This window comes from Clostridium guangxiense, assembly GCF_021043395.1.
In the GTDB taxonomy this organism is placed as follows: Bacteria; Bacillota; Clostridia; order Clostridiales; family Clostridiaceae; genus Clostridium_S; species Clostridium_S guangxiense.
In genome coordinates this window covers 1-45,091 of record NZ_JAJNKE010000036.1, presented here as the reverse complement: position 1 = coordinate 45,091, position 45,091 = coordinate 1, and the positions used below count along the sequence as shown (strand labels likewise).

The following is a 45,091-nucleotide window of genomic DNA, read 5'->3' as shown; positions in this document are numbered from 1 at the left end:
CAATGTGAGGAGCTATCAAGAAAAATTGCATAAAAAGTTCGACTTTTTGTGTCTAAAATATTGACATCGATCCAAGTACATGTAGTAAATTTAATTGGTTACAAAGATTATGCCTAAAATTCCGTAGGTACGGAGGAATTTTTTCCTTGTATTACCGTGAGAGCGAAGTAACAATGCTGAAGGAACAGTTTAAAAAAATCCTAATAAATCTTGGTGAAAAAATTATAAAATACTTAGATATTTCAATCTGTTTGAGCATTTTTTTAGCGAGTTATTGAAATATCTTAGGATTTTACGATTTTTTTACCTTAGATTTATAGGATTTTTTTAATGCAATGAAGCATTGTTACTTCGTAATTTTCTTCTAGTTCCGTCTGGTTCAACAACTACTGTATTATCTAATGTAGCTTTAAGATTTGCTCTAAAGCTTGCAATATATTCTTTCCTTAATTTATCTCTTTCTGCTAATTCCTCCTCTGTAAGGGGACCTTCTTTAGCTTTTTTTGCTAATTCGTTGATACGTTCAAGTTTGCTTTTCTCCATAATATTATTCATCCTCTCTAAGGTTCATTGTACACTAATTTATTATATATGAAGTTCAGATTAAATCAATACTTTAGACATTATGGATTGCAGAAAATAGTGTGATTTAGCAGATGAAATATTATATAATTATTATATTCTTCAATTAATAATTAACAGTAAACTTTTGTAAGATAAAAATAAATTATGCAAGGAGAGTTTCTATGAAAACATTACTTTTTTTAGCAAAAGGCTTTGAAACAATGGAATTTAGCGTTTTTGTGGATGTTATGGGTTGGGCGAGAAATGATTATGGATACGATGTTGACGTTATTACTTGCGGTTTTCAAAAGGAAGTTATGAGTACCTTCAATATTCCTGTGTTAGTTGAAAAAACAATTGATGAAATTGATGTAAATGATTATGACGCATTAGCAATTCCAGGTGGATTTGAAGAATATGGTTTTTATGAAGAAGCCTATGATGAAAAATTCCTAAAGCTTATTCGAGAATTTGATAAACAGGGAAAAATAATTGCAACCATATGTGTAGCTGCACTTCCTGTTGGAAAGAGTGGAGTATTAAATGGAAGGAAAGCTACAACATATCATTTAAAAGATGCGTATCGTCAAAAACAACTTAAAGAATTTGGTGTGAATGTAGTAAATGAACCTATTGTTGTAGACGAAAATATTATTACCTCTTACTGCCCAGAGACTGCACCGGGAGTGGCATTTAAGCTTTTAGAAAAATTGACTTCTACTGAGAAAATGGAAATTGTTAAAAGAGATATGGGATTTTAGATAAGATTATAGAGGAAACGGTTGGAAGATAAAAATTGCAAATGCCAAACTTATACTGGTAAATTTGAATTTGTGAAGTAACAATGCTTCGTCGCGTTAAAAAGATCCTATAAATCTAAGTGAAGTGATGTTGACTTGGGATGGTTTAAATAAAGCTTTATAAATCTTAGATGATAAATCGTAAAAGTCTTAGAGAATTTAATCTGTTTGAGCGTATGCGAGTTATTAAATTCTCTTAGATTTTTAGGATTTATCGTCTTAGATTTATTAGCTTTATTTAATATCCCAAATCAATATCACCTCGCTAAATTCTAATTTATAAGGATAAAGTTAATATTGGCCACTTCACCCATTTAGACTGCATATTTTATAGTATGAAAGCGAGATGATAATTTTGATCAAAAATCTATATGAACAATTTCCGCATATTGCAGCTGAGGAAATAACCTTGAGAAAAATTGTAGATTCTGACCTTGACAGCCTTTTTGAAATATATAGCAATGAAAAACTTTTTAAGTATACCCCTATAGCGCTTAAAAAGAATAAAAGTACTGTTGCCAATATGATAGGACATTTTCAAAGAGATTTTGGTAAAAGAAAATGTATATTTCTTGGAATATGCTTAAATAGTGATCCTAACAATATTATTGGTATAGCAGAAATGTTTGATTACGATAGAAATGTAAACATGATAACTATAGGTTATAGACTTAATGATAGCTTTTGGGGCAAAGGAATTGCTGTAAAAACTGTTAAGGCAATGACAGATTATCTCTTTAATAATATTGGTATTAACCGTATACAAGCCTTTGTTATGCCAGAAAATATTAAATCACAAAGGGTATTAGAAAAGAATGGTTTCAAAAAAGAGGGGATAATCCGTCAGGGGTATGTTTGGAAGGGACAAGGCGTTATTGATTTGATAGAATATTCTTTATTGAAGTCTGACAGCTTATAAAAAAGTTTAAAATATTTACTATTACATATATCAATGTTGTTATTAATCATATTTAAAGTAAATACATAGGTATCCCCTAAGAATAAATTATTTTCATTTTGATAAAAGGAATGTAATATAGAAGGTGTTATAACAAGGATATCACCTTTTTCAATAATTTCTAGTGCAACAGGAGTTATTACATCACAATATTTAGGAGCTAAATTAAAAGAAAAAATAAATGTAATTTATACAGTCTCTGTAGCATTTAACTTAGTTTTAAGCGCAATTATTAGCCTTATAATATTCTTTGGAAGTGAAGCATTATTACATTTTATGAAGATACCTAATATAATGTTTGCTGATGCAAATAGATTTATGAAAATAGTAGGCGGCTTTATATTTATGGATGCCATTTTTAATACTTTTACACAAATTTTCAGAAGCAATGGTAAAACTATTATTGGCATGGTTATTTCCTTGGGTATGAATATATTAGATGATTTTTTGGTGTTATATGGACAATTAAAATATTTAAAATTAGGAGTACCTACTGCCGGTCAAAACATATCTTATAATATTTCTCAAGTTGTAGTAACTATGTTTGTAAATATGTTAGGCGCTGTAGCAATTACCACAAAAATGTATAGTACTTTATTAAGTAATTTTGCCTATATGTATTCAGTATCAGTTGCAATTGCAACTTTCAATTATTTAATTAGTGGATTTTCAGTAAGTGTAGGATACATATTAAAAATAAATTTTCATTTAGGACTAGTTGACATATGGATAGATATGTCACTAGGTGAAATAGTTGGAGGAATAATAGTATTAATTAGATGAAAAAAAGGTGGATGGAGAAACAAATCTGTTGTTTCGTAAAAAATGAAAGAGTACTATTAGTCATTGATTTTTTAAGCGTATAGTGGTACAATGTAAAAAAATGAAATTTGAGGTGAAAAAATGATTAAATTTTCTTGCTAATTTTTAAAGTACATTTTATAGGTAAATAAACGGATTTGTTCTGTTTGTTTTATTGTGCTTATGCAAGAAAGTTATTCTTTTTTTCTCTTAATATATACTTTTATGTTATGCTATAATGATTAGCTTAACTACGTATATCTATGAGCTGTAAGAATAATAAATTCTTTCGGCTCTTATTTTTTTATAAATAATGAGAATTAGGAGGATGAATAATATTATGAATAATAAAGATACTATGCTAACACATGATAATCTCCATATAGAGCCGGATACTGCAGGTGACATTCATATGGAGTAATAACAAAGTCGCCTATTGTTCCGACTTTGTTATTGAACTATTAATTACAGAGGAGGACAAAAATATGTCTTTAATAAATGTTGTAAATTTAACCTTTGCTTATGAAGGTAGTTATGATAATATCTTTGAAAATATAAGTTTTCAAATTGATACCGATTGGAAATTAGGTTTTACCGGAAGAAATGGAAGAGGAAAAACTACTTTTCTAAATCTTTTACTTGGAAAATACAAATATAATGGAAATATTTCGGCTGATGTAACTTTTGAATATTTTCCTTATGAGGTGCAGGAACAAGGCAATTTCACCATAGATGTCATAAGAGAAATTAGCCCAAATTCAATGGATTGGGAGATAATGAAAGAATTATCGCTGCTAGATATGGACTATGATGCTTTATATAGAGAGTTTTATACACTATCTAAAGGAGAACAGACTAAAGCACTGCTGGCTGCTATGTTTTTGAAAGAGAACTCCTTCTTACTTATTGATGAGCCTACAAATCATTTGGATGCTGAAGCTAGAAAAAAACTAAGCAATTACTTGAAAAAAAAGAAAGGATTTATTCTGATTTCACATGATAGATTTTTTTTAGACAATTGTGTTGATCATATTTTGGCCATTAATAAAACTAATATTGAAATACAGAAAGGAAACTTTTCTTCCTGGTGGAGTAACAAGGAATTACAGGATGGTTTTGAATTGGCAGAAAATGAAAAATTGAAAAAGGATATTGTAAGGCTTTCCAGTTCGTCAAAACGCACATCTGCATGGTCAGATAGTGTGGAAAGCAGCAAACATGGAACTACTAGTTCTGGAAGTAAATTAGATAAAGGGTATGTTGGACACAAAGCGGCTAAAATGATGAAGCGTGCTAAAAACATAGAAGCTAGACAACAAAACATGATTGAAGAAAAATCAAAGCTTCTTAAAAATATTGAATCTAATGAAAGATTAAAAATAACACCACTTACTTTTTATGATAATAAACTTGTGGAACTTACAGATGTTTCAATTTATTATGATGATAAAATTGTTTGTGAAGGATTAAATTTTACCATAGAGCAAGGTGAAAGAATTGCTATTCAGGGAAAGAATGGTACTGGAAAATCAAGTATATTAAAATTGATTTGCGGAGAAGATATTCCCCATAGTGGAATTGTGAAGAAAAATAATCAGTTAAGCATTTCGTATGTTTCGCAGGATACATCAGATTTATATGGCAGTTTATCTGAGTATGCATATAAACAACGTATAGATGAAAGTTTATTTAAATCGATTCTTAGAAAGCTTGATTTTTCAAGAGAGCAGTTTGAAAAGAATATGAAGGATTTTAGCGGAGGACAGAAGAAAAAAGTATTGATTGCAAAAAGTTTGTGTGAGCAGGCACATTTGTATATTTGGGATGAACCATTGAATTTTATTGATGTCATTTCTCGTATGCAGATTGAGAAATTATTAATTGAGTACAAACCAACAATTTTGTTTGTTGAGCATGATCGTACATTTTGTGAGAAAGTGGCGACAAAAACGATAAAATTGTAAATATAAGAACGGATGAGGCTAATGTTCATTTTCCTCCATTTCACTATATAGTGAAATGGAGGGAAAATTACTTTACATATTAATCATGCATGGATTCTGTGGAAGAAAGGGCATTTTTATTTCTTGTGGCTGGTTCTACATTTGTACTTTCATTAGGGCGAACTCGGCGAGCCATAACAACGAAACGCGCATCATTGAAACTGTAATAACAGGTTGAGAGTGTCAAAAGAGTATCGCCCGGTACAACATCCACTGATGGAACATTGATTAAAGAACGTGCTCTTACTTCTTTAATAAAATTGTTAAAAGCCCTATTAGAAGGAAAATTTGTAACAAGATAATTGAAGATATAACCATTTTTTGGATCTGCATTAGCAACAAATGCAGCAAATACTTTCCATGAATAATGACCATATATTGTGTTGAAGGTTATAAGGGATGAGGCTTTATAGAAATCAGTTTGCTGATAGTTGACTATAGAAGTAAGCATCTGGCCGTCCTTCATATTGTGCCCATATATTATTAGATTTTGAGATTGTGCATTAACATTATCTCTATAATCAAGAAAAATACAGCCATAGTAATCGTCAGCCTTATTGAAATTATTGTGAAGATAATAGTCATTATTCGTGGATTGTACAACAGGATAGTTGATCACTGTTTGAGGAATTGAAATCCAGCCTTTAATATCAGAATTAGTATCATATAATTTATAAAATTCAGGTAACATTCCCAAAGGATAGTGGTTTGTTTTATTAGAGGAAGAATGGTGCTTATATTTTTGCACAAGCTTTTTATTTAAATTCATATTATGCAATTTGCTAATATAATGTACTGAAATACCAATGATCGAAATAACAAAAAGCATTGAGGCTGCAATGCTAATGTAGATAACTTTATTATTAAGTTTACTTGATTTTGTAATTATAAAGTTCCATAACTTCTTAAACATAATAAAACCATTCCTTTATAGCTTATCCTTGTAAAATAAGGGTAAAAAATTTGCCGAAATGAAGGACACAAGTGGCACTGTAAAAATTACAGCAAAACTTCCTGAAATAGCCTGTACAATCTCAATAGCAATAGTGTTTGAATTAAAAATTTGGTAATAGTTCATATTATAAGCGTAAATAAGAATAAGCATATTGAGTGAAGTACCTGTAAATGCAAGAATAAGAGTATTTGCCATTGTTCCCATCATATCGCGTCCAACATTAATTCCAGATTTGAAAAGCAGCTTTGAATTGAACTTGTGGTTGACCATATAGATTTCCTGTACGGATGATGCAATAGAAATTGCAATGTCCATTACAGCACCTAGTGATGAAATAATAATAGCAGAAAACAGGAGCTCATCAACACGTAAACCAGTATGACTAGAGAGAGCCATAAGTGAGTCATATTCAGGCATATTGTAACCAGACAGTGAGGTTAAACGTTGAAAAATAAGTAGAATAAGTGCAGAAAATACAACCCCTAGTACAGTTCCGAGAATAGCTGAAAGGGTCTTTACTTCCCATCCAGCTGTTAGCAAAAGCGTAACACATGCGGTAAATATCGCCATAAGCAAAGATGCTGTCACTGGAGAAAAACCATTATATATTAGTGGAATAAAAATAAAGATAACACTTGTAATTGTAAAAACTATACCAATAACCGACTTAAAACCATGTCGTCCGCCAATTAAACATAACGCTATAACAAATAGACCAACAAGAACGTAAAGCCAGACTTCACGGTAGGGACCATATAGAAAAATATTGACGGTCTTGTTTTTGGAATTTCCTGCAGTATTTATTGACACGATGATGTTGTTCCCAGGTTTAAGTAGATAATTTGTATCATAGTTCAGTCCATTTGCAATTTTCATTTCCTTGCCTTTGTATTCGCCAGTTAATATACAAATGGTAATCTGCTGCGAACCTAATAGTAGATTCTTATAATGCTTATCAGGCTCAATATTTTGTGCATCAACAGATATAACACGTGCTTTCTCATAGGAAATGTGATCACCGTTTCCTAGACCATACATGTTATAATAAGAGTTATGCTTGCTAAAAGCATAGGCACATATAACGTATACGAACAGTGCAAATAGCAAAACTATTGTTCTAATTATACTGTTTATTTTATTTTTATCCATAAAATACTCCTACAAATTTATTTTTTATAAGGCCATGTTTTATAAAGTAAAAACAAGATAACTTTATATGCTTTAAAGCACATGAAGCTACTTGTTTTATGTGTCTATAAATAAACCGAAGTTAAGTTTTAATTTAATCTTTTCTTTCTGTAAATAATTGTACCTATGGCTGCAAGAACAATAATTCCTGAAAATCCAGCTAAAGAAATCAAAGCAAAATTACTTGAACTATTATCACCAGTCTTTGGATTCTGTACTTGATTTGTAGTGCTATTTGTAGTGGTATTTCCTGCTGCAGGTGTAGTTGTTTGTCCTGAAGAAGTAGAGGCTTTAGTAATTGTGTAATTATCAATTGATGCTCCTGTGTCAGTACGTACAGTATTTATAGTAAATTTGGAATCGTCCATTGTAACATATGAATAAGTAGGTACGTATTGTTGCCAGAATACGCTGCTGAAAGTATGATCTGATGTGCTCTTAAAATCATAGTATTTACTTCCACTACCAGAATCAAGAGTAAAGTATACTGTACCTTTTGGATTTGTTACAGCATTTGTTTTTGTAGTATTAACAGGAACGCCACCATACATCTGGAAGGTTCTAGTATATTCATGATCATGTCCCTGAAGAACAATGTCAATGCCATATTTGTCCATTAGTTTAGGCCAAGTCTTACGTACTGTCATAATTGGGTCATCAGCAGATGAACTATCAGAGTGATTTGCTTCACTATAAGCAGATTGATGCCATGCTGCAACTTTCCATTTTACATTAGGGTTAGCTGCAATTGCCTGCTGCATAAATTGATCATGAGCTGCTGTATCAAGAGCGTCATTAGCATTTAGTACCATAAAGAGCACATTGCCATAAGTGAACCAGTAATCACCGTCATTATTGTCAACGCTGCTGTTTGATGTTTGCCCTAATGAGGAAAGATTCGGATGATTATAGTGAAAATTGTAGTAAGTTCCCATTTGATGATCGTGATTGCCTTCAAATGCAACAAGCGGATAGTTCTGAAAAAAGTTTTGAGTTGAATCAGGATTGAAAAACGCTTTATATTCATCTTGCTGTTTTGAGAGATCGTCATAATTATTTACTTGATCACCAAGTGAAAATAGAAAATTAATAGAAGGGTGATTTGAAGTAACTTCTTTAAGTGTATTACTCCAACCGGTTTTATCATCTGCTAAGCTAGCATGAGGAAGTGATGAGTGCTTATTGCTGTCAAACGCACCAATTTGAGGATCTCCAAAAACTGCAAAACTAAAGCCGCTATTTGGATTACCAGTAGTGAAAGAGTAATTGGCACTCCAAGTTGTTCCATCTCCAACACGATAAATGTATTTTGTTGAAGGAGCTAAACCAGTAGCAGTAGCTCTATTGGCATATTCATTTTTACCAGTTACACTGTCTACTGCTGGCTGATTTGGGTTTCCAGGCTTATCCTCAACACTTGCGGTAGCTGTTACGGGAGTACTTGTTCCAGCGATTATAGAATTTGAAGGAAATTGACCATTTTGTACATCGTTTGCTTTTGCAATTTGCAATTTAGATCCATTGTTATAGACGCTAAACCAATTGAAACGCATTTGAGATGCATTAGTTCCAATTTGAAAATTAATATTATAAGGTGTGTTAGCTATGTCAGCGGCTTTCACAAGGTTTTTTGGACATGCCAACAGTAGAGCAGGTATAATTCCAAGTAAGACTAGGCTTTTTCGTTTATTAGTTCTTTTCATTAATGTTCCCCCTCAATTCTTAAAATTGTAAGTTTGTTACAAAGAATATAGTATAGGAAATACATTAAAAGAAAATTATGCAAATGTTAAATATAGGTTAAGAAGCCAAACCTTGTTTAAAGCGTACTCAATAAGTGAATCACCAAACTTTAATATAATTTTTACCTTTTTTCAAAAGTGAAATTGGTCCTAATGAATTTTTGAAAGCTTTCTGCACGTCTAGAAAATCATTATCTAGGATTACAGCACTACCATCTGGATTTTCAAATTCAGCATCAACGATACGTACCCGAGTTAATGTTGCTGTGGATTGAACTTCGCCGAGAATATTCTCGAAGCTTTCTGGAAATTCACAGAAAAGATATACTTCTTCTCCTTTATCAATAATACGGAAGTTTGGGTTAAAACTTTTATCAACAAGATTATAATTTTCTCTTTCAAATGACTCTGCTCCATTGAAATATGCGTTGTTATTAATGTAAACAGGTTGTTCTACTAATACAAATTCTTCAAGATCTCCAGGCTTTTTATTGACTTTTTCCATGTATTCTTTTAATGACGTTGTATAATTTTTATAATGAGATGTTCCAATACCCTCTAGACCATCTTTTCCAATGAAGATATTATTGTAGAAACGATCATCTCCACCGTAAACAAATGAAAAACCTGCGATTTTAGTACTATGTGGAAGGTGATATTGTGTGGAACGATCTAACCCTTTCCATTGAGCCATCTTACCGCAGATTAGATTGTTGATATATGCTCCGCCTTGTGATGCATTATCTATGCTGTGTTCAGAAGCCAAGATATTATGATCTACAATATATGGTCCGTGGCTTATTTCCACAAATAAATCACGATTATTGTTATAGAATAGGTTCTTGCTGATCCTTGTTCCTTGTGTCTGCCAATCTGACCACAAGCCTAAAGAGCAGTCATGAATGCGGTTATGATGAATCTGGACATCTATGGCTGCATGAAGCTTGATTCCTGCAATTTCATAACCGTAGAATTCACGTTTTAGAGCAATATTGTAAATATGGTTGTGATGGATTTCACTAAAGATACATCCTAAGTGACCTACAATCCCATTTTGACCGCAATCATAGATGGTATTGTTACGTATAATATGGGAACCAATTTTTTCCTTGCTCCAACCATTTCGTTCAGCAGAAAAGACAGCTTCTAACTGGTATTGATATCCAGGCTTATCTTTACGAATAGAACGGTAGTTATTCCCTGTGGAGGCCTCTTTACCAATGCTGATAGCACTGCATTTTGCATCATGAATGACATTGTTTTCAATAATCCAACCTTTACTCCAATTTGCACCAATTAGTCCCGGCTGATCTGCTGTCGGAGGCGCCCATGGTGTTGCTGCATGTGCCATTTCAAAGCCTCTTACAGTTATATAATCAATACCTGTTTCTTTAGGATAGAAACAAGATCTACGCACATTTATTTCAACAAATTCTTTGTTTGGATCAGCACCCTGGAAATTTGCATAAATAGTTGTATTATCAGCATCCTTTTCTGTAAACCAAACATATTTCGTTTGTTCTCGATTGTGGACAGGGACAATTTTTTGTGTCCAGTTATCCAATATTTCTGTTCTGATACTTGGATTAAGCAGTTGTTCATAACGACTGACCTCATAAAAAGACATGCCATTTAGATAGACATCCCCTAAATGCTTGGTTTCTTCAGTTTTGACGAGCCAATCTCCAAACACTTCTTTTACATATGGATTATAGTCACCGAAAAATGTATTCGGAAGTACTACTTTCCATACATTTCCCTCAATATGCTGCCAATCTTGAATGTGCTCTGAGCCTTTGATAACTACTTTTTCACCTTCTGCGGACTCATAAATAATCCTTCTTTTATTGCTTAATCCTTTGTATCTTGGGTTTACCCATTCACGATATATCCCTTCATGGACGGTAACTGTGTCTCCAGCAATAGCAACAGAAGCCGCTTTATTTATTGTTAGAAATGGATCTTGCGTAGTTCCTTGACCTTGATCAGAACCGGTTTTTGCTACATGATATTCCATAATTTTAAATCCTCCTTGAATTCGTTTTCTTTTATTATAAGAAATAGGAGTTGTTAGTTCTATTCAAAATGTAGTATACTTTAAGACAATATTTGTGTTTTTTATTAGGAGAAAAAATTATGGTGTTTTTTGAAAAGCATGGAGTTTGTGAAAAAGAATTGTTTAGGTCTTTTCCATTAAGGAATTATCATTTTCCACTTCATTTTCACCGGGCATATGAGCTAATCTTTGTCAATGATGGGCAGTTATCTGTATCTATTGATCAAAAAGAATATCTGATTAAGAAAAATGATTTGGTATTTATTTTTAATAATCAGCTGCATGAATTTAAGACTATTGATTATTCCGAGATTACGATTATCCTTTTCTCACCAGAGCTAATCGGTGATTTTTTCATGAAGTTCAAAGGTGTTATTCCAGATGACAATGTACTGCATTTTGATGGAAAGTTTGATCTGGAAAAAATGAATTGTATATATAGCAAGAAAAGCTTTCTATATGCTGCCTGCGCTGATTTGATAAATCAGACGTTATTTGTTCCCATTGAGCAATCATCTCAAACAAAGGTGCTCTATAAAATTCTGCTTTATATAGAAAAACATTACTTTGCCGATTGCACATTAAAAACCGTTGCAAAACATCTGCAGTACGATTATCCTTATTTATCAAAACTGTTTGTTAAGTTGATGAACATGAGTTTCACTGATTATTTAAATCATTATAGAATTTCACAAGCATGTTATTTACTAAAAAATACCAATCAGTCAATTGATGAAGTTGCAGCCAATTGTGGTTATAACAACTTAAGGACCTTCCATCGCAATTTTAGGAAAATAACCAATCATTCGCCTAAAGAATATCGATCATTATGACTAGACGAAAGTTTGCTAGTATGTTATTGATAGGGGCTGCTCAACTGAAAAAATTGCGAGGCAATCTTAATAGTGAAGTTAAAACCCTTCACTCTAATTAATTCGCAATTTTTTATATTTAGTACAACAGCCCCTTTTTTAGTGTTATTCTATGCTAAATCCGTTTTAACATCTTCTTCATTTTTTGCTTTTGATTTAAGTATCTTGTAGATTCCCCAGAGCATTATAAACCATACAGGTGTTATAAATAGAGCTACACGAGTTTCATTATTAAGTGCCAATGTAACTATAACAAAAGCAAAAAATGCTAGAATTATATAGTTGGCGATTGGGTAAAATGGCATCTTGAATTTGCTTTTAGCAGCAAGCTCAGGGTTAGCTTTGTGATATCTTATATGGCAGATAACTATAATTGCCCAAATGAAGATAAAGCAGAATGTTGATACGCTTGTAATCAGTACAAATACTCCTTCTGGCATAATATAGTTCAAAACAACTGCAATTAAAAGAACAGCTGCAGAAAATATTGTGGCATTAGCAGGTATTTTATGAGAAGTTAAACTTTTCATTGATCTAGGTGCATTATTTTCTTTAGCAAGAGAGTAAACCATACGGCTCGTGCTAAAAATACCGCTGTTACAAGCGGATGCAGCTGATGTTAGTACAACGAAATTTACAATACTTGCTGCTGCTGTAATTCCAACTGCAGCAAATACCTGCACAAATGGGCTTTTATCTGGATTGATTGAATTCCATGGGTATATGCTCATAATAACAGCAAGTGCTCCGATATAGAAAATAATAATTCTAATTGGAATATTGTCAATAGCCCTTGGGATAACATGTTCTGGATTTTCAGTTTCACCAGCTGTAAGTCCTACTAACTCAATTCCAGTAAAAGCAAATACAACCATTTGAAAGGAAAGTATAAAACCGCTCACTCCATTTGGAAATAAACCTCCATGCTTCCAAAGGTTTGCAAAGCTAGATACACCAGCATTTGTAGAAAATCCTTTAATAATCATGAATGTACCAAGTATAATTAGTGCTAAAATTGCAACAACCTTAATTAAGGCAAACCAGAATTCCATTTCACCAAATAGCTTTACTGCGGTAAGATTCATAATTAGCAAAATCACGAGAACTACAAGGCTTGGAATCCATCTAGGTATATTTGGGAACCAGTATTGTACATAAAGTCCAGCGGCAGTTACATCAGCCATAGCAAGTGAAATCCAGCAGAACCAGTAGGTCCATCCAGTGATAAATGCTGCTCCGTTTCCAAGATAATCCTGCACAAAGTCCACAAAGGAATGGTAGTTTAAATTAGAAAGCAGTAATTCCCCAAGGGCACGCATAACCAAAAAACAAATTCCACCTGTTATCATATAGGCAAATAAAATAGATGGACCAGCCAAGTGAATGGATCTGCCTGAACCAAGGAATAACCCGGTACCAATTGCACCTCCAATGGCAAGTAATTGAACGTGACGATTTTTTAGTCCTCTTGATAAATTTTCATTTTGTGATTTTAGTTGATCCATTTTATTCCTCCATTTTAGTCAAAAGGCACTTGATATAGATGAAAAACTTGAAAGGTTAAAATTTAGAAAAAATTTTTTGGTAACATTTAATTTTGGTAAATTATAGAGTAGAGAGAAAAGAGTAAAGTGATGGATGATTTTCTGCTTTTGCAGAAAATCTAAAACTTGCTGCTGATGCCATTTCAACATAATACCTTATTATGTTCGTTCAGCCAACTGAACATCATTTGTTTTTATATAATTTTAGATTTATCTGACGAAAGGAAGATAATCATCCTTCACTCTACTCTTTGCTCTTAATATTTATAAATTATTTGTAAAACTTACCAAATAGATTTTAAAACTTTAAGGTTTTCTATCTATATAGATAAACCATTTCAACTATTAAAATTCATGTTCACCATAATGTCCAGAAGACAGCATTTTGGTGCAAATAAATTTCAAGTTTCAAGGTGGTTTATCTTTAAAAGCCTTTTACTATAAGTATTTTGTGATTGGAGATACAAATGGGAATAGATAAGATCTAAATGAAGTAACCTATAGGTCATGTGAAAAATATAGATATTCTTTTTTACGAGCCACTCATGAGGTTTTATGTGCGGTACAGTAAAGCATGTAGAGTATCATTTTCACATTCTCTTAGCAATATATTACTTTTGTAAGATATGTTATCTGTCCCTGTCCTTTTACCTGAGAGTTTCACCTTTGCGGCTTGCTCCTTCGGTGCTCTTTAAGAGTCTCTCCAAGGGTTCATCCAATAGCGGTCATCTCTATTTAAATAAATTTATTTAAATACATACCTGAAAGATTTACTTCTTCGGTGAATGGCAATAGCCATAACTCTCCCGCTGTCTTCATCTGAACTATTAAAATTCAATATGTATATACTAATACATATTGAATAGGGGTGCAATAATGCTTTTATTATTTAAATTTCAACAAAATACTCTTCTAATTAAAAAAAACTTATAATAATGGTGATTAAATCATGATATTTGTTATATTATAAGCAAATTTTTAAAATATTATTAATTATTTTATGATTAGGTTTTACCAGTGTCAGTTAAAGCTTTAAATGAAATAGAAGAATTTATAAATGATATATCTTCATATATCCAATTACTTTTACAAAAAGGAATGCTACAGCAGAAGAAAATTCCATATTATAAAAGTAGGGGGGGAAAATTATGGAGAGATTTTTTGGTGTTCTTCTTAACTTATTTTTTTTAGCTATAGAAATTAGCTGCGTTATAGGCTCTATAGGACTTATAATAATAATCTGTAATAGAATGGAGGATAATTTGAATATAATTGGAATTCCATTCGCTGTTATAATGGCTGTAATAGGTTTTTGGTTAACTATAACTGATATTGTAAGTATCGTTAAAGATGAATAAGAGTATACAAATATATTGGACAAAGATATTCAAATAAAAGTGTAGATTTTTAGACGTATAAACTGTTGCACAAAGGAGTTAATATAGTATTTAAATGAGCTTCTGGTAAAGAGAGATATAATAATCCTTTATGTTAATATGAAGATTTAATGTAATAGGACATTTAGTTATCTAAATAGAAATGTTATAATAATTCTACTTAGAAATGATTGGAGTGATTATATGGATAATTGTGCATGGCCTGGAAAAAATCAAACAATGCAAGAATATCATGATAAAGAATGGTGTGTATCAAGTTATGATGATAGATATATATTTGAGATGCTTTCGTTGGAGGGAGCTCAGGCGGGGCTATCCTGGAATACTGTGCTTTCTAAAAGGGAGGAGTATAAAAAAGCTTTTAATAATTTCGATATTGTGTATTGTTCAAAGCTTAGTGACGAGGAACTTGAAGAAATAAGACAGAAATATGCTGTAATTAAAAACAAGTTAAAGCTTAAATCAGTAAGAAACAATGCATTAGAAATATTAAAAATACAAGATGAGTTTGGAAGCTTTTCTAATTATTTATGGAAGTATGTAGACTTTAAACCTATTATAAATAATTGGAAAAGTGAAGCTGAAGTTCCAGCAGAAACTGAACTGTCACAGAAAATTAGTAAGGATTTGAAGAAGAGAAACTTTAAATTTGTTGGGCCTCTCATAATTTACTCATTTATGCAGGCGATAGGGATGATTGATGACCATATAATATCATGTCAGTATCATTCTTTTAATATAGATGAACACCTTGAAAGTTTGAAATAACTAATACTAAATTTATCTTGATAAACTGGAATTTCATTCAGAGTACAAAGTACAATTGACACTATTAAGTTTTAAGATTAACCTAAGCGAAGCAAAAGGTAAATCATCCTTAACTGTCGATTGTTCTCTGTCCATTGTCAACTGATTAAATCATACAAAATATTACTTGTAAAATTATAACATCAGCTATTTTAAATTTTCAGGTTGTCTATCTATAATTGATGTGAACTATAGTTAAAAGTTGGAATAATAAAATATGAATTATAATATTGTAATAATATCAGAAGTAAGATAAAATTATATAAAGCGAGGTGATATTCATGGAAAATGAAATGCTTGAAATATTAAAGAGATTAGAAAGCCGATTCGATAGTGTGGAAAGTAGACTTGACAAAATGGATAACAGGTTTAACATGATCGATGATAGATTTGATAATATGGAAAACAAAATTAGCAATTTAGAAGAAGGACAAAAGAGGATTGAGAAAAAACTTGATGGAGTTCATGAGCAAACTGCTGATTTGACAGAATTTAAAACAGAAACTAAGCAAGGTATTGAAGAAATAAAAAAAGATATTCATACATTGAAAAATGTTACAAGAACAAATTGCTATGATATTGCAGACTTAAAGGCAGTTAATTAATATAATATTATAATTTACATATAGCTTATTATGGCACTTTCTTTAATTTGAGGGTGTATTTTATTATGTATTTAAACATTAAAAAGTGAATAATTTAATTGTAAATAAAATTATTTTATTAAAGGGTGCTGCACTTCATGCAGTACCCTTACTTAAATATCTGCCGTATTTTTTAACAAAGTGCACAGCATTTCTACCGCCTGTTCAATATATAAATCCGTATTTTTAATAGAATTATCATAGAGAACTTGATGACAAACATCATCTATTAGAACATTACAGTAGTGAAGAAATATATCAAAAGCATCTTTATTCTTAAAAGGGATGGAGAGCAGATTGAGTATGTTTCTTGTACGTTCTATACGTGCCTTGGAATCTTTTTTATCTAATAAGGCAATATCCTTATCTAGAAGTTTTAGAGCTGTCATGTCATCATGAAAAAGCTTTGAAAAGTTGTGATGATTCATCATGTCTTTAATAAAAATTTTAAAAATCTTTTTTACATTTTTTATGTCTTTAAAGTCTAATTTCTTGTTTTCTTCCCAAAAACTTTCAGTAGGTTCAAATATATTTTTGCTTATTCTATTTGAAATTTCAATATAAATATCCTTTTTATCGTTAAAATATGTATATACAGATCCTGTGGCAATATTGGCTTCTTTAGCAATATCTGTAGTAGTGGTATTAAAATAACCTTTTTCATTAAAAAGCTTGAAAGCGGCTTCAATAATTTTTTCATATTTTTCAATAGATCTTTTTTGTGTTGGCTTTTTTATTTTTTTCTCCATTATAGTGTACTCCTTTCATAAAATAGAAGCTTTTTTTATTGTATAGCTTAAATAAATTTAAATCAAGACATATTGACTTAAGTAAATTATGATGATAATATATGAAATGAAATTGAATTCAACTTCAACTTTTGAAGCAATTATATCATATATAAGAGAGGAATTGATTTAATTATGAAAAAATCACAAAAAATTTTGGCCTTCATATCGATAGCTATAGCATGTTTTTTAACGGTATTAGATAGTACTATAGTAAATGTTTCCCTTCCAAGCATGGCGACTTACTTTAATACCAATACAACAGGAATATCCTGGGTGAGTACTGCATACTTAATTGCTTTTTCTTCACTGCTTATTAATTTTTCAAAAATAGCAGATATATATGGAAGAAAAAAATTATTTTTAATTGGTCTTGTTTTATTTGGAGCAGCATCAATATTATGTGGACTTGCAAATTCTTTGAATATGCTCATAATTTTTAGAGTCCTTCAAGGAGTAGGTGCTGCTATATTAACACCGCTTTCCATACCACTAGGAATTGAACTATTTGGAAAAAAGGCAATGGGCAAATTAGCAGTTATTGTAGGAATGACAATATCTGTTTCTGCAGCTTCTGGTCCTGTTATTGGTGGTGTTTTAAATGAATATTTTAATTACAGAGCTATATTTTATGTAAATACACCTTTTGTTATCCTTGCATTTATACTTGGAGCACTATACGTTAAAGAATGTTATGATGAAACCATAGAAAAGAAAATAGATTTTATAGGCTGCATTCTTTTAGCAGTTGGCTTAGGTGCTTTGACTTTTTCACTTGTAAAAGGAAATGATTATGGATGGAACAGCACTAGGATAATTCTTATGTTTACAGTTTCAGCAGCAGCTATAATTGCTTTTGTAATATATGAAATGAAAATAAAAAATCCAATGATTGAATTTAGTTTATTTAAAGTTAAGAGTTTTACAGCTTCAATAATTTTAATAGCAGTATTTTTCTTTGCCTACATGCCTGTATCATATTTGCTCAACTTTTATTTTGAAAATACCCTTGGCTATTCAGTTTTAAAAGCAGGTTTAATGATGGGAATTCCAAGTGTGGCAGCACTTATATCAGCACCACTTTTGCCGCTTATAGCTAAAAATATTTCAGATAGAGTTGTATCTTTTGTATCTATAGTTATAGTAGCTGTGGGAAATCTTATGTTTGCCTTTATGAACAACGAAAATCACATGACAATAATTATTACAGCCTTTATACTGCTTGGTATTGGTGTTAGAATTACAACATCACTTTATCAAACTGCTTATGAAGAAATATCAAAGGATAAAAATGCTATGGCATCGGGAATACAAAACAGTTTAAGACAGTTATGTGCATGTATTGCAATAGCTTTGGTATCAACACTCAGCAGTAATTTTATGACCACTGCAGTTCAAAACACAAAGGATAAAATATTAGCGGAGATAAATAGGAGCACAGTTCTTGAAGCACAGGTGAAAACTTCCTTTAATGATAAAATAAAAGTTTCTAATAGCAAAAGTACCAGTGGGATTTCAAAGTCAGCTGTACACACTATATTTATCAGTAGGGAAGCAGGAGTATTAAAAACCGTGCCTGATAAAATGAAAAATACTGTAATTGAAAATTTTAAGATTCAGGAAAAAGAAGTAGATAAAATAATTGATGATGCTTCAAAAGTAAAGGAGGAGGAAAGCTATAAAGTTTATAATAAATGCTTTTTGATAACAGGAATTATATCAATATTTGGTTTGATCGCTGTGCCTTTTAATAAAAAGAAGGAAAATGCTGAAGCTGTTAATAGAGTAGAAACTGTAAATGTGTAAAAATATCCGCTTTCACTTTTTTTACAAAATGGATACAAGACTTATGGTATTGAAATAAGCGATAAGCAAATAGAAAGGGCTGAAGCTTTTTCAAAGGAACATAAGGTTAATCTTAATATTGATAAGGGAGATATGAGAAAGCTTCCTTTTGAAAATATTGTTTAAAGAAAATAGAATTTTAGAGAGAATATATGAAGGACAAAAAATAAAACAGGGGTACATTGATTATATAATTAAAAAATAGTACATTTTTAGAAATGCAGCATATACTAGTTACCATGAGTTTTTATCTATAGGTAAAGGAGTTTTATATGTGTAATAGACAATTTTTCTGTTGTCCATACTACCTTGAGCAAGTTCAATGTCATTCTTTTATTGATTCAAAGTGTAGAAATAAAACACAAAAGTTTGCGGGTTTTAGTGGCACTGTCATGCAGATTGAAGATTTCTATCCAAGTGAAAGTGTAGATGCAGGTTGCTACAAGTTAATGTCACTTGAAGGCAAGGATAAGGAACCTGTAAACTTTGTGATATCACCTGAAACTTATTTTGTTAATCATGAGGTGGTAAAGGTGGGAGATAAAGTAACTGGATTTTATGATGCAAATGCACCTGCCATTCTTATTTATCCTCCACAGTATCCTGCAATTGTTATTGCAAAAAACAAGGAATATCAAAATGTTGTTGTTGATTATTTTAACAAAGAGCTTATAAGCAGCGATGGAAATTTAAAACTAAATATTGCCCCATCTACGGAGATAATTCTGACAAACGATCAGCCTTTTACGAGGTATCCTGGAAATAGAAATCTAATTGTTATCTATGGACCTACAACCAAGAGTATACCTGCTCAAACTACTCCATATAAAATAATTGTTCTTTGCTAAGGCATCTGAAAGAAAATAATAAGCCCATTTTGCGAGATGATTTTGTGTAATATTCAAAGTTATTGATTTACTTACCAAATTAAAGGGATAAGTTTATATGGTGTTTTTAAGCAATAATTTTTATAGCCCTCAAGTTCCTTTAAAAGAGTTTTTTCTTCCCCTTTTATTCTAAATACAATTATAGGTATTATGAAAAGCATAGGTATTAGTGAAAAATAAGACCCCAGTGCAAGAGGCATAAATATAGACATTATTACCATTCCAGAGTACATTGGATGGCGAACTATTGAGTAAGGGAAGGTTGTAATAATCTTTTGCTTATTTTCTACCTGGATAACTGTTGAAGCATAAGTATTTTTCTTAAAAACAAAGAAAATAAAGATGTATGCTGCAAAAAATATAAGATTTGATAGAATTATAAGCCACACCAGTTCCTTAGACCAAGCAAAACGAAAATCTATACCGGGAAGGATAAAACCTATATAGTATAGTTTAAAAAATACAGGGGTTTTTGCTGTCTTTTTTTCCTTAGTTTTTGATCGTCTAGATAAGAATTCAGGATTTTTTTTGGTGAAATAAACTACAATAAAAAAAGTTATTAAAGAAAAGCCTATCCATAAAATCCAGGCCTGCCAAAATTTAATTGTGCCTGCTGGAAGAAATAGAATAACCCACATAATAATCATAAGAATTATTGGAAATGCATAAACCTTGATATTTGATTTATTAACATCATTTTTCATTATTATTTCCTCCTTTGTAGTTAATATATTTTTGTATAAGCTTTCTATGTTTCCTTTCAGTGATGTGCAAGTGCAGAGTGACAACGTAAACTTGACATAAACAAATTCTCTTAATATATTGAAGCTAATGTAAAATAATAGTAATATTAATAATATGATAAAATTTACAGTATATACAATGAAATTTAAGTTAGGATATATGAGGAATGAGGATAAGTATATAGAGTATTTAAATATAGGTCAAGATAAAGTCTAGCTTATATTTGGTTTATGAGAGGTGATATTATTGGGAGCAAGTGAACTGGAGTATTCAGCAAGCATTATAAGCCAATGTTCATCAAATATTAAAAGTGAAAAAAACAATTTTAGTAGTAGAGTAAGCGGAATAAATTTGGATAATAGGGATGAGGAGAATAATATTACATTGCAGGCTTTTAATGTTGTAAATGTTGAGATTTCTGCACTTACAAGTTTAATGGATAGAATAGCAGAGCAGCTTCGTGAAGAGGCAAGGCGATTAAGGCAGGAAGAGGAAGAAGCAAGGCAGCGAGAAAAACAGCATGATGAGGCAGGTGCTTCAGCATGATTTCTGTGGATTTTGAAAAGCTAAAAGAACTTTATGAAATTGTAAATAGATTTGAAGGCAGTGTTAATGAAAATTTAAGCAGAGCAGAAGCACAAGCCTCTGGTATAACGGCAAGTGGGGACAAGCTTCTTAGCCATTTAAATGAAATTAAGCGATTTTTAGATGATGAAATTTCAAGGTATCAAAAGGTAGAAATAAAATTAAATAACAAAGCAAATGCAATTACTTTTAGAGGTTCAAAAGCATTAAATGCAGTATACATAAATAATATAAGCGAAAATATACAAGTGAGAGCAGCTAATGTAAATGCAGAAGCCTTTATACCACTAGCATTAAATGGTGATGCAGGACTTGAAAGCAAAAGCAGTGAATTAAAATTAAAGAGTGAAAATGCAGTTGATAAAACTTTAAAGGCAGCGGATGAAAAAGTAAATTCAGCTGTTAATATGGTAGAAAATACAGCAAATGAAATTAAGAATTTTGCAGAAGAAAAAATAAATGAGCTTGGCAAAATCGAAAAATTTGTGGAAGGAAAAATAGATGAAATTTTAGGTGCATTAGTTAAAGAACTTGACTCCTTAGAAAGTGAAATATATAAAGCGTTGAGTGATAAAGATCTTGAAGGGTTAAAGGAAAATGGAGTAGATCTTGTAAAAATAAAAGTGGAAGAGCTTTTTACTTTTGATAAAAACGAATCAAAAGAGCTTTCAAAGGAAGAGGAAAAATATAAAAATAATTTGGAAGAAGATTGGGATAACTTTAAAAGTAATATCTGCAATGAGTTTGAGAAGGATCATCCAGAGGTAGTAAAAAAGCTTGAAGAAATAAAAAATCAAATTGAAGTAGAACTAAAAACAGCATGGAATAATTTTAAAAAGGATTATCCAATACTTGCTCAAATATTAAAAGTAAGTTATAAAACAGTTAAAGGAATAATTGAAGGAGGCATAGATGTTGGAAAAGGACTTGTGGAAGCCTCTTTTCAATTGGTTCATTTGTTAGGACAACAGTTCTATGATTTTAAAAAAGATCCATTAGGGACTGCAAAAATAATCATCTGTTAGCTCATTAAGTAAATTTTCATAGGTCATTCCGAAACCAGACTGGTTGCATAATTTTTCTTTAAGAAGAGGTATACTCTTTATAAAATCAGAACCTTCTTTTGCTAAAGCTTCGACCTCTGGATCATCCTCATGCATTTCTTTTAGTTTAGCAAGGCGTTTACCAAATCCTAAAGCTGTTTTATATTTTTCCGGATGCAGCTTAAAATATGCTGCTATTTCTATGAAATTATCTTTATAATCCTTGCCCCACTTAAAATCCTCTATAATGCTAAAAATATTACGCTGCTGGTCAAAAAGTTCTGTATAACTGTGAATTTGTTTTTCAACTTTGGTAGTTTCCAATATATTTGTTACCATTTCAAAGGTTTCAGATTCAAAGGAAGCTTTTTCAAGAGGTGTTATTTGCTGCTTTAGCAGGGTCTCTACCCTAGATAATTGTTCATCAATGCGCTTTTTTTCTTTTAAAAGGTCAGTTTGCAGTGCTTTCAAAATTTCATTTAAATTAGTTTGCTCATTTGCATCTCCTAATATTTCTTTTATCTGCTTTAAATCCAAACTTAAGGTTTTTAGGTGTTTAATCATTAGCATATGTGAAAGTTCTTCTGCTCCATACAAGCGATAACCATTGGGTGAACGCTTTGGTTCTTTAAGTAAACCAATTTTATCATAGTATAAAACAGTTTTTAAAGTGCTTCCAGTTAACTTAACGAAATCACTGATTTTAATTTGATTATCCATTTTCACCATCCCTTCTTTGCTATATTATAAACCCAACCCTTGGGGAGGAGTCAAAGGGAAATTTAGTTATAATACATTTTTATTATAGGGTAGAAATATGTAAAAGTTTAAGGAAAATATATAATTCAAATAATTTACGTTATAGGTTATAATATAGTAAGTATGTAGCTTAACAGAAACGAGAGGTGTTGAGATTGGCGATTAGTAAACTTACATTGGACAATTTTACGGTGTTTGAAAAAATAGATTTTGAATTTAGCAGTGGAGTTAATGTTTTTATAGGTGAGAACGGTACAGGTAAAACTCATGTTATGAAAGTATTATATAGTGCTTGTCAATCAGTTAGATCGGATATATCTTTTTCGCATAAGCTTGTTAAAGTATTTAAGCCTGATGATTTAAATATTAGCAGACTTGCAAGACGAAAAGTAGGAGGAACAAATACAAAAATAAAGGTTTCTTCTGAATTGGCTAATATTTCTGCTGAATTTCATAGTAAAACTAAGAAATGGGAAGCAAAAGTAACTGGGAAAGAAAAGTGGGAAAAACAATTAGGAAATCTTACAAGCACGTTTATTCCGGCAAAAGAGATATTGTCAAATGCATGGAATTTAGAAGCTGCTGTAGATAAAAATAATGTGGATTTTGATGATACTTATGTAGACATAGTAACTTCAGCTAAAATAGATATATCAGCAGGCAAAGATCCGTCAGATAGAAAAAAATATCTTGCTATATTGCAGAAAATTACAACAGGCAAGGTTCACCTTGAAAAAGAAAAATTTTATTTAAAACCAGGAAATCAAGCTAAAATTGAATTTCAATTAGTTGCTGAAGGTATTCGAAAACTGGCACTTCTCTGGCAGCTGATTAAAAATGGTACTCTTGAGAAGGGTTCAATATTATTTTGGGATGAACCTGAAGCAAATATTAATCCAATTCACATACCTGTTATAGTTGAAATGCTGCTGGAGCTTCAAAAAAATGGTGTTCAGATATTTATATCTACTCATGATTATATTTTAGCTAAATATTTTGAGGTGAAAAGAAAAAAAGACAATGAAGTTATGTTTTTTTCACTTTACAAAAGCGACAATGGTGTTAATTGTGAAAAAAATGAATACTTTAAAAATTTAAAGGAAAATCCGATAGTTGAGGCTTTTGATAAGTTGCTTGATGAAGTTTATGATAAAAACTTGGGGGAATAAGTAATGGCAGGAAAAATTCATAAAGATGAAGGCAAGATATATCAGATTGATTTTACAAAAGCAGCTTGGTCTACAGATGAATTACATAATATTTTTCATAGTACAAGAATTTCAATTTTATCAGATGTAGATTTTATAGCTGAATTAGAAAATGAAATTGTATTTATCGAATATAAAAATGCAAACATTAAAGGAGCTGCTAATCCAGATGCGTTTAAACCTTCTGATGATAAGCTTATTAATAAACTTGCATATAAATTTTATGATAGTTTAATATATATTTTAGCTTGTGATTATAATAAACCTTATAAATATATTTATATCTTGGAATATCCTAAGGGTGATTCTACTACACGAAAATTTATAAGAAATAAAATAGCTGCTAAGTTACCGTTTAGATTACAGGAAAATAATAATATAAAAAGGCAACTTATTAGTGGATTTGAAGTATTATCAATTGATGAATGGAACAATGATGATATTTATGGTGAATTTCCTATTAGTTTAGTTGATTAAGGTTGACGCAGTGAGTCAAAAATTGAAGTTTGTTAAAACTACTAATAGAATAATTTATAAATATTTATAGATTAGAGGAAGTTTAATGGCAATTAGAAAAATGATATTTGACAGTACTACTGAAAAAAATATATTTGATGATTTGATTCATAAATGGAATAATAAAATAACAGCATTGCCCCATATACCTTTTAAAGATGTTATTGATATTCAATCTAAATATATTAAACAAGTGGAAAGAGAAAAGTTTTTATTAAAGACGAATTTTGATTTCGTTGTTGTGTCAAATCAGAAAGTGAATTTTGGTGAACCAATACTTGCTATTGAATTTGATGGATGGGGACATGGCTTTTCAAATAATGGAGAATATATAGAAATTAATAAAACTAAAGATCCATATAGAAAACTCAAATTAGATTGTAAAATAAGAATTTGTGAACAGGAAGGATTCCCGTTAGTTGTGGTATCATATCAGGAAATAGAAAAAGTTGTAAAAGATCAATTATTTACTATTCTAGATGAAATAATTGGACAGGTTTTGTCAAATAAAGAATTTGTGGTTACTTTAAATGAAGAAGCAAATAAATTAGGTGATAGTATTAAAAATACTGATTCAAATACAGCACAAATGATTATAGATGACTATGTAATTGATAAGGAAGCTTGTTCCCAAATTAATAATAATCCAATAGTACAGAAAATTTGTGTACTTCAAGATAAAGTGATTATGAATAAGGTGATAGGTGAATGGGGGTGTAAACCTGTTGATGAAGGAAGTTATACTGGATGGGAGTACTATGGTAAGGTATTAATAAAAGATAAAAAGATCATTAACAAAAAAGTACTAATTAGGCAAGTTAATTGTAAAGGTGTTTCTGAGTGTACTATAGCAAAAGATTTGGCAGAATTCGCTTTTTGGAGTGAAATAGCTTCGAAATATATAGATTAATATTATGGTTGAAATTCAAGTGTTAAGATTGGATTTTTTATGTAAGAAAAATAAAAATTAGCTATGTAGACTAAGCAAAGAAGTTATAGATGAATTTGTTTTAGATATCCGTGAAGTAAAAATATGTTTTATTGAGAATACAGTTAATTTTCAATTTAAATGTCATTTTTATAATATAAGTCTTAGATTAAAATCTAGGGCTTTTTTATTTTCCTAAAGTTATGATGTTATTATCAATATATTTGGAAAACTATTTTGATTGTTAAAACGATACGCTTTGAATTTTATATAAAATATATCACGGTTTAGAATATTTGTAGAATGTCAAAATATTAATAGTGCTTAATTTTATTAAATATAAGTGTTCTTAAGATAAGGAGGAAAATAGTATGAATACGACAAAAGAACAAATTGTAAAATATTGGTTCAAAGTGGCTGGCATAGAGGAACGTGGTTTAAGTGTAGATGCTGCGGAATCATATGAAAGATGTTGGAGGTGTGGATGTAGAGCTGAATTAGAAAGATGTCATATTATTCCACAATTTCTTGGAGGAAAGAATTATCCAGATAATCTTGTTTTGCTTTGTCATCGTTGTCACATTGAAAATCCTAATGTTAAGGATTCAGAAATAATGTGGGATTGGATTAGGGCTTATGGTACACCATTTTATGATAGGTTTTGGATACTACAAGCTATGAAAGAGTATGAATTTATTTATAATAAGTCATTTGAAGAAGAATTAAAGAAGCGAAAAATTACAGATATTAAAAGTTTTGCAGGAGCTTTTAAAAATAAGTTTAAAGAAACTTCATATCATTTTGGAGAACCATACTGTAATAAAGCTACAATAGCAGGGATGATACGCATGATATTAAAAGATTATGATGCGAAGAAAGTGTTGAAATAGTATCTAGAAAATTAAATAATAAAAATTTATCAGGGCTTTTATGCTCTGTATTTCTTTTATCCCTATAAATTATATAATATCAAAATAATAAAATTTTTTGTATAAGATATTGACTAAGACAATAAAAAGGCATAATATAATTATATTGACTAAGACAATAAAATGTTTGGGGATGAAAGATGTGAAACATTATTATGAGGATAATTCTATAATTTTTAAATTAGAAGGAAGATTACATAAAAAAATAATTCTGTACAATAGAAATTACAAAATGCATATTAAAATTAGTCATCCAGAAATATCAATGAATAAAATTGAAGAAATTTTAACTAATCCAGATTATGTTTATAAATCATCTAGAAAAAGTTCAGTGCTTTATTACGAAAAAAAATTTGGAGAAGATATTTTTAGGGTGGTAATAGGAAGACACAAGAAAAGTGTTAAAGTAGTTATAACAGCCTATAAAGTATGTGGTAAAGATCCATTTACAATAAAGCATGTACACTGTTTATATGATAAACAAACTTACATTAATTATGAAGATATGCAAAATCAGCTAGAGGATGATATAGATTATTTTTATGATTTATTTGGGGTAGCTAAGTAAAGAGGAGAAGAAAATAATGATTGATTTATCAAAATTTAATGGCAAAAAGATTAAAGTAACATTTAAAGATAGAGCTCAAATAGAAGCTGTAGGAGAAGAATATATGTATGGTGATGATTTTGATGAGGAATTTAATAGTTTAGCATTAAAAGTAACTAAAGTTATTAAGGAGAGAAAGAAATATCCATTTAGTGTATATCTAAAAGGTACAATGCTGACAGCAATATATGAAAATGAGAATGTAAAAATTGAAGAAATATAAATTAGTTTGTTAAAACCATTGACCAAGCGATTAAAAAGGAATACTATATGCTTATATTGACTAAGACAATGTACTTTTAAGCCAATCAGCTATTTATTTCTCATAAAATTCGTAGAATCATCGAAATTTTATGAGGATAAAAAGCGATTGACTAATAAAACTACATAGTTAGGTGGTGATTAATTGATAGGGTTAGAGTACATTTTAGGACTTTACAGTATGCAACATATAGAATTAGCAGAACACTTGGGAATAAAAAAACAAAATATAAATATGTGGATAAAGGGAAAGCAAAAAATTCCTAAGAAGTACCTTCCTACATTGAGAAATATTTTTCATGTTGATGAAAAGTATTTTTCTAAAGAACTTGACGAAATAGAAAAATTAGAAATTCAAAAGGAAAAATTAAAAAGAGACTTGCAACCAGTTATAAAGAAATATGATAAAGTTTTAAATGAAGGTGCAGATTATTTAAGAGAAGTACCTGTTTATGATAAGGAAGAAATGAATTCCATTGAAAGAAGCATTGAAAAGGCTAAACTCATTGAGCGTTTTAAAGAATCTATAGAGGCAGTAGATAATCATCCTTTTATGGATACCTACAGGATTATGGTTGAACTCCTTGAAAAAGCAGGGACGGAAATCATTCTTCATAAAACTATTCAAGGTTTGGCACATTATTTAAATGTACTTCCAGGAGATATTGGAACTGGAGAAGAACAGGAAGAATTTGAAGAGGCACTTTTTGAAGTGCTTGATGATAATAACTATTAAGGGGAGATATAAATGGCAGAAGTTACAGGAAACATTGGATTTGAAGAAACACTATGGAAAGCATCAGATAAGCTTAGAGGTAGTATGGATGCAAGTGAATATAAGCATGTGGTTTTGGGACTTATATTTCTTAAGTATATATCAGATAAATTTGAAACGAAGTACAATGAATTAGTTGATGAAGGAGAAGGTTTTGAAGAGGAACTAGATGAATATCTTTCAGAAAATATATTTTGGGTGCCCAAAGAAGCAAGATGGGAATATATAAGAGATAATGCTAAAAGTGAAAAAATAGGTCAAATAATTGATGATGCAATGATTTTAATTGAAAAAGAAAATAAAACCTTAAAAAATGTACTTGAAAAGCGCTATGCAAGACCGGAAATAGATAAAAGAAGGCTTGGAGAACTCATTGATTTAATTTCAACTATTAAGCTTCACACAAAAGAGGAAAAAGATTTACTTGGAAGGGTTTATGAATATTTTCTTGGCAAATTTGCAAGTGCTGAAGGAAAAGGCGGTGGAGAATTCTATACACCTACTTCTGTTGTTAAAACCTTGGTTAGTATGATAGAGCCTTTTAAAGGACGTATATATGATCCTTGTTGTGGTTCTGGTGGTATGTTTGTTCAAAGTGAAAAATTTATAGAAGAGCATAAAGGAAGAATAGCAGATTTATCTATTTTTGGTCAAGAACTTAATGCTACAACTTGGAAGCTTTGCAAGATGAACTTAGCTATTAGAGGCTTAGAAGGTAATATTGGATCGGAACATGGAGACACTTTCCACAATGATTTTCACAAGAATATGAAAGCAGATTACATTTTAGCAAATCCACCTTTTAACATAAGTGACTGGGGAGGAGATCAGCTTACAGAGGATGTGAGATGGGTATATGGTGTGCCACCAGAAGGAAATGCTAACTATGCATGGCTTCAACATATGATTTATCATTTATCACCTAATGGAGTAGCAGGAGTTGTTCTTGCAAATGGAGCTTTGAGTTCCAATACTTCAAATGAAGGAGAAATTAGAAAAAATATATTAGAAGATGATTTAGTAGATTGTATTATAGCAATGCCGGATAAACTTTTTTATTCTACAGGAATTCCAGTATCTTTATGGATTTTAAATAGAAATAAAACAAATTTGAAATACAGAAATAGAGAAAAGGAAATACTATTTATTGATGCAAGACAGCTTGGAGAAATGATAGATAGAAGGCATAGGGAATTAAGCGAAAAAGATATTGCAAAAATTGCTGATACATATCATAAGTGGAGAAACTTGAATGATGGGAAATTAGGCGAGTATGAGGATGTAAAAGGATTTTGTAAGGTAGCAACACTTGAAGATGTAAGAGAAAATGATTATGTGCTTACTCCTGGAAGATATGTTGGAATTAAGGAGGCAGAGGATGATGGAATTCCATTTGAGGAGAAGATGGAAAGCCTGACTAGTGAACTTGGAGAGCTTTTTGATAAGTCGCGTGAGTTGGAAGAAGAGATTAGGAAGAACTTGAGGGGGATTGGGTATGAAATTTAAAGAGAGCAATTTAGAAAATCTTCCATCAGATTGGAAAGTTGATACAATGGAAAATAGTTTAAGTGAAATAATTGATTATAGAGGAAAAACACCTAAAAAATCTAAAAGCGGAATTGTAACTTTAAGTGCTAAATCAGTAAAAAATGGCTATATTGATTATTCTAATGCCTATTATATCTCAGAAGAAACTTATAAAAAATTTATGACAAGGGGGTTCCCTAAAAAAGGAGATATATTGCTTACAACTGAAGCACCACTAGGCTATGTTGCAAAATTAGATAGAGATAAAGTTGCTATTGCACAAAGAGTGCTAACATTGAGAGGTAATGAAAAATATTTGATTAATGACTATTTAAGATATTATTTAATGTCATCAATTGGACAATATCAACTTAAATCACGTGAGACAGGTACCACTGTGACAGGAATAAAGCAGTCAGAGTTTAGAAAAGTGATAATATTTATTCCATCAATAGAAGAACAAAAATCAATAGCTCATATTCTTTCTACTTTAGACGAAAAAATAGAACTCAACAATCAAATTAACAAAACTCTTGAATCTATAGCTCAAGAAATCTTTAAACATTGGTTTGTAGATTTTGAATTTCCAAATAAGGATGGAAAGCCTTATAAATCTAGTGGTGGTGAAATGGTAAAAAGTGAAATGGGTATGATCCCTAAGAAGTGGAAAACTGGAAAGTTTATAGATTTTATTGATACTATTTTAGGTGGGGATTGGGGAAAAGAAAGTCTTCAAGGAAATTACAAAAAGAAAGTCTATTGTTTAAGAGGTGCAGATATACCTGAAGTCAGATGTGGAAATAAAGGAAAGTTACCTAAAAGGTATATACTTGAAAAAAATTACAAGAACAAAAAGCTAAATTCAGGAGATTTAGTTATAGAAATATCAGGTGGTAGTCCAACTCAATCTACTGGAAGAATAACCTATATTACTCAGGAGATGTTTGGCAAATATGATGCTGATTTTGTGTGTACAAATTTTTGTAGGGCTATTACGTTGAAGAATAAAGATTATATGGAATATTTCTTTTTTTACTGGCAAAAATTATATGATCAGAATGTTTTTTTTCAATACGAGAATGGTACAACAGGAATTAAGAATTTTGATATAAATACATTTATTTGTGATTTTGATATTATAAAACCATCGAAAGAATGTATTGAGAAATTTAGTATATTTGCTAGAGCTATTATAAAAAAGATTCAAATAAATGGCGATGAAAATATTAAACTTAGCGAGATTAGAGATTCTATTCTACCAAAATTAATGTCGGGTGAAATAAGAGTACCAATAGATAATTAAAATCAAAAGATGCTAAATTCAATAATAAAAACAGCAAAGAACAGAATGATTAATAAGTGAGAGTAAAGAATTGAAAATCAAAATTATAAATTAGAGCTTTTTTAATTCTACATTCTCAATTAAAAAGTGGGGGTGTTATTCATGAGTATACCAGAAAATTTTACTGAAGACTTGCTTGAAGAGGCTGCAATTGAAATTTTAACTGATGAATTAGGTTATGAACATAAATTTGGACCAGATATTGCTTATGATGGTGGGGAGCCAGAAAGAAGCGATTATAAAGAGGTTATTTTAGAAAATAGGGTAAAGGATGCACTTTTTAGAATCAATAAAGATATTCCAAGAAGTGCCCTTGAAGATGCATATAGACAAATAATTACATTTAACAGTCCATCTTTGGTTGAAAATAATCACTACTTTCATAAGCTTTTAACAGAAGGCATAGAGGTTTCTTTCAAGGAAAAAGGATTGATTAGAACCAAAAGAGCTTATTTAATTGATTTTGAGGATAAATATAAAAATGATTTTTTAGTAGTAAATCAATTCACCATAAAAGGATTAGAAAATAGAAGACCAGATCTTATTATATTTATCAATGGAATACCACTTGTAGTAATAGAACTAAAATCAGCTTCAGATGAAAATGTGGGAATCGAAAATGCATATCATCAAATTCAAACATATAAAAGAGATATAGAAAATCTTTTCAACTACAATGCTTTTTGTATTATATCTGATGGTATTAATGCAAAGGCTGGAACTATTACTTCAAATATAGAGCGTTTTATGAATTGGAGAAGTGAGGATGGTATAAATGTTGCACCTCTTACTATTCCTCAGTATGAAACTTTATTTAAAGGCATGCTAAGCAAGGAAAGGCTTCTTGATATAATTTCAAATTTTATATTATTTCAAGAAAATAGTACAAGCGATTATGACAGTAAAGGTAAAAAAGTAGGAGGTAAAAAGACCGTTATAAAAATATTAGCTGCTTATCATCAATACTTTGCAGTAAAAAAAGCAGTGGAAAAGACAAAAATTGCAACTAGTGAAAATGGAGATAGAAAAATAGGTGTTGTTTGGCATACTCAAGGGTCAGGCAAAAGTTTTTCTATGGTGTTTTATACAGCAAGGCTTGTAAAGGAACTCAATAATCCAACTATTGTGGTTATAACAGACAGAAATGATTTGGACGATCAGCTTTATGGAACCTTTGCAAAATCACAGGAAATTTTAAGGCAAGAGCCAAAGAAGGCGGATGTTAGAAAATTAACTGATGAACAAAAAAAAGCAAAGGCAAAGGAAAATTCAAGAGAAATAAATGGACTTTATGATCTTCTAAATGAAAGACAGTCTGGAGGAATTATATTTACAACCATTCAAAAATTTATGCCAGAAGAGGGCGAAATGCCAGTACTAACAGATAGAAGAAATGTAATAATTATTGCAGATGAAGCTCATAGAAGTCAATATGGATTGGAAGCAAAGACAAACATAAAAACTGGTGATGTTAAATTTGGTTATGCAAAGTATATGAGAGATGCTCTTCCTAATGCCTCTTACATTGGTTTCACTGGAACTCCTATTGAATTTGAAGATAAATCAACCACAGAGGTTTTTGGAAATTATATTGATATATATGATATGACTAGAGCAGTGGAGGACAAGGCTACTGTTAAAATCTATTATGAAAATAGAATAATAAAACTTGAAACAAATGAAGATGCTTTAAAGGAAATTGACGATGAATTTGAAGAAATTACAGAAGGTCAAGAAGAAATAGAAAAGGAAAAGAATAAATCAAAATGGTCAAGAATTGAAGCAGTAGTAGGTTCGCCAAATAGAATTAAAAAATTAGCACAAGACATAGTAAATCATTACGAAGCTAAAGCAAAGGTTATGGATGGTAAAGCAATGATTGTGTGCATGAGCCGAAAAATATGTGTAGATTTATATGATGCTATTGTAGCTTTAAGGCCACAGTGGCATAGCGATGATGTAAATAAAGGTAAAATAAAAGTTGTAATGACAGGAACAGCAGCAGATGAAGAAAGACTTCAAAAACATACTGGAGGCAAACAAAGACGTGATACTTTATCTAATAGAATGAAGGATGACAATGACGAACTTAAAATTGTAATTGTAAGAGATATGTGGCTTACAGGTTTTGATGTACCTTCACTTCATACAATGTATATAGACAAGCCTATGAAAGGTCACAATCTTATGCAGGCAATTGCCAGGGTTAATAGAGTTTTTAAAGATAAAGAAGGTGGAGTTGTTGTTGATTACATTGGTATTCTTGAAAGCTTAAAGAAAGCACTTAATGAGTATACTGCAAGTGACAGGCAAAACACAGGTATAGATACGAGTGAGGCTATTGCCATTATGCTCGAAAAACTTGAAATTTTAAGAGGAATGTTTCATGGATTAGATTATTCAGGTTACATGGGAAAATCTCAGGTTAAACGAATGAGAGCTATAACAGAGGGCATGGATTTTGTTTTATCTAAAGACGAGAAGGATCAAAAGGATTTTAAACAGTTTGCAACGGAACTTGGCAAGGCACATGGTCTTTGTGCTGCATCAGAAGAAGGTAAAGAAATTGCACTTGAAGTAAGTTATTTTAAAGCTGTAAAAGCTAGTCTTGCAAAGCTTCAAACAAGGAGTAGCAAAGCATTATCTAAAACGGAAATTGAAAAAAGAGTAAATCAAATGCTTGAAAAGTCAATTATATCTGAGGAAGTCGTTGATGTTTTCGAAGTAATGGGACTAAAGAGACCAGACGTATCTATTCTTGATGAAGAGTTCCTTGAAGAAGTTAAATCCATGAAAACAAAGAACCTAGCACTTGAGATGTTAAAGAAATTACTTGAAGGTGAAGTAAAAGTAATGGAAAAGAGCAATTTGGTTAAGTCTGAACTTTTTTCTGAGAAAATGAAAAAATCTTTAAATAAGTATAGAAACCAGTCAATCACCAATGCAGAGGTTATCCAGGAACTTATTGATATGGCAAAGGAAATTAAAAAAATGCATGAGGATGAGAAAAAACTTGGTTTAAATAAAGATGAGATAGCTTTTTACTATGCACTATCCAAGGACGAAGCTGCCAGAGCATTTTATGATGATGCTACACTAAAAAAAATAGCTCAAGAATTAACGGATTCTATCAGAAAAAATGTTACTATTGATTTTAATGTAAGAGTTCAAGCTCAAGCAACTATGAGAAAAATTGTTAGGAGACTTTTAAAAAAGTATGATTATCCACCAGATGAAGCTAAAGAAGCTTTGGAAGTTGTAATGAAGCAGGTTGAATTAATGTGTAGCAATGAATCATCAACCTATGATGGGATGTTAAATTCTGATATGGTTGCAGAAGATAAAACTGAATATGATGCTTAAAATAGACTTGAGCCTGACTCAGCTTATTTTAGGGGTTATACTGTATATAAATATATTATTAGTTATTAAGTTAAAGGAAGTGAAACTTATGGATGAAAAATTAATTAACGACGAAATGTACGATTTTTTAAATAAGAATTTTCCTAAATGCTCAAATGATTTAAAAGAAGGCTTAGAATTATTAGAAAATGTTCTTCAAAGTACTATTGATACAATTGAAGAAAAATCGGGAGAAATAATTAAAAAGGAAAGAAATTTTGCTAAGGCGGATGAGTATAGAAAAAGAGAATGTAATCTTAATAATATTGCATTAAAGATCCAAGATATAGCAGATAATTTGGGTATAGAAGTAGAACAGGGTGATAATTTAACTATAGAAGAAAAGGAAGAAAGAGAAATTCCAAATTATAATGATTATATAGTTGATTCAAATATTGAGCACACGTTATATGAGGATTTCACACATAAAAGACCAGCTGCTTTTGAACTAAAAGGAACAAAGCATAACGTTAGGGATTGGAAGGACATGCTTCTTCAAACTTGCAATATTGTGTCTACTATAGATAAAAATTTAATAATGAGTTTCCCTAAAAATGAAAGAATGAACGGTAAAAAGGTTACCTATTTTGCCTACAAGGAAGAAGATATATTAAGAGCACCAAGAAAAATTCAAGATTTGGATTTGTATGTTTCAACTAATCATAGTGCGAATAGTATAAGGAATATTATTATAAGTATATTGAGAGAGTATAAAATTTCTGTAAGTGAGTTTAAGATTTATTTGAGAGCGGATTATAGTGAGTTGCATTAGAAATAGTAAGTTTGGAGGCAAATATGTCTGAAAAATTATTAGTAGCAAAATATAAAGATGATTTTATTCAATATTCAGAATATCAGGAAAAAATTCATAAAGGTAAATTATATTGTCCATTTTGTAATCCGCCAATTAGGGTTACATATACTGTAAAAGGATTTTTCAGAGCATGGCCTAATGAAGGACGACATAATTGTGGTGTAGTCAGGGAACAAGTTAAATATCTTCAAAAAGATTGGAAAGGTAGAAAAATAACAGAAATTGCACGTAATCAAGATGATGAACTGGAAGTAACCGTTGATATTAACACTTTAATATATCCACAAATAAAAAATTCAACTTATGAAAGGGACAGTATTAATAATTATTATGATAATAAAGGATGTGATATTTTTTTAACGGATAAAGATAGAGAAGAAGTATTTAGAGATGTTGTAAAAAGTGTATATCAAATGAAAAGAATTTTAGAGAAAAATGATCAGGAGGTTTTAAAAAAAATTAAGTTTAGATTTAAGACAAATAATGAAATAATTTCTTTAAATGATGCAGTGATAAAAATACATGAATTGAAAAATAATGTTATTGGAAAATCAAGATTTATTATTTTTAAGGTAGCCAACATAGTCCCCCAAAATAAGGTCATATATGTTAATTCTTATAGTTTAAATGGCATAAATTTAACTGCTAAATTAGATTATCCATATAATAAAAATCCATTTAGATTACTAAAAGATGAATATGCAATTGCATATGGAAGAATTACATATTCAGAAAAATATAACAAATATTTTTTGACATTAACAAACGATTTTCAGATAAAGAAGTTAAAAAAGGATGTTGGTGATGAATTCTTTGATGGAGTAGATTTTGAAAAATATTATTATAAAAAAATTGTTAAAACTAAAGAAATTAAAAGATTTACAAAAAGCAATACAATTGAATGTACAGAAAATCAAGAGGAAGTTGTATTAAATAAGCGTTTTATAAACAATAATATTAAATCTGAAAGTCAAGTTTATTGTGAAGAAAAAAATACTTTAAATAGTAATATTGAAGAAATTCAAGCAAATAAAAACAAGATGAAAAAGGAAGAAAATATTACAATTAGCAATAAGAATAAAAACTTAGTAATTGAGAATTCAAAAGGAAAATTAGGAAATGTATTCTCGGGTGTAAAAAGATTTTTTCAAAAGTTTCTTGGAAAACATTGAGATTAGTCATTATTAAGAATTTTATGATTAAAATATATTATTTTCAAATTCAGAGTGAAGAGGTGAAATCTTATGAATATTACAAGAGAGGATTTTTATTGTGGAGCTTTTTTATCTTACTTATTGAATAATGGTATTGTTCCAGCGCTTTTTGAAGAGAGGATCGATTCTAATAGAAAAATATATGACTTTGCGACCGACGATGGTGATTTTAGAGTATATGTAAAATTCAGCGAAAATCCTTCAAGTGAAAGTGATTCAAAGAGTAGTCAAATATGGAATTTCCCTTTTACGGATAAACAAATTGAAGAAATTAAAACCATAGAAGAATGTAGTAGAAAGTTATACTTTATTTTTGTATGTGGAAGAAAAGCATTAAATAAAAGCAGAATTTCAGTGGTATATAAAGATATTATTTTTAAATGTATTGACCTTAAAAGAATAGATAAATATAAAAATCAAAGTATAAAGGTAAGACTAATAAAAGGTCACCGAGATTTTGATATATATGGTACAGCAAGAGCAGATAAACTAGATGGTTTAGATAATACATTAAAAGTTAAGGTAAATAATATAGACCAGCTTTTTGCAAAGAAAAATAGTAATGCAGTTATATAAAATCACCTGAATTTTAAAGCGATTTATTTGGAGGCTAAATCATGTTTAATATACCGCTATATTCATTATTAATGTATAGTAATAACTTATCAGAAGAAAATATATATTACATAGTCAAATGCCTTAAAAATGGTGTAATTGCTCATTTATTTCTTAGTGAAAACTTAGAGAAAGTATTGGATGAAAAGTATGATAATATATTTAAATTAGCTTTAGAAAACAATCTTCTTTATGTATATGAAAATCAAACAAAATTTTCTGATGAAACTGCCATAATAGCTGAAGATGGCAATATCATAAATGAAAAATTATATAAAAGTATTTGTGATGATAAAAATTCACAATTTAATTATGAGCAGTATGAAATAGTAACGGCAAAAGAAAACATGAATTACATTGTTACATCAGGGGCGGGAACCGGAAAGACTACAACAATGATGAATAGACTTATATTTTTAAAGAAAACTAATCCTTATTTTACATTTAAGAAAGCAGCACTAATTACTTTTACTAATAAAGCTAGTATGGAAATGAGAAAAAAATTGGTAGCACTATTGGAGAAGTATTACGATGTAACTAAAAATTCAGAGTACCTTGATATGATGGACGAAGTTGTAAAATGTACTATAACAACCATACATGAATTTTCAAAGAGGCTAATAAACAAATTTGGTAAGAGTATAAATCTAAATAAAGAGGTTAAGATTAGAACTTTTAAATTTTATAGAAAAAAAGCTATAACAGAGGGATTAGATTATTTGTATAAAAATCATAGAGAAATTTATGAAACTATAAAATATTATCCAATTTATGATGTAGAGGCTAAATTGCTTTCTATTTGGAAAAAGCTTGATAACTATTCTATTGATGTAAATTCTACTAATTATGAAGTCGATTTTGGTACTGATGATGCTAGGTTTTCAAAACTTGTTGAAATAGTACTGAAAAAAGCTCAAGAATATTTAGAAAATAGCAAAAACTATGAATTTGAAATTGCGGATCTTATGAAAAAACTAGTTTACAAAGAACTGTTTTATGTAGCAAAGGGAGAATATGAGCTAATAATAGTAGATGAATTTCAAGATAGTGATAATATACAGATAGATTTTGTATCAAATTTCTGCCATATAACTGGAGCAAACCTTTTAGTAGTAGGTGATGAAAAACAAAGTATATATCGTTTTAGAGGAGCGGAGCATTCATCTTTTTATAGATTAAAAGAAAACTTGAATTCTTGTAATATGAATTTTAAAGAATTCTCTATGGTTAGAAATTATAGAACGGATGCCAATTTATTAAAAGAGATAAATGATATATTTATAAAAATAAGCGAAAATGTAGACAAGTTTAATTATGACGAAAGTGCGTATTCTTTAAAAAATAAAGATGAACTTTCTAAAATTGAGTATAAAACTTTAATTGAAAATACACCTGAAGCAGCTAAATTTTTTCAGGATATATTAGATTCAAAGGAAGAAAAAGAAGCAGTAGCAGTTCTATTTAGAAGTAATAAGGACATAAAAAAGTTTAAGAATTTTTGTGATAAAAATAGTATTCTTTGCAGAGTTGATGTTACAGGAGAATTTTTTAGGCATGAAGCTGTAAGAGATTTTTATATTATGATAAGAGCACTTGTAGATTCAAATTCAAATAATGTTATGTATTCATTTATAGAAACTCCTTATATAAATGAAAAAATTAATAAGGAGAAAATTTTACGAGAGAATAGTAGTGAAGTAAATGAATATTTAAAGGAAATGCTAAAAAAGGAAAAGTGGTATGAGTATCAACAAAAGATAAATAACATAAATATCTTGGAGCTTATTGATGAAGTAATAGATGCATTAAAGCCAATTAAAAATTATTATGTTAGAGAATTATTAAAAGCTAAAATGAATAAAGACAATTATAAAAAAGTAGCTTATGCCAAAACACTAGAGTATAAGCTTAATTTAGAACATTTATTATTTATATTAAGAGATAATTTTTCTGACAATGTGTCTTCTATATTTGAAATTGAAGAATTTTTAAAACTTAAAATTTCAACAGACAATACTGTAGATGCTAGAAAATTAGATGCTATATATGAAAAGGATTTTCTGCAATGTCTTACGGTTCATAAAGCAAAAGGTATGGAATATGATTATGTTATTATGCCAAAGCTTACAAATAGATTTATCATAAGTAAAAGTGTTGATGTTATTTTAAGGAGTAATAGGAATAAGGTTAATATAGGATTTAAAGTTAAACTTGGAGAAGATGAGTATACGAATTCTTATTATTCAGATTATTTAAAAGATGAAAAAAGTGAAATAATAGGTGAGGAAGCTAGAATTTTATATGTTGCAATGACAAGGTGCAAAAGAAAATTATTTTTAAATGCATCAGGAGTAATTGGTACTGAGGGCCAAAATAATTGGAAAAGTCTAATAGGGGGCGCTAGAACTTATGTATAAAGTGGAAACACATAATAATTCTAGAGAATATTTTAGCAATTTAAAAATTGAAAATGATGCGTTGTATATTACTGCGAATGATTCACTTGAACATATGATTATAGAAAGAACACATTTAAGTGAAGAAAAGCAATGGAGAGTAATAGATATAGAAAATTTTATTAATGATATATATCCAAGTTGGACAAACACAATAAATAGAATAAAGTTAAAGGCACAGCTTAGAATGTCTTTGACTGAAATTAAAAATAGGTGGGCTAATAAGAAAACACTTAGAGAAATAAAATTTTTAGAAGAAAATTTATCTTTGCTATTAAGTGATCTTATATTTTTAGTTGAAGCAGGAGTGAGAAAGTTAGATTATAAACCACAAGGTTTAAAACTTCAACTCATAAAGGAAATATTTAATGATTTTATTAATAGAGAATATTTTAAAGAAGTAAGCGTAGAGGTATTAAATATAAAATCTTTTTCTAACATTGGAAGAAAAATATCAAATTCTTTTATTGCAGCTAGAAGTAAATATAACAAAAATAAAGGTGGAATTTTATCAAGAAAAATAAATCAAGATGGTTGTAATATAAAAAGAGTTTACTTTTATAATTTAAATTTTTTGGATCTTAAAAGATATATGATAGCTCAAATGCTTAAACTATCTGGTTATGAAGTTATATTTAGAATACCATATTTTAACAATTTGAAGGTCGTAAATAAAAGTTGGAACATGATATATAACAATAAATCAATTTTTAATATAGCAATAAATAATAAATATTCGACCTCTGTAAAGGAAAATTTGAGATATTTAGATTTTCTTGAAAAGAATAATTTATCTGAATTTGAGAATGAAAAAGTAACGGTTATAAATTATAGTCAGGTTTGTGATTTCCAAAAACATGTAAATAACAATATAATAGTTACTTTTTGTAAGGACAGTTTACAATCTTGCATGAAAAGAAATAATCTCAATATTAGAAATCATTGTTATCAAAGTACATTAGGTAGGTTTATATTTAATTTATATAATTGCGAAGTGGAAAATAATATTGTGAAACTTAATTTTAATACTTTTAGAGAAATGATAACATCAGGTTGGGTACAATATAAAGATTGGAATGGAATTCGTCTTTCTTCGTTTTTGATGGATAATGAAGAATATTTTTCAGGAGTAAGTACAATAGATGAAATAATAGATAGAATTGATAAAATAAAGGATATTGAAGAAGTCAGTGATATTTTTGAAGGACAAGTTAAAAATAGAATAAAAAATGATAAAACTAAGGGATTTTTATCAAATCCATTTAGAGCATTTAGCTATGCAAATCTTGAAAAATATAATATTACAGCAAATTATATGCTTGAACTTTCTCTGAGATTAAAGAGATTTATATTGAAGGAATTTGAAACTGAAAATGAATTGATAGATGTAAAATCACATTTAGAAAACATGGTTATTTTATTTAGAAATAAGTATATAGTTAATTTATATAATTCAGGGGATGAACTCCAAAAAAGAATTGTAAGGAAAATATATTGGGTTATAAATAATCCGGATATTTTTGGAAAAAAATTTTACAGGGAGGAACTATCTGAGTTATTTAATTCTTATTTAGTTTTAAGTAAATATCAAAAGCAAGAACAAGATTTTTCTATTGATCAGCTTGAAGGAGTAGTGTTAAGGGACAATTTATTTTATCCGAATAAGAAAAAGCTATGTGTATCAGATTTATCTTATAAAGCTTATCAAGAATATACAGAAAAGTATAAAGAAATGGGAAAAATACTTTCAATGGACGAATTAAAAATTATATTTAAAGAAAACCTTAAAGGATGGCATAGAGAAGTAGTATTACAAGGGATTTATCTTCAAGAGCAGAGCCGGGAATCTTTTGAGTCATATATAAAATTTGCTTTGGCTAATTTGTTTATTAATTTTAATAAAGAAATTGAATTTAGCTGGATAGAAGGACTTAGAACTAATGATAGTAAGTCAATTTTGTTAAAGCAAATTGAAGCTCTTTACGGTAGTGTGGGATATGCAAAACAAAGCTTAGATTATAATGATGTAGTAAATGAAGATGAAATAGAATATTTGGAAAAATATAGTTATGACAAAAAATTGATTAAAAGTGAAGGACGAAAGTTACCAGAAGTAGCATATAGAGATTTAGATTTTTGTGAAGAGAAGTTTTTATTTTCATCAATACTTGAGGAATATCCTATTTATTATTCAGACTTTCATCATAAACTAGTTTTTTCGGCTTTAATAAGCATGCTAAAAAATAGTATAGAAAATGCGTATTCAAATATTTATAACTATATATTTAAACTATTCCCACAGTGGGAAGATGTAGTGAAAAAAAACATTTTAGACTGTGAATATAGTAGAAAAAATTTAAAGGAATATAGATATTTTGATGGCATTAATTATCCTAAGAATATTTATGCACTATATTTATTAAAAAGCAAGTATATTGTTACAGAAAAAAGCAAAATAAGAAATAAATATAACAAGGGTGAATTTGATGGTAAGAAATATTATGATAAATTTGTAGATGAATATTTAGATGGAAATGTTTTTAATAGTGGATTTCATTGTATGATGTGTCCTCATTGTTATATCTGTGGGAGGGGAGATTTTGTAATTGAGCATAGGTAATAAAAGTACAGAATTTTTTACTAAACTATCTAGGGTATGGCAAAATTTTAAAGACTATAGTTACTTAGAAGGAATAAATCTTTCACCAGAACAGATAAGTATAATTGAACAAGGTGAGGAACAGCTTTTAATAGAAGGCTATGCAGGTACTGGAAAAAGCTTAACACTGTTATATAAATTCATTAATGTATTAGTAAGAGAAGAAGGTGAAAAAATTTTATTTGTAACTTATAATTCTACTTTAATAGAGGATACTAAAAAGAGATTAGAAACTTCAAAAGAATACCTTGAAAATAAAGACAAGCATATTGCACATGTAATGACATTTCACGAAATGGCTACTAAAATATTAAAACAAATAAGGGTAATTGGACATGGTGTTGGAAGGCTTGATGTTGAAAAAATCAAAAAATATCAAGGTGATTCACTTAGAAGGATAGCAGCAATACTTGCAAGGTATACTGAAAAAACTTCAGAAACCTATAAAAATTTACCTAGCGAAGAAAGATTATATTCTACTCATACCATGAACTTTGTAACTGAAGAAATTGCATGGATTAAGGCAATGGGATTTGTTGAACTCGATAAGTATTTATCAACCGAAAGAACAGGTAGAAGTAAAAGCATAAGGCTTACAAGAAATCAAAGAAAGACAATATTTAAAATATATAAGGAATATCAAAGACAATTAGAAAGCTATAAGTATGGAGAAATGTTAGATTTGGAGGATTATGCTTTAAAAATGCTGCAAAATAGTTATCTTTTGAATGATGAAATAAAGTATGATTATATTTTTGTCGATGAGGTTCAAGATCTTGATCCTATGCAGATTAAAGCTTTATGTAAATTAACTAAAAAGTCCATTGTTTTGTCTGGTGATGCAAAGCAAAAAATATATAATAAATGTCCTGTAAAATATGAAGATATAGGCTTAATGATACGGCAAAAGGGAAGAAGAAGAGTGTTAAATAAAAATTATAGATCGACAGCAGAAATAGTTACTTTAGCAAATTCTTTGGATTTTTACGATTCACAGGACAAGTTAGCAACAAAACAATTTGTGAAGCATGGTGAAAAGCCAGTAATTCGTGTTGCAAAAGAAGGGGATACTGCAATAAAGTATATAGTAAGCGAGATTAAGAAAATATTTTATGAAGATTCAAGTAAAAATATAGCAATAATACATAGAGAAGAAGTAAAGAAAAAAACAGGATATAAAAGTCCATTTAGATTAAAGCTTGAAGAATTGCTTATGCAAAGTATGGCTGATATGAATACTTATTCTTATAAATTTAATTATAAGAAAGATAAGCAAATATTTTATACTAATGCCTATGATGTAAAAGGACTAGAATTTGATGTAGTATTCATAGTTGATTTTAATACTAGTTTTTATCCTCATAGTTCTGAAATTAAAAAAATTAAAGAAAGTAATGAAAATAAGGATGAAAGTTTAATAAATGAAGATATTTTAGAGTTTATAAATACAGAAAAAAAATTATTATATGTTGCTATGACAAGGGCAAAAGAAAAGCTTTATTTAATAGCAAATAACTGTAAAATGGAGTCTCAAATTTCAGAATTTATTTATGATTTTGATCATAAGGATTATGTGGCAAGTGGATTTACTAAAAAGAAAATTGAAGAATTAAAGCAAAAGTATAGAATTGTAGGAAATGGAAAGTTATATAGATTAAAGGAGAAGGAAAAAGAACCAAAACTAAATGAAGATATGATAAAGGAGATTGAAGAAGGCATAGAGTTGGAAGCATCTTTGAACGATGAAGATAAAGAGACTAAATATGATACTAATTATATTTAGTGAATGCAATAATTATCTCAGAATAGAGATCAAGAACATAAAATTATATTGATTTTAGTTATCATATATGATAATATTTAATTAGGAAATTTCATATATTACAAAAGAGGAGCAAAAAAGTGGAATGGAAGGTTGAGTTTTACCAAAGAAGAAATGGCAATATTCCTGTAATGGAATTTTTATTATCACTTTCACCTAAAATGAGAGCAAAAGCGTATAGTGAAATAGAATTATTAAAAGAACATGGAATTTATTTGAAGGAACCATATGTAAAATCTATTAAGGGAGAAAAATACAAAGGTATATATGAATTAAGAATAAAGTTAGGAACAGATGCATCAAGAATTTTTTATTTTACTTATCAAGATAATAAATTTATATTGCTAAGTGGATTTTTAAAGAAAACTAATAAAACACCTAGTATAGAACTTGAAAAAGCAAGAAAGTATAAAGATGATTTTGAAAAGAGGTGTCAAGATGTCTAAACCAAGTGTTGATTTTTCAATAATTAAAAAAGAACTTATGAAAGATAGTGAATTCAAAAAAGAATATGAAAAATTAAAACCACGTTATGAGCTGATTTCTGAAGTAATAAAGGCAAGAAAGGAATTAAATTTAACTCAGGAAGAATTGGCTAAGCGTGTAGGAACACAAAAATCAAATATAAGTAGGCTTGAAAGCGGAAACTATAATCCATCTTTAGATTTCTTAAGTAAACTTGCCAAAGGTTTAGGAAAGGAAATTCATATTGAGTTGAGATAGTAATAATGAAAATGGAGGGTATGTGTTTCTGCATTTTTTTATCATATAGATATGAAATATTAAAAATTAATTATAGTATTGTATAAAAAAATATGCTAATATTATTGATATGTAAGGAATATCAGAGGGCGGAACAGGTAGCCGCCACCACGCAGAAATGCGGTAGGAGATGTAGATTACCACTTACCTATATTCCAATGTATATGTGCCACGGTATAGCTTGCCGTGGCTTTATTTGTGTAACGAAGGAAACCACTTGCTAAGCAAGTGGAAGAAAAAAGGCTTATGCCGTTGAGCAGAAAAAAACTCCT

At 29.7% G+C, this 45,091-nt stretch carries 40 protein-coding genes and 1 riboswitch; of the genes, 31 read left to right on the top strand and 9 right to left on the bottom strand.

Translation table 11 applies throughout. The features are described 5' to 3' along the window. Positions 1 to 327 precede the first annotated feature (327 nt). Positions 328 to 543, bottom strand: coding sequence for a DUF896 domain-containing protein (locus LQK79_RS16625; RefSeq protein ID WP_231017242.1), 216 nt, complete (start codon positions 541 to 543; stop codon positions 328 to 330). Positions 544 to 746: 203 nt separating this feature from the next. On the opposite strand from LQK79_RS16625, the gene LQK79_RS16620 reads away from it, so the two are divergent. The 4 genes from LQK79_RS16620 (at position 747) to LQK79_RS16605 (ending at position 5,087) form a co-directional block, all read left to right on the top strand. Further along, positions 747 to 1,325, top strand: coding sequence for a DJ-1/PfpI family protein (locus LQK79_RS16620; protein ID WP_053241411.1), 579 nt, complete (start codon positions 747 to 749; stop codon positions 1,323 to 1,325). A 394-nt stretch (positions 1,326 to 1,719) separates the two neighbouring features. Beyond that, positions 1,720 to 2,283: a GNAT family N-acetyltransferase gene (locus tag LQK79_RS16615; protein WP_231017241.1), complete on the top strand. Its 564-nt coding sequence runs from the start codon at positions 1,720 to 1,722 to the stop codon at positions 2,281 to 2,283. Positions 2,284 to 2,400: 117 nt separating this feature from the next. Beyond that, positions 2,401 to 3,105 (top strand): MATE family efflux transporter, encoded by a 705-nt coding sequence (locus LQK79_RS16610; protein ID WP_331000763.1) that lies wholly within the window; start codon positions 2,401 to 2,403, stop codon positions 3,103 to 3,105. Positions 3,106 to 3,608: 503 nt separating this feature from the next. Continuing rightward, on the top strand, positions 3,609 to 5,087 hold the full coding sequence (locus LQK79_RS16605) for an Lsa family ABC-F type ribosomal protection protein (RefSeq protein ID WP_053241412.1): 1,479 nt from the start codon (positions 3,609 to 3,611) through the stop codon (positions 5,085 to 5,087). A 79-nt stretch (positions 5,088 to 5,166) separates the two neighbouring features. Here the strand turns inward: LQK79_RS16605 and srtB are convergent, their stop codons facing one another. From srtB to LQK79_RS16585, 4 genes are all read right to left on the bottom strand, one after another. Next, positions 5,167 to 6,039, bottom strand: coding sequence for a class B sortase (srtB, locus tag LQK79_RS16600; protein ID WP_053241413.1), 873 nt, complete (start codon positions 6,037 to 6,039; stop codon positions 5,167 to 5,169). Between the two features lie 15 nt (positions 6,040 to 6,054). Further along, positions 6,055 to 7,230 carry a YibE/F family protein gene (locus tag LQK79_RS16595; protein ID WP_231017240.1) on the bottom strand — a complete coding sequence of 392 codons (1,176 nt, stop codon included), beginning with the start codon at positions 7,228 to 7,230 and terminating at the stop codon, positions 6,055 to 6,057. Between the two features lie 128 nt (positions 7,231 to 7,358). Beyond that, on the bottom strand, positions 7,359 to 8,972 hold the full coding sequence (locus LQK79_RS16590; protein WP_231017239.1) for a fibronectin type III domain-containing protein: 1,614 nt from the start codon (positions 8,970 to 8,972) through the stop codon (positions 7,359 to 7,361). Positions 8,973 to 9,111: 139 nt separating this feature from the next. Continuing rightward, a complete protein-coding gene (locus tag LQK79_RS16585) occupies positions 9,112 to 11,028 on the bottom strand; it encodes a right-handed parallel beta-helix repeat-containing protein (RefSeq protein WP_053241417.1) in 1,917 nt (638 codons plus the stop codon). 119 nt (positions 11,029 to 11,147) lie between these two features. Between LQK79_RS16585 and LQK79_RS16580 the strand changes: the two genes are divergently transcribed. Then, positions 11,148 to 11,900: a helix-turn-helix transcriptional regulator gene (locus LQK79_RS16580; RefSeq protein ID WP_053241418.1), complete on the top strand. Its 753-nt coding sequence runs from the start codon at positions 11,148 to 11,150 to the stop codon at positions 11,898 to 11,900. Between the two features lie 149 nt (positions 11,901 to 12,049). On the opposite strand, the gene LQK79_RS16575 is transcribed toward LQK79_RS16580, so the two are convergent. Next, positions 12,050 to 13,444, bottom strand: coding sequence for an amino acid permease (locus tag LQK79_RS16575; protein ID WP_231017238.1), 1,395 nt, complete (start codon positions 13,442 to 13,444; stop codon positions 12,050 to 12,052). 668 nt (positions 13,445 to 14,112) lie between these two features. After that, positions 14,113 to 14,200, bottom strand: a riboswitch (glycine riboswitch). A 431-nt stretch (positions 14,201 to 14,631) separates the two neighbouring features. Here LQK79_RS16575 and LQK79_RS16570 point away from each other — a divergent pair. The 3 genes from LQK79_RS16570 (at position 14,632) to LQK79_RS16560 (ending at position 16,292) form a co-directional block, all read left to right on the top strand. Next, positions 14,632 to 14,841, top strand: a complete 210-nt coding sequence (locus LQK79_RS16570; RefSeq protein WP_053241419.1) for a hypothetical protein — start codon at positions 14,632 to 14,634, stop codon at positions 14,839 to 14,841. A 222-nt stretch (positions 14,842 to 15,063) separates the two neighbouring features. Next, the gene (locus LQK79_RS16565) at positions 15,064 to 15,648 is read left to right on the top strand and encodes a DNA-3-methyladenine glycosylase I (RefSeq protein WP_053241420.1); all 585 of its coding nucleotides are present in this window, start codon (positions 15,064 to 15,066) and stop codon (positions 15,646 to 15,648) included. 320 nt (positions 15,649 to 15,968) lie between these two features. Beyond that, positions 15,969 to 16,292 (top strand): DUF4164 family protein, encoded by a 324-nt coding sequence (locus tag LQK79_RS16560; RefSeq protein WP_053241421.1) that lies wholly within the window; start codon positions 15,969 to 15,971, stop codon positions 16,290 to 16,292. 152 nt (positions 16,293 to 16,444) lie between these two features. Here LQK79_RS16560 and LQK79_RS16555 read toward each other — a convergent pair whose 3' ends face one another. Continuing rightward, entirely contained in the window at positions 16,445 to 17,080 is a 636-nt protein-coding gene (locus LQK79_RS16555) for a TetR/AcrR family transcriptional regulator (RefSeq protein WP_053241422.1), read from the bottom strand. A 174-nt stretch (positions 17,081 to 17,254) separates the two neighbouring features. Between LQK79_RS16555 and LQK79_RS16550 the strand changes: the two genes are divergently transcribed. From LQK79_RS16550 to LQK79_RS16540, 3 genes are all read left to right on the top strand, one after another. Further along, entirely contained in the window at positions 17,255 to 18,925 is a 1,671-nt protein-coding gene (locus tag LQK79_RS16550) for a DHA2 family efflux MFS transporter permease subunit (RefSeq protein WP_231017237.1), read from the top strand. A 48-nt stretch (positions 18,926 to 18,973) separates the two neighbouring features. Next, the gene (locus LQK79_RS16545; RefSeq protein WP_331000762.1) at positions 18,974 to 19,090 is read left to right on the top strand and encodes a class I SAM-dependent methyltransferase; all 117 of its coding nucleotides are present in this window, start codon (positions 18,974 to 18,976) and stop codon (positions 19,088 to 19,090) included. A gap of 146 nt (positions 19,091 to 19,236) precedes the next feature. Beyond that, on the top strand, positions 19,237 to 19,812 hold the full coding sequence (locus tag LQK79_RS16540; protein ID WP_231017236.1) for a hypothetical protein: 576 nt from the start codon (positions 19,237 to 19,239) through the stop codon (positions 19,810 to 19,812). Between the two features lie 71 nt (positions 19,813 to 19,883). Here LQK79_RS16540 and LQK79_RS16535 read toward each other — a convergent pair whose 3' ends face one another. Next, a complete protein-coding gene (locus tag LQK79_RS16535; RefSeq protein WP_231017235.1) occupies positions 19,884 to 20,555 on the bottom strand; it encodes a methyltransferase family protein in 672 nt (223 codons plus the stop codon). Positions 20,556 to 20,841: 286 nt separating this feature from the next. On the opposite strand from LQK79_RS16535, the gene LQK79_RS16530 reads away from it, so the two are divergent. Further along, the gene (locus LQK79_RS16530) at positions 20,842 to 21,141 is read left to right on the top strand and encodes a hypothetical protein (protein WP_231017234.1); all 300 of its coding nucleotides are present in this window, start codon (positions 20,842 to 20,844) and stop codon (positions 21,139 to 21,141) included. Next, a complete protein-coding gene (locus LQK79_RS16525) occupies positions 21,138 to 22,205 on the top strand; it encodes a hypothetical protein (protein ID WP_231017233.1) in 1,068 nt (355 codons plus the stop codon). The genes LQK79_RS16530 and LQK79_RS16525 overlap by 4 nt, the downstream gene beginning before the upstream one ends. Here the strand turns inward: LQK79_RS16525 and LQK79_RS16520 are convergent. Further along, the gene (locus LQK79_RS16520; RefSeq protein ID WP_231017232.1) at positions 22,176 to 22,943 is read right to left on the bottom strand and encodes a MerR family transcriptional regulator; all 768 of its coding nucleotides are present in this window, start codon (positions 22,941 to 22,943) and stop codon (positions 22,176 to 22,178) included. The two genes, LQK79_RS16525 and LQK79_RS16520, sit on opposite strands and share 30 nt — an antisense overlap. Positions 22,944 to 23,128: 185 nt before the next feature. Between LQK79_RS16520 and LQK79_RS16515 the strand changes: the two genes are divergently transcribed. The 18 genes from LQK79_RS16515 to LQK79_RS16430 all read left to right on the top strand — a co-directional run bounded on the left by LQK79_RS16515 (position 23,129) and on the right by LQK79_RS16430 (position 44,780). Beyond that, positions 23,129 to 24,151, top strand: a complete 1,023-nt coding sequence (locus LQK79_RS16515; RefSeq protein ID WP_231017231.1) for an AAA family ATPase — start codon at positions 23,129 to 23,131, stop codon at positions 24,149 to 24,151. A gap of 3 nt (positions 24,152 to 24,154) precedes the next feature. After that, positions 24,155 to 24,667 carry a hypothetical protein gene (locus LQK79_RS16510; RefSeq protein WP_231017230.1) on the top strand — a complete coding sequence of 171 codons (513 nt, stop codon included), beginning with the start codon at positions 24,155 to 24,157 and terminating at the stop codon, positions 24,665 to 24,667. 85 nt (positions 24,668 to 24,752) lie between these two features. Then, positions 24,753 to 25,616, top strand: coding sequence for a DUF2726 domain-containing protein (locus LQK79_RS16505; RefSeq protein WP_231017229.1), 864 nt, complete (start codon positions 24,753 to 24,755; stop codon positions 25,614 to 25,616). Positions 25,617 to 26,005: 389 nt separating this feature from the next. Then, entirely contained in the window at positions 26,006 to 26,524 is a 519-nt protein-coding gene (locus tag LQK79_RS16500; protein WP_231017228.1) for an HNH endonuclease, read from the top strand. Positions 26,525 to 26,705: 181 nt separating this feature from the next. After that, positions 26,706 to 27,131, top strand: a complete 426-nt coding sequence (locus LQK79_RS16495; RefSeq protein WP_231017227.1) for a DUF4258 domain-containing protein — start codon at positions 26,706 to 26,708, stop codon at positions 27,129 to 27,131. Between the two features lie 16 nt (positions 27,132 to 27,147). Further along, positions 27,148 to 27,393, top strand: a complete 246-nt coding sequence (locus LQK79_RS16490; protein WP_231017226.1) for a hypothetical protein — start codon at positions 27,148 to 27,150, stop codon at positions 27,391 to 27,393. Positions 27,394 to 27,576: 183 nt separating this feature from the next. Then, positions 27,577 to 28,167, top strand: a complete 591-nt coding sequence (locus LQK79_RS16485) for a helix-turn-helix domain-containing protein (RefSeq protein WP_231017225.1) — start codon at positions 27,577 to 27,579, stop codon at positions 28,165 to 28,167. A gap of 12 nt (positions 28,168 to 28,179) precedes the next feature. After that, complete coding sequence (locus LQK79_RS16480) at positions 28,180 to 29,712, top strand: class I SAM-dependent DNA methyltransferase (RefSeq protein WP_231017224.1); 1,533 nt, start codon at positions 28,180 to 28,182, stop codon at positions 29,710 to 29,712. Continuing rightward, complete coding sequence (locus tag LQK79_RS16475) at positions 29,702 to 31,036, top strand: restriction endonuclease subunit S (RefSeq protein WP_231017223.1); 1,335 nt, start codon at positions 29,702 to 29,704, stop codon at positions 31,034 to 31,036. The genes LQK79_RS16480 and LQK79_RS16475 overlap by 11 nt, the downstream gene beginning before the upstream one ends. 141 nt (positions 31,037 to 31,177) lie before the next feature. Then, a complete protein-coding gene (locus LQK79_RS16470) occupies positions 31,178 to 34,438 on the top strand; it encodes a type I restriction endonuclease subunit R (protein WP_231017222.1) in 3,261 nt (1,086 codons plus the stop codon). 88 nt (positions 34,439 to 34,526) lie between these two features. Then, on the top strand, positions 34,527 to 35,249 hold the full coding sequence (locus tag LQK79_RS16465) for a hypothetical protein (protein WP_231017221.1): 723 nt from the start codon (positions 34,527 to 34,529) through the stop codon (positions 35,247 to 35,249). Between the two features lie 23 nt (positions 35,250 to 35,272). Then, positions 35,273 to 36,463 carry a hypothetical protein gene (locus tag LQK79_RS16460; RefSeq protein WP_231017220.1) on the top strand — a complete coding sequence of 397 codons (1,191 nt, stop codon included), beginning with the start codon at positions 35,273 to 35,275 and terminating at the stop codon, positions 36,461 to 36,463. Between the two features lie 72 nt (positions 36,464 to 36,535). After that, entirely contained in the window at positions 36,536 to 37,081 is a 546-nt protein-coding gene (locus LQK79_RS16455) for a hypothetical protein (RefSeq protein ID WP_231017219.1), read from the top strand. 41 nt (positions 37,082 to 37,122) lie between these two features. Continuing rightward, complete coding sequence (locus LQK79_RS16450; RefSeq protein WP_231017218.1) at positions 37,123 to 39,537, top strand: UvrD-helicase domain-containing protein; 2,415 nt, start codon at positions 37,123 to 37,125, stop codon at positions 39,535 to 39,537. Beyond that, positions 39,530 to 42,196 (top strand): hypothetical protein, encoded by a 2,667-nt coding sequence (locus LQK79_RS16445; protein ID WP_231017217.1) that lies wholly within the window; start codon positions 39,530 to 39,532, stop codon positions 42,194 to 42,196. Before LQK79_RS16450 ends, LQK79_RS16445 begins: the two co-directional genes overlap by 8 nt. Then, a complete protein-coding gene (locus LQK79_RS16440; protein ID WP_231017216.1) occupies positions 42,183 to 44,018 on the top strand; it encodes a UvrD-helicase domain-containing protein in 1,836 nt (611 codons plus the stop codon). Before LQK79_RS16445 ends, LQK79_RS16440 begins: the two co-directional genes overlap by 14 nt. Before the next feature lie 119 nt (positions 44,019 to 44,137). Then, positions 44,138 to 44,503 (top strand): type II toxin-antitoxin system RelE/ParE family toxin, encoded by a 366-nt coding sequence (locus tag LQK79_RS16435; RefSeq protein WP_231017215.1) that lies wholly within the window; start codon positions 44,138 to 44,140, stop codon positions 44,501 to 44,503. Beyond that, the gene (locus LQK79_RS16430; protein ID WP_231017214.1) at positions 44,496 to 44,780 is read left to right on the top strand and encodes a helix-turn-helix domain-containing protein; all 285 of its coding nucleotides are present in this window, start codon (positions 44,496 to 44,498) and stop codon (positions 44,778 to 44,780) included. The genes LQK79_RS16435 and LQK79_RS16430 overlap by 8 nt, the downstream gene beginning before the upstream one ends. Positions 44,781 to 45,091: the final 311 nt, after the last annotated feature.

What these genes read in the sequence shown, in the direction of transcription:
- LQK79_RS16625 (WP_231017242.1), bottom strand. Translation starts at nt 543, where the DNA reads ATGGAGAAAAGCAAACTTGAACGTATCAACGAATTAGCAAAAAAAGCT.
- LQK79_RS16620 (WP_053241411.1), top strand. Translation starts at nt 747, where the DNA reads ATGAAAACATTACTTTTTTTAGCAAAAGGCTTTGAAACAATGGAATTT.
- LQK79_RS16605 (WP_053241412.1), top strand. Translation starts at nt 3,609, where the DNA reads ATGTCTTTAATAAATGTTGTAAATTTAACCTTTGCTTATGAAGGTAGT.
- srtB (WP_053241413.1), bottom strand. Translation starts at nt 6,039, where the DNA reads ATGTTTAAGAAGTTATGGAACTTTATAATTACAAAATCAAGTAAACTT.
- LQK79_RS16595 (WP_231017240.1), bottom strand. Translation starts at nt 7,230, where the DNA reads ATGGATAAAAATAAAATAAACAGTATAATTAGAACAATAGTTTTGCTA.
- LQK79_RS16590 (WP_231017239.1), bottom strand. Translation starts at nt 8,972, where the DNA reads ATGAAAAGAACTAATAAACGAAAAAGCCTAGTCTTACTTGGAATTATA.
- LQK79_RS16585 (WP_053241417.1), bottom strand. Translation starts at nt 11,028, where the DNA reads ATGGAATATCATGTAGCAAAAACCGGTTCTGATCAAGGTCAAGGAACT.
- LQK79_RS16580 (WP_053241418.1), top strand. Translation starts at nt 11,148, where the DNA reads ATGGTGTTTTTTGAAAAGCATGGAGTTTGTGAAAAAGAATTGTTTAGG.
- LQK79_RS16575 (WP_231017238.1), bottom strand. Translation starts at nt 13,444, where the DNA reads ATGGATCAACTAAAATCACAAAATGAAAATTTATCAAGAGGACTAAAA.
- LQK79_RS16570 (WP_053241419.1), top strand. Translation starts at nt 14,632, where the DNA reads ATGGAGAGATTTTTTGGTGTTCTTCTTAACTTATTTTTTTTAGCTATA.
- LQK79_RS16565 (WP_053241420.1), top strand. Translation starts at nt 15,064, where the DNA reads ATGGATAATTGTGCATGGCCTGGAAAAAATCAAACAATGCAAGAATAT.
- LQK79_RS16560 (WP_053241421.1), top strand. Translation starts at nt 15,969, where the DNA reads ATGGAAAATGAAATGCTTGAAATATTAAAGAGATTAGAAAGCCGATTC.
- LQK79_RS16555 (WP_053241422.1), bottom strand. Translation starts at nt 17,080, where the DNA reads ATGGAGAAAAAAATAAAAAAGCCAACACAAAAAAGATCTATTGAAAAA.
- LQK79_RS16550 (WP_231017237.1), top strand. Translation starts at nt 17,255, where the DNA reads ATGAAAAAATCACAAAAAATTTTGGCCTTCATATCGATAGCTATAGCA.
- LQK79_RS16540 (WP_231017236.1), top strand. Translation starts at nt 19,237, where the DNA reads ATGTGTAATAGACAATTTTTCTGTTGTCCATACTACCTTGAGCAAGTT.
- LQK79_RS16535 (WP_231017235.1), bottom strand. Translation starts at nt 20,555, where the DNA reads ATGAAAAATGATGTTAATAAATCAAATATCAAGGTTTATGCATTTCCA.
- LQK79_RS16525 (WP_231017233.1), top strand. Translation starts at nt 21,138, where the DNA reads ATGATTTCTGTGGATTTTGAAAAGCTAAAAGAACTTTATGAAATTGTA.
- LQK79_RS16520 (WP_231017232.1), bottom strand. Translation starts at nt 22,943, where the DNA reads ATGGATAATCAAATTAAAATCAGTGATTTCGTTAAGTTAACTGGAAGC.
- LQK79_RS16510 (WP_231017230.1), top strand. Translation starts at nt 24,155, where the DNA reads ATGGCAGGAAAAATTCATAAAGATGAAGGCAAGATATATCAGATTGAT.
- LQK79_RS16505 (WP_231017229.1), top strand. Translation starts at nt 24,753, where the DNA reads ATGGCAATTAGAAAAATGATATTTGACAGTACTACTGAAAAAAATATA.
- LQK79_RS16500 (WP_231017228.1), top strand. Translation starts at nt 26,006, where the DNA reads ATGAATACGACAAAAGAACAAATTGTAAAATATTGGTTCAAAGTGGCT.
- LQK79_RS16490 (WP_231017226.1), top strand. Translation starts at nt 27,148, where the DNA reads ATGATTGATTTATCAAAATTTAATGGCAAAAAGATTAAAGTAACATTT.
- LQK79_RS16480 (WP_231017224.1), top strand. Translation starts at nt 28,180, where the DNA reads ATGGCAGAAGTTACAGGAAACATTGGATTTGAAGAAACACTATGGAAA.
- LQK79_RS16475 (WP_231017223.1), top strand. Translation starts at nt 29,702, where the DNA reads ATGAAATTTAAAGAGAGCAATTTAGAAAATCTTCCATCAGATTGGAAA.
- LQK79_RS16470 (WP_231017222.1), top strand. Translation starts at nt 31,178, where the DNA reads ATGAGTATACCAGAAAATTTTACTGAAGACTTGCTTGAAGAGGCTGCA.
- LQK79_RS16465 (WP_231017221.1), top strand. Translation starts at nt 34,527, where the DNA reads ATGGATGAAAAATTAATTAACGACGAAATGTACGATTTTTTAAATAAG.
- LQK79_RS16460 (WP_231017220.1), top strand. Translation starts at nt 35,273, where the DNA reads ATGTCTGAAAAATTATTAGTAGCAAAATATAAAGATGATTTTATTCAA.
- LQK79_RS16455 (WP_231017219.1), top strand. Translation starts at nt 36,536, where the DNA reads ATGAATATTACAAGAGAGGATTTTTATTGTGGAGCTTTTTTATCTTAC.
- LQK79_RS16450 (WP_231017218.1), top strand. Translation starts at nt 37,123, where the DNA reads ATGTTTAATATACCGCTATATTCATTATTAATGTATAGTAATAACTTA.
- LQK79_RS16445 (WP_231017217.1), top strand. Translation starts at nt 39,530, where the DNA reads ATGTATAAAGTGGAAACACATAATAATTCTAGAGAATATTTTAGCAAT.
- LQK79_RS16430 (WP_231017214.1), top strand. Translation starts at nt 44,496, where the DNA reads ATGTCTAAACCAAGTGTTGATTTTTCAATAATTAAAAAAGAACTTATG.